Here is a 56,941-nt window from a genome sequence, read left to right as displayed (position 1 = left end):
TGGCCGCAAGTGGAGCATGCAGTTCAAGCGGCAATTGGTTTAGCCAGGGCTGAAACTGCTGGATACTGGCCGCCACCAAAATAATGCCTTTGGAAGGGTCGCGCTCTTTCATGCGCATTAACCGGGTAAGCGCTTCGTCATTATCCGGGTCACAGCTAAGCCCCCACACGGCCTCGGTGGGACACGCAATAACACCGCCAGCATGCAGTGCATGAATGGCAACTTCGAGGTCGACAGCCGGTTTCATTGGCTCTCCTGCTCTACAAGCAATTAGCGATAAGAGAATGCTCACATCCTATCATGGCCTGGGTAAGCGTACCCAACCACCCACCTGCTGAGCGACCCATCCATCAAGCTCCAGCATCAATAACCGCTGCTGGCAGCTGCTGACAGACTCCCCGGTATGCTGAACCAGTGAATCAAGCGGCACCGGCGTTGCCGATAAAACGTTAAGCAGCTCATCAGGCAGTGGTTCGCTTGATGGCGCCATTGACCCTGAAGGGGGAGACGAAGCCTTCACGGACGCGGGTAAAAAGCTACCCGCCCACTGCTGCAACTCTTCAAGCATATCGTCGACATGGCGCACCAGCGTTGCGCCATTCCGCAACAAGTGCAGGCAGCCTTGAGCCTGAACATTGTGCAAAGACCCAGGCAGGGCAAAAAGCTCCTTGTTCTGCTCCAGGGCCAAGCGAGCACTCACCAATGAGCCGCTTTTCTCGGTGGCTTCGATCACTAACGTCCCCAATGAAAGCCCGGTCACAATCCGGTTGCGGCGCGGGAAGAACGCGGGGCGCGCCTTGGTGCCCGGCGGATGCTCTGACAACAATAACCCGCCAGGCGCGCAGCTCAGTTGCTCATGCAGGTCGCGATGTCGAGCCGGGTAAATAACGTCCACGCCACAGCCTAACACCGCAATACTGCTTCCACCGGCACTCAGCGCGGCGCGCTGAGCGATGCCATCAATGCCCAGCGCCATACCGCTGACCACGCACCAGCCTCGGCGAGCCAGTTCCCGCGCAAAGCCTTGGGCATTGGCATTACCTTCCGAGGTGGGTTTGCGGGTTCCCACCATGGCAATCCTTGGCCCTTCAAGCGCCTGTAAATCCCCTTGGGCCCAAAGAATGGCGGGCGGGTCCGGTAGCTCGTTGAGCAGCTCAGGCCAGGCCGGGTGGTGACGATGCAGAATATGTCGCGCTGGTCCGCTCTGCTGCCATGCCCGCGCATCGTCTACGCATCGCTGAAGCGGGCTGCGCTCGGGGTGTTCAAGCCACAGCCGTAAGGCACTGGCGGCGTTAGCGGGCAGTGTCGCCAGCCAACCTTCCGGCCAGCGCGGCTGGCGTGCCACCATCTGGGTAATGCGCAGTGCGCCCATGCCCGGCAAGGCGTTGACCACTAACCACTCACTGGTATTCATCGACGCTCCTCAACGTGCATGCTGAATATCCCCATTGCGTTATAATTCCGGAGTCACCACACGATCACCCACTTCCAGCATGCTGGACGCTTGCATCACCAGCGCATAACTCACCTGCTGGTAAGGCTTCACTACCATTGCCCAGCCCGCGGGGCTCGGTGGCAACGGCGTTACTACCTGGCGACGCGCGTCGAAAACAGTTTCGCTGGGCGAATTCACTTGAAGCAGATGCCCTGGCTCCAGGCCGTCTTGCGCGCCTACATCCAAAGCAATGATGTGCAAGGCACCTATAAAACGTACGCCGCCGGGCACGGCAAGAATACGACCGTTTATTGCACTGCTCGGCAAGCGGGGTTGAAGCGCCGTTCGAGGCGCATCGGGTTCCAGGGCAAGAATAAGATCGTTACTACGCACCTCTTGATGAGCGCTAAGCACTTCCAGCAGGGCAATATCCTCCTCACTGCGTACAAGGCGAGCTTCGCCGATGTGACTTAACGCCTGCCCCAACACCGCGCCGTCGTCAGCAGTATAGGTCTGTGTCTGACGATAAATACCGAAGGTGGCAAGGCCCGTCGTTGCTCTATTCGTTACGCTGCTCAGTACGCTTTCCAGTGCATGACTCGGCATAGCGCCACGGGCGTAAATCCGGTCACCTGCACCGTTGATCAATCGCTGATGCTCGCCAGCCAACACATAGGCCATCTCAGGCTGGCGCGCTCCGGCTTCTATTACTCGGTGTTCACGCCAAAAGGCGTTAAGGCTTTCAAGCGAGAGTGTGCCGAGCTCACTTACCCTCGCGTCTAGCGCTCCATCGGGCATTGGCAAGGTGCGTATTTGGGGAGAAAGCGTCACCACCGGCAGCGTTTCAGCGCCAACGGCGTGAAGACTTATTAACAACCCAGACAGCAGGCTTACTACCCTCTTGAGCACGTCACAACGCGCGTTTTGTCTTGCCGCGCGGCGCATAAAGTTGGCTAGCACTATCCCGTACTCCGTGAAGGATGTTTCGATCATTTTCATGGCGCTTCACCGCATGTGCTGATGCCCAGGAGCGCTGCCAGCGTGATATAGTGGCGATTAGCAAAGTACCAGGCCGCCGCTATTCGGCCTGATTATCCAAGATTTAGCTTAACGATGACGGTAATCCCCATGGCCAAACTTCCTATTCTCGAATTCCCCGATGAGCGCCTGCGCACCAAGGCGGTACCGGTGGAAACCGTTGACGACGAGGTCCGCCAGCTTGTCGACGATATGTTAGAGACCATGTACGACGCGCGTGGCATTGGCCTTGCAGCCACCCAAATTGATGTCCATCGTCGTATCGTCGTCATGGACGTAAGCGAAGATAACTCGCAGCCGCTGGTGCTGATCAACCCTCGCTATACGCCGGTCGGCGAAGACCAAGAGCCGCTTTCTGAAGGCTGCTTGTCGATTCCCGAGCACTACGCGGAAGTGCCGCGCTACCTTACGGTAAAACTCAACGCGCTTGACCGTAACGGCGAGGCGTATGAGCTTGAGGCCGATGGCCTGCTGGCGCACTGCATTCAACACGAGTACGACCACCTTGAAGGTGTACTGTTTGTTGATTATCTTTCGCCACTAAAGCGCGACCGCATCATGAAAAAAATGCAGAAACGTCATAAGCTGATGAAAGACGACGCTTAACAGCCATCCGTTTTAGCACAGTTTACTTCGGTTTTTGTAGATGTTTTGTAAGTGAGCGTATTTAAAACGCTTAAGGCCGAGAAGCCTGGTACTCCATACAACGGTACAACAGCCGTTGTATACCCTGCTTCTCGGCCTTTATTGTTGCCCCAGGCTTTCTCATTTTCCCTGTTACCAGGTACCTGTTGTCATGTCACAGTTGCGCGTTGTTTTTGCTGGCACGCCTGATTTCGCTGCCTCAAGCCTTGCGGCCCTACTGGCCAGCAAACATAAGGTAGTGGCGGTTTATACCCAACCCGACCGCCCGGCAGGTCGTGGTCGCAAACTCACGCCAAGCCCCGTTAAAAAGCTTGCTCTTGAGCATGCGCTTCCGGTCTACCAGCCACAAACGCTAAAAGACCCGGCCGCTCAAGCGGAGCTTGCCGCTTTAAACGCCGATATTATGGTGGTCGTGGCGTACGGTTTATTGCTGCCTCAGGCAGTATTGGACACACCGCGCCTGGGGTGCATTAACGTCCACGCCTCACTGCTACCCCGCTGGCGCGGTGCCGCCCCGATTCAGCGCGCGATTGAAGCCGGTGATAACGCCTCGGGCGTTACCATCATGCAAATGGATGCAGGGCTTGATACCGGCGCCATGCTGCACGAAGTACGCACCCCGATCACCGAGCAAACCACCGGTGGCGACCTGCATGACCGCCTGGCACTTCAAGGCGCCACTGCGCTCACCAGCGTGCTGGATAAACTGGCCAACGGTAACGCCAGTGCGACACCCCAGCCGGAAGAAGGCGTTACCTACGCCACCAAGCTCAGCAAAGCTGAGGCCGAGCTGGACTTCACTCAGCCTGCTGAACGCCTTGCGCGTAAAATCCGCGCCTTTAACCCCTGGCCGGTGGCGTGGTGTCAGATGGGTGATGACCGCTTACGCTTACTCATGGCAAGCGTTGCAGCCGGTGAACAGGGCGCAACGCCGCCCGGCACGCTGCTTGAAAACGGTGAAGACCATCTGCGTATTGCCTGTGGCCCGGAAGGCCGCGAGGTTTTATGTATCAGCAGCGCCCAACTTCCTGGCGGCAAGGCCATGGCTGTGCGCGACTTACTCAACGCCCGCCATGCCCGATTGACGCCCGGTAACCGCCTTGGTCAGCCTGAATCCCAGCAAGGAGACGCTTTATGAGTCAGCAACGCTCACAACACGGTAAACGCGCATCAGGCAATAGCGGCCAGGACGTGCGCGCCGCCGCCGCCCGTGCGTTAGCGCCGGTCATCTCTCAGCAAGGCTCACTGGCCGCGCTGGATGAGAACAGTGTCGTTGCCCGCGACCGGGGCCTTTTAAAAGAGCTCTGCTTTGGCACCTGTCGCCAGCTTCCACGTTTGGAAGCGCTGGCTAACAGCCTGCTAAAGCAGCCCTTTAAAAAGCGTGACAGTGATATTCACGCCCTGCTGCTGCTGGGTATTTATCAGTTGCTGTATATGCGTATTCCCGCCCACGCAGCCGTCGGCGAAACCGCCGGTGCCGCGCGCTTGTTGGGTAAAGAGTGGGCGACCCGCGTACTGAATGGCTGCCTGCGCCGCCTACAGCGCGAGTCCGATGAACTTCAGGCCGCCGTTGATAAGGATGAGAGTATTGCGCTGGCCCACCCCCGCTGGCTGCTGGAGGCACTACGCACCGCCTGGCCGGAGCAGTGGCGGGCAATTGTTGAGGCAAATAATCAGCCTGGCCCCATGACGCTGCGCGTCAATCAGCATCACAATGACCGCGAAGCCTATATAGAACGGCTGACCGAACAAGGCTTAAGCGGTGAACTCTGCGCCCACTCGCCGGATGGCATTACCCTTAACACGCCCTGCGATGTCACCCTGCTACCCGGATTTTCCGAGGGCCACGTTAGCGTACAGGATGAGGCAGCCCAGCTGTGTGCTGCGCTACTTGGCCCAGCCCTGGCACCTCGCCCCGGTGCGCAGGTATTGGATGCCTGTAGCGCGCCTGGCGGCAAAACGGCCCACTTGCTTGAACAGTTTGATATTGCGCTGACCGCCTTGGATAGCGATAACCAACGCCTTTCGCGAGTAGAAAGCACGCTAGAGCGATTGGGGCTATCCGCCACGCTTCAGAATGTGGATGCCACTCAGCGCGACTGGTGGAACGGCACACCGTATGAGGCTATTCTGCTTGACGCTCCTTGCTCGGGCACCGGCGTTATACGGCGCCATCCGGATATCAAAACGCTGCGACGCAAAGAGGACATCCGCAAGCTGGCCAAGCTACAGCAGCAGCTACTGGACAATTTATGGCCCATGCTGCGCGAAGGCGGCACGCTGTTATACGCCACCTGCTCGGTACTGCCTGAGGAGAATGCCCAACAGATCGAGGCCTTCCTGGCGCGCACACCTGATGCCAAAGTGACCACGCCCAGCGATGTGGCCTGGGGTATCCAAAGCGGTCAGGGCCGCCAGCTATTTCCAGAGCAAGGACGTCATGACGGCTTTTTTTATGCCAGGCTTGAGAAGCAGTCTGCCTAGGCGCGTTCTGGTGCCAAGGCAGTGAACTCATGACTAAGGATGGAGATACCATGACTCACCACACCTACAAGCACATAGAAATCACCGGCTCTTCCGAGAAAGGCATCGAGGAAGCCGTGCAGAATGCAATCGCCAAGGCATCCGAGTCTATCCAGCACATGCGCTGGCTAGAAGTGACCGATACACGTGGCCATATTGAAGACGGCCGCGTGGCCCACTGGCAGGTCACCGTTAAAGTCGGTTTCACGCTGGAATAATCCTTACCTGCATTTCGACGGCGGCTGGTTTACACTGGCCGCCGTCTTTATTGCAGCGCATTACGTTAGATATACAACGCTACCTATTGCGCTGGCGCTTTCAATGGAACCGATGCTCAGTAATGAAAATCATCATTCTCGGCGCCGGCCAGGTCGGCGGCACCCTGGCGGAGCACCTCGCTCGCGAGGAAAATGACATCACCGTTGTCGATACCGACGCCAATAAGCTGCGCGAGCTGCACACCAAGCTCGATATTCGCACTGTCACCGGCGCGGGTTCCTACCCTATCGTTCTGCGGCAGGCTGGCTGCGAAGATGCTGACATGTTAATTGCGGTGACCAACAGCGACGAAGTCAACATGATCGCCTGTCAGGTCGCGCATACGCTGTTCCGCACGCCTACTAAAATTGCCCGAGTGCGCGCCACGCCCTATCTGACTCGCAAGGGGCTTTTTGCCCACGAAGCGATCCCCATTGATGTATTGATCAGCCCCGAACAGGTGGTCACCGATCACGTCCGCCGCTTGATTGAGCACCCCGGTGCGTTGCAGGTGCTGGACTTTGCGGATGGTCTGGTGCAGCTAGTGGCGGTCAAAGCGGTGTATGGCGGGCCACTGGTGGGTCAGGACCTGGCCTTTTTGCGCAGTCATATGCCCAACGTGGATACTCGCGTCGCGGCTATTTATCGGCGTAACCGGCCCCTCATCCCCCGCGGCGACACGGTCATTGAAGCCGACGATGAGGTGTTTTTCCTTGCTGCCAGGAGAGACATTCGCGCGGTCATGAGCGAGCTTCGGCGAATCGAACGAGGCTTTCGCCGCGTCGTCATTGCGGGCGGCGGCAACATTGGCGAACGCTTGGCCGAGCATCTGGAACATAGCCATCAGGTCAAGATTATCGAGCATAGCCTTGAGCGCTGTACCACGCTCTCCGAACGGCTTGACCGCACCGTCGTGCTTCACGGCAGCGCGACCAGCAAGCGGCTTCTGGAAGAAGAGAACATTGAAGACTGCGACATTTTCTGCGCGCTGACCAATGACGACGAAGTCAATATCATGTCGTCGCTGCTGGCCAAACGGCTGGGGGCCAAGAAGGTGCTTACGCTGATCAACAACGCCGCTTACGTAGACCTCGTTCAAGGTGGCGAGATCGATATCGCGATTTCGCCCCAGCAGGCCACGATTGGCAGCCTGTTAACCCACGTACGCCGAGGCGATATCGTCAATGTGCATTCACTGCGCCGTGGAGCGGCAGAAGCCATTGAAGCCATTGCTCATGGCGACAAACACTCTTCGAAAGTTGTCGGTCGTACCGTTCGCGAGATCGGCCTGCCCGAGGGCACCACGATCGGGGCGATTGTGCGCGGCAAGGACGTCATTATCGCTCATGGGGATGTCACGGTGGAGAGCGGCGATCACGTGATTCTGTTTGTGATCGATAAGCGCCGCATCCGCGATGTCGAGCGTATGTTCCAGGTCGGTTTGACGTTCTTTTAGGAGCATGCACCTACCATGAGTCTGCGGGTCATTTTACGCATTTTAGGGCTGCTGCTGATGCTGTTCAGCCTGACGATGCTCCCCCCCATTTTGATTTCCCTGTGGTTTCGCGATGGGGTCTGGTACGCATTTATGATCGGTATCGCCATTACGGCGATCACCGGCTTAACCTTGTACCTACCCAACCGCCGTGCCCACAAAGAGCTACGCATCCGTGATGGTTTTTTAATCGCGGCGATGTTCTGGACGGTTCTGGCGCTGTTTGGTTCGCTACCATTGATGCTGTTTGGCGATACGTCGCTGAGCATTACCGATGCGGTGTTTGAATCATTTTCAGGCCTGACCACGACAGGCGCCACGGTGATTACAGGGATCGACTTTTTGCCCAAATCGATTCTCTACTATCGCCAACAGTTGCAGTGGCTTGGCGGGATGGGGATTGTGGTGCTGGCCGTCGCGATTCTGCCTACGCTTGGGGTCGGCGGCATGGCGCTTTACCGCACCGAAATTCCAGGACCTCTGAAAGACTCCAAACTAACGCCACGCATTACCGAAACGGCCAAAGCGCTTTGGTACATCTACGCCACTCTCACCATGGCCTGCATGGTGGCCTATATGCTGGCCGGCATGGATTGGTTTGATGCCATAGGGCACAGTTTCTCTACCGTGGCGATTGGCGGTTTTTCTACTCATGATGCCAGCATCGGTTACTTCAACAGCGCAGCGATTGAGCTGATTTGCGCGGCTTTTATACTCATTTCCGCGTTCAGTTTTAGCCTGCATTTTATCGCCTGGCGTGAAAAGCGCTTGCTGCACTACTTCCAAGACCCGGAAGCACGCTTTTTAATGCTGTTTCTGGCAGGACTTGTCACGATTACCGCGATTACCCTGTGGCTGACACACACCTACGATACGCTAAGCGGGTTGCGCTACGCGCTTTTCGAGGTGGTGTCCGTCGCGACCACAGCAGGCTTTTCCGTCGCCGACTTCTCGGCCTGGCCTGGCGCTATCCCTTTTTTACTGTTTATTGCCGCTTTTGTGGGCGGCTGCTCCGGTTCAACAGCTGGGGGAATGAAGGTCATCCGGATTATCCTGATTCTCAAACAGGGCATGCGCGAGGTTATGCGCTTGATCCATCCCAATGCGGTTATCGCGGTTAAAGTCGGCAAAGTGAGTGTACCCGACAGCATCGCCCAGGCCGTTTGGGGGTTCTTCTCCGCCTACGTCATGCTGTTCTTTTTAATGCTGATGGGCGTTATGGCGACCGGCGTGGATCAGGTCACCGCCTGGTCGACCGTGGGATCAGCGCTTAATAACCTTGGCCCGGCACTCGGAGAAGCCAGCGGCAACTACGGCGAGTTACCTGATCTTGCCAAATGGATACTGGTGCTTGCCATGCTGCTGGGCCGCCTGGAAATTTTTACCGTGTTAGTGTTATTTACGCCCGCTTTTTGGCGGCGCTAATTCGGATGATGCCGTTTACTATTTGAGTTGAGACACCTAATGACCCAAGACGACACCCCCTCGCTAGCCACGGCGTCTGACGCACTACCCGCCACTAGCGGGCCGCTGAAAACGGTTACCGTGGGCGGCACTACCTACACTTTGCTGGGTACGGCGCACGTGTCGGCACAAAGTGCTGACGATGTAAAAATGCTGGCTGACAGCGGGCTTTATGACGCCGTAGCAATTGAGCTGTGCGACGCCCGCCATCACAGCATGACGAACCCGGATGCCATGGGTGAGCAGGACCTTTTCCAGGTATTCAAGCAGGGCAAAGCGGGCATGGTCGCGGCAAGCCTGGCACTGGGCGCTTTTCAACAGCGCATCGCTGAGCAGTCCGGCATTGAGCCAGGGGCCGAGATGCGCGCCGCGCTTGAAGAGTGCCGTAACCGTAACCTGCCGCTTTTACTGGTTGACCGCGATGTCGGGATAACGCTTAAGCGCATCTACCGCAACGTGCCCTGGTGGCAACGCTTTTCACTCTTTTCAGGCCTGATTGGCAGCGTACTATCGCGCCAGGACGTATCCAAGGAAGAGATCGAAAAGCTAAAAGAAGGCGATATGCTGGAAGCCACGTTTAGCGAGTTTGCCGCTGAATCTGAAGCCCTTTACACCCCACTGATTCGCGAGCGCGACCGCTACATGGTGCTACGTCTTGCCGAACAGGCGCCACCTGGGCGCTTCAAGAACGTGTTAGTGGTGCTGGGCGCTGGCCACCTGAAAGGCACCGTTGAGCACCTGGAAGCACCATTACCCGAGAACCCAACGGTAGAGCGCGAAGCGTTGGAAGCTTCACCGCCGCCCTCCAAACTCTGGAAAGCCTTGCCTTGGCTGATTACCGCGCTGGTCATTACCGGCTTTGCCATTGGCTTCTCACGCAATACCGACTTGGGTTGGCAGTTGGTGCTGGAGTGGTTCTTGATCAACGGGATTCTGTCCGGCGGGGCGACCATTATTGCGCTTGCCCACCCGGTCACCGTTATTACCACTTTCTTTGCCGCCCCGCTTACCTCGCTTAATCCAACGATTGGGGCCGGTTTTGTCGCCGCCGGGGTGGAGCTTTACATGCGCAAGCCCAAGGTGCGCGACTTCGCCTCGCTACGTCAGGATGTCACCCACCTCAAAGGGTGGTGGAAAAACCGGGTGTCGCGCACGCTGCTGGTGTTTATCCTCGCCACGCTCGGCTCAGCCGTGGGCACTTGGGTCGCAGGCTTTCGAATTGCAGGTGCCTTGTTTGGTAGTGGTGCGGCGTGAGTACGCTTAAGCGTTCGCCCTGGCAGGCAGATGCCCTGCTGTTGCTGGTAACCATACTAGCGGCGGGCGGATGGATTTTCTCCAAGGAAGCGCTAGCCGGTATGCCGCCGCTGCTGTTTATCGGCACACGCTTTTTGCTGGCTGGGCTCATCCTGCTGGGCTTTGCCTGGCCCGCCTTAAGCGCTATGCCAGCACGGCGTATTCGGCGCGGTATTTTTGTGGGCTTTCTGTTTAGCGGCGCCATTGGCTTCTGGATCATGGGGCTTGCGACGTCAAATCACCTGGGCGAAAGTGCGTTTATCAATAGCCTGGGGATATTGCTGGTGCCTATCGTTGCCAAGCTGCTGTTTGGCGACAGACCACCACGCACCACCTGGATCGCCCTGCCCGTTGCCCTGCTGGGCTTCGCATTACTCTCCCTTAATGCTGGTTTCAAGGTAGAAACCAGCCAGCTTTTGATGGTCTGCGCAGCACTCTGCTTTGCGTTACTCATCAATATTAATACCCGCGTCGTGCGAAACGTAGCCGCCCTGCCGCTCACCACACTTCAGCTGTTATCCGTGGGCACCGTATTAACCCTGGTGTCCTTTATGTTTGAGCGCCAGCCCGTGGCGCTTAACACGTCTATTCTGGGCTGGTTTATGGCCAGTGTTCTATTGGCAAGCGCCCTGCGGTTTTTCCTGCAAATTACCGCCCAGGGAATGACCACGCCAAGCCACGCCTCGGTGGTATTGATGCTGGAAGCGGTATGGACCGCATTATTTGCCGCTTGGTGGTTTGGCGAAGTTATGGCGCCGCTACAGCTACTCGGCTGCGGGCTAATTTTTACCGCCCTGCTGATTAACCGCTGGTACTGGGTGCGCAAGATACTCCTGCGTTGGCTACCCGGCGCTGCCCGCTAGCGACTCTCTTCCAACTCTTCAAACTCTTCCTTTCGTGCTAACAGGCGTGTCATTGCCTCAGTGGGTTCTGCAATTTTCTTGTAGAACCGGCTGGCGGCGTAGCTATCGTTAAACACATCGAAGTAGTCATCCAGCACGGCCGCCGCGTTGTTGTCGCCTCCTTGGCGCAACAGCTCAATGGCCACTTCTGCCGTACATAAATGCGCTTTCGAGGCGGGCTTACGCAACCGGTAGCGGGTTTCTCGCTCGGTATGCAATGGCAATACCGGCAACGCATCCAGGTACGCACTCTTGCGAAACATGCGCCGCGCCTGCCGCCATGTACCATCCAGAATGATAAACACAGGAATACGCGACGCCTGTTTGGCGCTGTGTACGGCGTCCATTCCCACCACCCGGTCGGCATAATCGGGCTGGTCATCCGGGAAGATGACAAAGGGCACGTAGCGCGGGTCTGCCAAAAGCTCGGTTAACTGCGCATCCGGCACCGTTCGGTACCAAGTGAATACCTGCGTTTGCGCCAGAACGTCCCCTATCAACCGGCCCGTATTGGTCGGCTTATAGTGTTCCAGCGGATGCGTCAGCAGCCATACCTGGGCGTGGCTGTCGGCCTTCACCTGGTACGGACAAAGGCAATTTAGCGCGGGCAAATTGCAGCCCTCACAGCGTATGACAAAACTGCCCCGCGCCTTGAACTCACGCCGCGGTGGGCGAGGATGACCAGCGACAGAATCACATTCAGTTGAGGCAGGCATCCGCGCTCCAAAGGTAATCAACAGGATGAAAAAGGGCGCAGAGTATAAAGCAGTGCTTGATCGTTGACGAATCCATCACCACCGTAAACCTTTTAAATTTTCATAGTTGACATAACAAACGTTTCGTCGCTAGAGTCTCGTCAACTTTTTTATATAAAAATGGTTTACCAATGATCGCGACCGCTGCCCCACGCAATGACTGGACGCTTGAAGAAATCAACGCCCTGTTTGCCCTGCCGTTTAACGATTTGCTGTTCCAGGCTCAGCAGGTACACCGAGCGCATTTCGACCCTAACGCGGTCCAGGTATCAACCTTGCTGTCGATTAAAACCGGCGCCTGCCCCGAAGACTGTAAGTACTGCCCGCAATCGGGCCACTACACCACACAGCTTGAAAAAGAGAAGTTGTTGGAAATCGAAAAGGTGGTGGAACAGGCCCAGGCCGCTAAGCAAGCTGGCGCCAGCCGTTTCTGCATGGGCGCAGCCTGGCGCAGCCCCCGGGACAAGGACCTGCTCGTTGTCGAAGAGATGGTCCGTCGGGTAAAGGCGCTGGGGCTTGAAACCTGCATGACGTTGGGCATGGTCAACGACCAACAGGCTACCCGTTTGGCAACCGCCGGGCTTGATTACTACAACCACAACCTGGACACGTCCCCCGACTACTACGGCGAAATCATCACCACGCGCACCTACAGTGACCGCTTGGAAACCCTGGCGACTGTTCGTGAGGCGGGCATGAAGGTCTGCTCCGGCGGCATTTTGGGCATGGGGGAAGGTGCTCAGGATAGAAGCGCCTTGCTGCAACAACTGGCCAAACTCAGCCCGCACCCGGAATCGGTGCCGATTAACATGCTGGTCAAAGTGCCCGGCACGCCACTTGAGAACGTGGAAGACCTCGACCCGCTGGAGTTTATCCGCGCCATTGCCGTAGCGCGCATCACGATGCCCCAAAGCCATGTACGGCTTTCCGCCGGGCGCGAGCAGATGAGCGAATCCACCCAAGCGCTGGCGTTTCTGGCCGGTGCCAACTCCATCTTCTACGGCGACAAGCTGCTAACGACCAGCAACCCCCAGGCCACGCGAGACAGGGCCCTGTTTGCCAAGCTAGGCCTGCATCCAGAAACGCGCGAAACCTGTGAAAGCGAGGCCGCGCAAAGTGAGCGCTTGGCTCAGCAGCAGCTTAACCAGCGCGTCGCTGAGCTTGCGGTGGATGCCAGTGTCTGAGGCGTGGCATCAACGTCTAGCCAAGGCGCGGGCGGTTCGTCAGCACGCCCAGCAGTGGCGCACTCGCCGTACCCGACAGCCACACCTGGTGAACTTCGCAGACAATGATTATCTTGGCCTGGCAACCGACCCTCGCGTTCAGGCAGCCCAAGCCGAAGGCGCTCGCCGATTTGGCGCCGGGGCTGGCGCATCGCATCTGGTGAACGGCCACCACGCGATTCACGATGCCCTGGAAGACGCCCTGGCAGTCTGGACAGGCCGCGAGCGAGCCGTGCTGTTCTCCACCGGCTATATGGCAAACCTGGGCGTGCTACAGGCGCTAGCCGATACCCACACGGCCATTTTTCACGACCGGCTCAATCACGCCTCACTGCTGGATGGAAGCGCGCTGAGCGGCGCCCGCTCACAGCGCTACCACCATAACGATAGTGACGACTTGAGCCGCCTGCTGGCGCGCAGCCGCTGTACCCACAAGCTGGTAGTGAGCGACGGTGTCTTCAGCATGGATGGCGATGTGGCCGATATTGAAGCGCTGGTGCGGGTAAGCCAACAGCATGCTGCCTGGCTAATGATTGATGATGCCCACGGCCTTGGCGTTATAGGCAATAACGGCAGCGGCTGTGTGGGCACACGCTGGGGAAGTGACCAGGTGCCGATTCTGGTCGGGACACTGGGCAAAGCGCTGGGCACTGCCGGTGCGTTTGTTGCAGGCGATGCACAGTTGATCGACCATCTGACCCAGTTCGCCAGAAGCTATATCTATACCACCGCACAACCGCCCGGCGTTAGCGCCGCGACGCTGGAAGCGCTTGCGATTGTCCAGCGCGAGCCCGAGCACCGCCTGCGCCTTGCGCGTCATATAGACTACTTTCGTGAAGGGGCTCTACGGCTGAACCTGCCGCTGGGTGAATCGCGCACGCCCATTCAACCGCTGTATCTGGGAGGCGAGTCGCGCGTGCTGCAGTGGGCCGAAAAGCTGTATCAAGCGGGAATTGACGTTGGCGCAATTCGTCCACCCACCGTGCCCAGGGATGAGTCTCGCCTGCGCATTACGCTCAGCGCTCGCCATTCGCGTAGTGATATCGACCGGCTTCTCGAAACGCTGGCGGCCTGCCACTTGGAGGCATTATGACGCGCCTGGTACTGCTTTCAGGCTGGGGAATTGACCGGCGCATCTGGCGGCCGCTGCACCCTTACTGGCCCACCAACGTCGAGGTTGCCGCCGTTGATTGGCCTGGTTACGGCGAGGTTCCTGCACTGCCTGCCAACGCTTCCCTGAGTGAGCTTGCCACGGCCATGGCAAGCCGTCTGCCCAGCGATGCGGTTTGGGTCGGATGGTCGCTGGGCGGCCTGCTGGCGACGGCGCTGCTTGACTATCTTCCTGCGCCACAGGGGCTACTACTGCTAGGAGCAGGTGCCAGGTTCTGCACGCCGGATAGCGCGATGTCAGCAGCGCTTGCCGACTTCCAGGCCATCTTTGCCCACCGTGGCGATGCCGCGTGGCGTCACTTTCTGCGCTGGCAGGCTCAAGGAGAGCCCGCTCCGTATCAGGTTCACGCACAGCTGCGTGCCCTGCTTGGCAGTACGCCCCCGGCAGACCGCACCACGCTTTCTGCAGGCCTTCACTGGCTGGCCACGCTGGATAATCGTCGACGCCTAAACACGTCGCCGTGCCCGGTGGTTCATCTCGTGGGCGAGCATGACCCGCTGATCAGCGCTATTGAGTGCCAGCGGACGCTAACACTTGAACGCGGCGGCCACTGCCCAATGCTCTCGCAACCAGCGCGTTTGGCGTCACTGCTCGCCGCTCAAGCCACTGCGCTATCTGCCAGGGAAATGGCATGAGTTCGATCCCCCCTCAGTTACGGCGGCCCAGCGCCGACTGGCAGGCCCGAGTGGCGCACGCTTTCTCCCGGGCAGCACCGCAATACGATGCACTGGCCAGCGCCCAACGCCATATCGGTGAAACGCTATGGAACGACTTGCCATCTGAGGCTAGCCATATACTCGACCTGGGCTGCGGTACTGGCTATTGGTCGCAGCGACTAGCCGAACGCTACCCCCATGGACACGTCACGGGGCTGGACATTGCGCCGGGCATGCTGGAGCACGCTCGCTCGCGCCACGGCGACCACATTGCCTGGCAGCCAGGCAGTGCCGAGTCGTTGCCCATCCCTTGCTACCTATTCGACCTGGTGTTTTCCAACCTGGCCATTCAGTGGTGTCGCGACACTCTGGCCGTTATGCAGTCGCTGTATCGAGTGCTGGCGCCAGGCGGCCTGGCGTACATCAGTACGCTATTACCCGGCACGTTGGCCGAAGTGGCTTTCGCCTGGCAGCGCTCAAGCGCGCTGTTAACGACGCCCTCCTACCGCCTGGTTAACGGTGCTATTCACAAAAGCGGCCTGCGCTGCACTCACCAAGCGACCCGCGTGGAAACCTTCTTTTATCCTGACATCAAGGCCGTTATGGCTTCCATCAAGGGGGTTGGCGCACAAGTGGCCAGGCCCAACGCCATGCTCACCCGGGCGGACCTGGCAGCGGCTGCCACGCGCTTTGAGCAGCTTCGTAAGCGCCAAGGGCTTCCGATCAGCTATCACTGCCTGAACCTGCAGCTGGAGAAACCCCGATGAAGCGCTTTTTTGTTACCGGCACCGACACCGATGCGGGAAAAACGCTGGTCGGAAGCGCGCTTCTTTATGCCGCCCGATGCCAGCAGTTGAGCACCTTAGGGCTTAAACCCATCGCCTCTGGCAGTTCACTAACGACGAAAGGGCTGCGCAATGGCGATGCGCTGGCACTGCAGCAGCAGTGTGAACCGCCGGTTGACTACGCCACGGTTAACCCAATGGCCTTTGAGCCTGCGATAGCACCTCACCTGGCCGCACAGGAGGCAGGCCAGATGCTAAGCGTGTCTGAGGTTGCCCACTGCCTGCGCGACACCCTTGGCCAGATGCCGAGGGCGTTCGCTCTGATTGAGGGTGCGGGCGGCTGGCGCGTGCCGATCAACGAACAGGAGGATTTTGCCGACATCGCCATCGCGCTGAGGCTGCCGGTGATCCTGGTGGTTGGTTTAAAGCTCGGCTGCCTGAACCATGCCCGCTTAGCGGCCGATGCCATTCGCGCCGACGGTCTGACGCTTGCAGGCTGGGCAGGCAGCGTGATTGACCCCGCCTTTGCGGCGGATACTACCCGTTTCACGGCCAACATGGCCCACCTTAACGCCAGGCTGGCAGCGCCCTGCCTGGGCATTGTGCCGCATTTGACAACGCCCGATGCGGCCACCGCCCACCGCTATCTCTCGTTGGAGGCATTATGAACTCGCCAGTCTGGCACCCCTACGCACACCTTAAAACCCAACCGCCCGCCCCCAGGGTGGTCGGCGGTAGCGGCGCCTATTTTGAGTTGGAAAGCGGCGAGCGCCTGCTGGATGCTACCTGCTCCTGGTGGTGCATGATTCACGGTTACGGCCATCCGCGCCTGGTGGCGGCTATTCGCGAGCAGGCGGAAACACTCTGCCATGTGATGCTCGGCGGGCTCACCCATGACCCCGCCGACCAGTTGGCGCGTGAGCTGGTGCGCGTCACGCCCGACGGGCTTAATCACGTCTTCTACTCTGACAGCGGCTCGGTAGGCATGGAGGTGGCGATGAAAATGGCGCTGCAGTACCACGTGCTTACCGGGCAACCGAAAAAGCGCAAAATGCTCTCGCTAATGAAGGCCTATCACGGAGATACCACGGGCTGCATGGCCGTGTGCGACCCAGAAGAAGGCATGCACAGCCTGTTTTCAAGCCTGCTGCCCCAGCACCATTTTGCGCCTGCGCCAACCGCTCCTTTTAACGCAACGCAAGCGCAGGTAGCCGCCGATTTAGATGCGCTAGGCGAGGTGCTTGAGCGTCACCATCAGGACATTGCTGCTCTGCTGATGGAGCCGCTGCTGCAGGCTGCAGGTGGGCTGAACATGACCTCCCCGGATTATTTGCGCGGCGCCCGAGCCCTGTGTGACGCATTTAACGTGGTGCTGATCTTTGATGAAGTTGCCACGGGGTTTGGCCGCACCGGCAAACTATTTGCCGCCGATCACGCCAACGTTACCCCGGATATCATGGTGCTTTCCAAAGGGCTAACTGGCGGCTATTTGGGCCACGCCGCCACGCTTGCGACCGACCGCATTCACGACGCTTTTATCGGTGACAGCGCACAGCACGCTTTTATGCATGGCCCAACGTTTATGGGCAATCCCTTGGCGTGCCGGGTAGCACTGGAAAGCCTGGCGGTATTTGAAGAGGAAAACTATCCTGGAAAAATAGCGCTCTTAAACCGGTTACTGTGCCGCGCCTTACTGGAGGATCAAGCGCTCATGGCGCACCCAGAGGTTGCCGATGTGCGCATACTGGGTGCCACGGCCGTTATTGAAGCGCACTCGGAAGCAGCGTTAACAGGCGTTGCCACGTTTGCCCGTGCGCAGGGTGTTTGGCTACGCCCGATTGGGCGCTGGCTATATACCATGCCCGCCTATATTACCTCTGAGCAGCAGATAACCCACATTACTGATGTCATGAAGGCCTGGTTTCTGAAATCGTCACCCCGCTTGTCAGGCTAAAGCGTTAAGGCAGTGTTAGCGCACCTTCTCTTTTCCAGCGCTCTACCAGCGCGGGCACGCCTTCCCCGGCAGTGGCATTAATCGCCAGTACACCGGGTGGGCTTAAGGCATCCGCATCCGGGTCAACCAGTGCGCAGGGCGTGTCGTAGTCGATATACGAGAGCAGCGAGGCGGCGGGCATCACCGCAAGCGAGGTTCCGACGACCAGCAGAAAATCCGCTTGGCTGGCTAGTTCGCAGGCCTCTTCAAACAGCGGCACGGCCTCGCCAAACCAGACCACGTCAGGGCGCAGCTGGCTGCCCTTATCGCACATATCACCCAACGCAATACCGCCTTTAACGAGCGGATAGCGCATGCGCTCATCCGCGCTGGAGCGGGCATTTAAAATTTCGCCATGCAAATGGATCACATCGCTGGAACCTGCCCGCTCATGTAGATCATCAATATTTTGAGTGATAACGGTGACCTTGAACCCCGCCTGTTCCAGGCTTGCCAGCGCCCTGTGCGCGGCATTGGGTTGGGCACTGCGAATCTGCTCTCGGCGCTGATCATAAAACGTCAGTACGCGTTGGGGATCGCGCTGCCAGCCTTGCGGCGTTGCCACCTCTTCAACCGGGTGGTCTTCCCATAAGCCATCGCTTGCGCGGAATGTCTTGATACCACTTTCGGCGCTGATCCCCGAGCCGGTAAATACCACCAGATGGCGCGCTGTCGTCATGATTACCTCGCTGCTTTACCGCGGTTACTGTTCAGCGTCTACAAAGCGCTGCTCGTTCCCATAAGGGTACACGTCAATGATACGGCCATCGACAATGGCCTGCTGCAGGCCCTGCCAGTAGCTAACCTCAAACAGCTCCGGGTGAAGCTGTTTAAACACCCGCAGCCGCTCCGGGTTGGCAAACATGAACGGGCCAAACTCCTCGGGAAAGATATCGTTCGGGCCAATGGAGAAGCTTTCATTTCCACCGCTTAGGTAATCGTCACCACTTGAGGCCGGGATAGCGCGAAAGTGGCACTCAGTGAGGTAACACACCTCATCGTAGTCGTAAAAAATCACCCGCCCCTGGCGCGTAACGCCAAAGTTTTTGAGCAGCATATCGCCTGGGAAAATATTGGCGGCGGCCATCTGCTTTATGGCATCGCCATAGTCCTTGAGCACCGCTAACTGCGCCTCATCGTCACACTGCTCCAGATAGATATTCAGCGGCGTCATCATGCGCTCGGTATAGCAGTGTTTGATGACGACTTTCTTGCCTTTCAGCGACACGGTAGAGGGGGCAACTTCCAACAGGTGAGCCAAGCATTCCGGGTCGAAATGATCGTTATGCACGGTGAAGTTAGAAAATTCCTGAGTATCGGCCATGCGGCCTACCCGGTCGTGGCGCTTCACCAAATGATACTTTTCGCGCACGATATCAGGTGTCACGTCCTTGGCAGGGTCAAAGGTGTCTTTAATGATCTTGAATACCGTACGCGCACTCGGCAGTACAAACACGGCCATCACCATCCCACGCACGCCGGGGGCGATAATAAACACGTCCTCGCGCTTGGCGACCTGCTGATTAAGCGCGCGAAAGAACTCAGTTTTACCATGTTTAAAAAAACCAATGGCCGCGTAAAGCTCACCGGCTGGCTTATGGGGCATTAAGCGCTGCAGGTAACCCACACACTCATTCGGCACCGCGACATCCACTTGAAAATACGCCCGGCTGAACGAGAAAATAATGGCTACATCGTCAGGCGTAATCAGTACGGTATCCAGATGAAGCCGGGGGACGCCCTCAGTGTTCTGCTCGGCATACTCCTGGTGGCGTACTGGCAAGACCAGTGGTACTTGTTCCCCGCCGCCGGTGATTCGCCCCACCAGGTATGCCCCTTTATTGCGGTAAAAAACGCTGTGGAGCAGCTCTATAGCGGCGTCCTTTGCCTGCCATATAGTGTCTGGCAACGTTTTGTTTAATAGTGCGGCACCCAAGCGAGTATCTCGTGCCATATCGGCAAACGGATTGTGCAAGGCAGCGCCTTCCAGTGCCCAGCGCAGAGCCGCCTGCCAATCCCCATCAATTGAACGACGTCGGCACAACTCAATGCCTGAATGCTGCGCCGCCTTCTTTCGTGAGCTGATCACAAACATCCACTCATTGCGAATATGGCGATGCTTGAAAATGGCGCAAAAGAGCGAGTTAAAAAAGGTTTCGGCCAGTTCAACATCCCGCCGCGGACGAATTAGCTCGGCATAGTGGCTACGCGCTTCACGCCAGACCTCGCAATGGGCTAATAACTCATTTGAAAACGTACGCTGGAGACGTTCAACCGCGTCATCCACCTGCTGCTGATAGAGATTAATCCGCGCAATGGACGCTTGCTGGCTCTCCCGCCAGGCACCTTCTTGAAAGCGGCGCTGAGCATCCAGGGTGATCGCTTTAAAGCGGGTTCGGTACGCTTCAAAGCCATGCAAAATGATCGCGGCCAAGCGATAGGCAGGCGTGGTGTTCACAAGCGGGACTCTTGTCGCTTTTTGATCAGCCTATAGGATGAAACGCCATGAAGCCATTCAGCAAAGGCGCTTTATTGAGTGAGTGGACAGCCTCGTCACGTCGTGCGGCATAAGCGCTAATCAGCGACCAAAAAGTTTTTCGTTGCGCCCGGAGCGGCTGCGTCGCCTTCAAGTACTCTATCTTCAAGTACCTTGTCTTCAAATACGCCGTCTTCACTGCGATCTTTTAATTTTACGCCCGATATTTCCAGCTCACGGGCTTCTTTAAGCAGTAAAAATAGCCGCCGGGCCGCCTCCGCCATGTTCAGGCCCGCTGGGCGCACGTTGGAAATGCAGTTGCGCCGGTCATCCTTAAGCCCCGGCTCGGGCGCCCAGGTCATGTAAAGCCCGAGGCTATCCGGCGAGCTCAGCCCGGGCCGCTCACCGATCATCACCAGTACCGCATCGGCATTGAGCAGCGCGCCAATTTCATCACCAATCGCCACCCGGCCCTGCTCGACGATAGCGAGCGGCGCTAACTGCCACTCAGCGTTGTCCTGCTCAAACTGCTGATACAGCGCCTGTAAAAATGGCTGGCTGTTCTGCTGGACCGCCAGAGCGGAAAGCCCATCGACGATCACCACAGCCAGATCGGCGCGTGATGGCGACGTTTGGGCATTTTGTAAGCGCTCCCGCGAATCATCATTCAACCGGCGGCCAACATCGGGGCGCTGGAGATACATGGCGCGGTCCTCCACTTGGCTGTGCAAGCGAAGCGGCTCATGTTCAAGCGCAAAGGCTTCTTGCAACTGCTGAGCCAGCGCCTCGACATCCAGCGGGGCATGCACCGCATCCTGCGCCTGAGCGTGGGCCAATTGAAACTCCAGCAGCTTACCGGTAGGCAGGCTGACGCCCGCCCGGCCCAAGCCAATACGCGCATCGGTAAATGCACGCAGCCGTTCCCAAGGGTTCTCTACAACAATAGGCGTTGGCTTAAACGTCATGGCGCGGCTCCCTGGGCAAGTGGCGCAGGCTGTTAGCGAACGCGGCGGGCACCTGGTCGTTTAGCGTGTGTGTTTTCACATCGTTGAAAATCTGCATCTCACCAAGCCAGCGCTCAAACTCCGGCGCGGCTTTTAGCCCAAGCACGCGGCGGGCATAGAGCGCGTCGTGAAACGAGGTGGTCTGATAATTGAGCATAATGTCGTCAGACCCCGGTATGCCCATCACGAAATTGCAGCCCGCTACGCCCAACAGGGTCAGCAGGTTGTCCATATCATTCTGGTCGGCTTCAGCATGGTTGGTGTAGCAAACATCACAGCCCATGGGCACGCCCAAAAGCTTGCCGCAGAAATGGTCCTCAAGCCCGGCCCGGGTGATCTCTTTACCATCGAACAAGTACTCGGGGCCGATAAACCCCACCACCGTATTGACCAACAGCGGGCTGAATTTACGCGCCACTGCATAGGCACGCGCCTCGCAGGTTTGCTGGTCCAGGCCGTGGTGAGCATCTGCAGAGAGCGAACTGCCCTGGCCGGTTTCAAAGTACATGACGTTGCGCCCCACCGTGCCCCGATTAAGCAACTGGGCAGCCGCTTCGGCTTCGGCCAGCGTGCTTAAATCAAACCCGAAGCTGCGGTTGGTGGCTTCAGTGCCGCCTATCGACTGAAACACCAGGTCCACCGGGGCGCCCTGCTCAATGGCTTCCAACGTATTGGTCACATGGGTAAGCACACAGGACTGGGTGGGAATCTGGTATTTCTGAATCACGTCATCCATTAAGCGCATCAGCTTAACGCTTTGAGCCACGTTATCGGTGGCCGGATTAACCCCGATGACCGCGTCGCCGCTACCATAAAGCAGGCCGTCCAGAATACTCGCCGCAATGCCGGTGACATCGTCCGTCGGGTGGTTGGGCTGTAGCCGGGTAGAAAGCCGACCTGGCAGGCCGATGGTATTACGAAAAGCCGTGGTAACTCGGCACTTTCTGCCCACCAGAATCAGATCCTGATTGCGCATCAGTTTGCTGACCGCCGCGGCCATTTCCGGCGTAATACCAGCGCGAACGGCGGTGAGCACTTCTGAGGTTGCCTGATCCGAGAGCAGCCAGTTACGAAAATCCCCTACCGTTAAATGCCGAAGGGGCGCAAAGGCCTCGGCGTCATGCTCATCGATAATCAGCCGGGTGATTTCATCGTCTTCGTAGGGGATCAGTGCGTCGTTCAAGAAAGTAGTCAACGGCAGTTCCGCCAACACCATCTGTGCCACCACACGCTCCTCAGCGCTTTCGGCGATCACACCCGCTAAACGATCGCCCGAGCGCGCGGGGGTCGCTTTGGCCATCAGTTCGGTCAGGCTTTTAAAGCGGTAGTGGCGGCTACCTACCGTCGTTTGAAAGGTCTGGGCCATGGTGTTTACCTGCCGCGCGTTGGATGTTCTGAATTCACCATAGCGCTTTTGAGATCGTTACGCCCAATGCATTCCCCCCTTCTTCCGCCTTCAAGGTAATAACTAACTGCTCCAAACAGCGTGCCTTAAACGCCAAATGGGCTGCGCAGCTACTGCGTCTACTCAATACAAGCGCTGAAATTTTTCCTGGCTGAATTAATGCACGCTTTCTAATCGCCTTCATATTGTTATATTATCACATAACATAAACCATTTAGAGGTGTGCTAGTAATGACTGCGTTTTCTCCCCTGCCCGTTACCGTGCTGTCGGGCTTTCTGGGTGCTGGTAAAACCACCGTGCTCAATCATATCCTCACCAACCGTGAAGGCCTTCGCGTGGCGGTGATTGTGAACGATATGAGCGAGGTGAACATTGACGCCGCGCTGGTGCGCGGTGGCCCGGGCGAATCAACGCTTGAGAGCGAAGTAGCGCTTAATCGCTCAGAAGAACGCCTTGTCGAGATGAGCAATGGGTGCATTTGCTGCACGCTGCGCGAAGACCTGCTTATCGAGGTCAACCAGTTGGCAAAGGAAGGAAAATTCGATTATCTGGTTATTGAGTCGACCGGCATCTCCGAACCCTTGCCAGTGGCTGAAACGTTTACCTTTGAGGATGAGGACGGCCAAAGCCTTTCCCATATCGCCCGGTTGGATACGCTGGTAACGGTCGTTGATGGTGCCAACTTTCTTGCCCAATACCGTGAAGCGCAAAGCCTGGCGGAAGCAGGAGAAAGTCTCGGCGAAGAGGATGAACGTAACGTTGCCGACCTGCTGGTGGATCAGATCGAGTTCTGCGATGTATTGCTGATTAGTAAAACGGATTTAATTAGCGAAAAAGAACTGGAGGCACTAAAAGCCATTTTGCACTCCCTCAACCCCGATGCCGAACTGGTCCCTATTCGCCAAGGCGGCGTGCCGCTTAATAAAGTGCTAAATACTGGCAGGTTTGACTTTGAACGCGCTCAGCAGGCGCCGGGCTGGTTAAAAGAGATGCGTGGCGAGCACATACCCGAAACCGAAGAGTACGGCATCGGAAGCTTTGCTTATCACGCCCGTCGCCCATTTCACCCGGCCAAATTTCACGACCTGCTGCATTCCGAGTGGTTTGGCGAGGGTTTATTGCGCTCGAAAGGTTTTTTCTGGCTGGCCACTCGCCCTCAGTGGGCCGGGCAGTGGAGCCAGGCAGGCGGCATCGCCCATCATGGCATGGCCGGTATGTTCTGGAAGGCGGTTCCTGAAGAGCGCTGGCCAACTGACCCCGAGTACCGCCAATTCATCACCGAGAAGTGGGAAGAGCCGTTTGGGGATATGCGCCAGGAGCTGGTGTTTATCGGCCAAGGGCTGGATAAAGCCCGCATGCGTGACGCACTGGATGCCTGCTTGCTCAACGAAGGCGAACTACTGGAAGGCATGGAGATGTGGAAAACGCTGCCTGACCCCTTCCCCGCGTGGGAATAAATCTGCTTGCAAGCGCCAAGGCCTCAGGTATCGACCTGAGACCTTTTCTATTGTGCTTGTTATCAGCGTTTTTACACGCTTCGGGGCTTTCTGGAAGCCGCCCAGCGCAGCGCATCAATGATCGCAATAATGATTAAGCTGCCGCCCAATACCGGTAAGGCGAACCCTAAAAGCGCCAGGATAGCGAGCAGGCCCAACTGAGCGGGCAAGCTCAGCATGGTAAACAGCGCGGCCATGGTCTGCGCCTGGTTCACCGTGGTGCTTTTAACGCGCTGCCACCACATCCGATAACCCCAGACAATAAGAAACACCAGGGCGGCGGCAAATAGCGCCAGCACCAGTTGGTTAGGCAGGCCGAACAGTACGCCCATATGTAAATCGATGCCCCAGCGCGTTAGCTTTGCCGCCAAGGGAAACGTTGAAAAATCCGTTTGTTCAAGAATGTGCATATCGCTTGGGTTCAGCGCGACCTGGTCTACCTGGGTAGGCCAGCGCCGGTCAATTTCTGATACGCGCCACGCTCGGCCTTCGCTGGCAGGCGGTTCTAGCTGGATTTGGTCTGCCAGTAGCCCTGAACGCCTCGCTGCCGCAAGCGCCTGGTCGAACCCTTCCGTGCTTACAAAATCCCCAGCTTCGGGGGCGCTGCTCACACCATGGTCGGCATGCATGTCGTGATGGGCATGGGAATCATGGCTCATTGCATCCCCTAGCGCGGGAAGCACGGTCGATACACTTGGCGTACCCCAGCCCCACGCCTGTCTTAATTCGCCAATATTGCCACCGGCCCATTGCGACCAGGTAAGTCCCGTGGCTGAGAAAAACAGCAGCCCGACGAGCGCAAAAACACCTACGGTTGCGTGCAAGCGCCTTGCCGCCATACGCGGGCCTGGGCTTTTAAGCGTTTTACGTCGCGCTAACCAAAGCACCAGGCCCAGCAGCGCAATGATCCATAACCATGACGCCGCTAGTTCGCTGTACAAACGCCCTATATCACCTAACAGCAAACCACGGTGAAACTGATCAAGCGCCGTGCGAAACGGCAATATGCCGCTGGTGCCGTACACCGTCATGTCGCCTTTTACGTCAAGCGTTGCCGGGTCTATAAAAATAGCCCGATGCTCGGAGGGTCCAAGCGCTGGATCAGCAAATATAACACGCGTGGTACTGTGCGCATCCGGTGCGGGGCGAACCGCGGCGGGTAGCGTGTCCTGGCCTATCACCCACTGCGCCGTTTCAATTTGCCGTGCCAGCGGCTGCGGTGCATCTTGGGTACTTACTGTTAAGGCATCACGGTAAAGCCACGATTCCACCGAAGGTGTTAAAACGTAGACAATACCGCTTAAGGCGGCCACCAGGATAAAGGGACCTACCAAAAGCCCCACATAAAAGTGCATTCGCATTAATAGCGCAAAGAGAATTTTTCCATTTCGCCGGGGCAGCATTGGATCGTTTTTTTTGAGGACATACTTATCATTTCCCAAGAGATATTAAACAACGTGCTTTATCGACATGACGTATATGCAAAGGATTATTAATCTTTAAAAAAGCTAACGATTAAAACGCTACAAACATCTTCTTAAATCATTCATATAAAGAGTGCGACCATAGGACGCATAAGGCTTAGCTATTTAAGGAATCTACCGTTAACGGATAATTTTATGGTTACACAGTACCGGGCTGGTACAATCACGCTTCTTGTTAACCCCGTGAGGGCTGAATTTGATGCCGCTGTCTCGCTCAGCACGCTTACCCTACTATCGCGTTACGTTAGCGATGGCGTGGGTAGCCATGTGTCTGTTATTTGCGGGGCCGCTCATTTCTCAGTTCCAGGCCAGTCATCACGACCATGGCCACCATGCTCACAGCCAGCTCCATAACCACAGCAACAGTCATAACCACAATGCGGATGCTGAGCATCATCACTCGACGGATGAACACGCCGAACACCCTGTAGCGTATCCCCCACCCGATACGGCTACTGGCCGCGCGCTTTCCAGCACGTTGTCAGACTGGCACAACCAGTGTGGCTACTGTGAGCTGTGGCAACACAGTCCGTCGCTCTCTATTGCGTTACCCGCCCTTGCCCACGAAGCCTTCGTTGCGTTGGGTGGCGCATTTCTTACGTTCCAGACCGGTGCGTTCATTCAGTATAACTATCCACATGCGTTAACTCGCGGGCCGCCTTCTTTTATCGTCGAGCATTTAAAAACATCTACGCGAACAGTGTTAATAGTAACGCGTAAAAGCAAAAAAGAAATAGGGTTGTTAGGCTTTTTAAAAGCATAACAAGGCCCGGATTTAGTTCGCCTTAATATTTAAAAAAATACGACAAATATCTTTTAAGCTCATCCCTTAACAACAAGACAGCTCGACACTTACTGCTATACGTTAAAATTATTAATAGCTTTGCTACTCTTTTTAATCAGCATCCAGTTAACTCATTTGTATCATCATCACACTTGAGCCAGCACATCCAAGAAGGTGCTCAGGAACGCAAAAACGGGGTGCCATTAGGCACCCCGGTGGCGATTTTTCTGAAAGCGGTATTACTCAAGGGATAATGCGTTCTGCGCGCAGGCGGGTGAACAGATCAAAAAACGCACCACGGGTTTCGCGGAAGTGGTCAAAGCCGAAATCGCGTGACTTGGTCACATCGTTAACGCACTCAAGCTCACGACCAAGGTCGGCATCGGAGTGCCACCAGGAAGCTAGCCTGGTCACATCGGCTTCAACAAGGTCATGCTTTTCAGCAATGTCAGCCCAGATTGGCGCGCTATCGGCCATTTGTGTTTCCAGCGGCAGCGGCGTTTCCGGGCAATCGGCCACCTCCAGTTCGAAGAACTCGCCTATTTCACGCCACATCCGACGCCAGCGGAAAACGTCACCGTTAACAGTGTTGAATGCTTCGTTGTGTACACCCGGAGTGGTGGCCGCCCACTCTAACTGACGCGCCAGTACAAGTGCATCGGTTAGGTCGGTCAGTGAATTCCACTGCACCTGCGAACCTGGGAAGGTAAACGGCTTGCCGGTTGCTTTGCAGATAGACGCGTAAACCGCCAGCGTCACGCCCATGTTCATGGCGTTACCCAGAGCATAGCCGATCACGGTATGCGGGCGGTGCACGTTCCAGTTGAAGCCGTCACGTTCGGCGGCGGCGAACAGGGTGTCTTCAAGGGCGTAGTAGAAGTTATCACCCGGTACGCGCGGCGCAGATTCGCGAAATGGCGTTTCAGTCTTGCCGCTGCCGTAGCTCTCAAAAGATCCCAGGTACTGCTTGGTGCCGGTTACCAGCGAGACATGCTTGATTTTCGCGCCCTGCAAGGCATCCAACAGGTTCTGCATCATCGCGCCGTTGGCCTCGACATTGGCCTTTTCGCTATCGCGCTTGATCCAGGTGCAGTAGAACACGTGCGTGATGGGTAAATCGGCCAGAGCTTTCTCGGTCGCTTCGCGATCCAGCAGATCAACGGCAACAGGGATAACACCGGTCTGGGTAGTGGCGCGGCGTGATAAACCATAAACAGTCCAGCCGCTGGCATTAAGATAGCTTGCCAGGTTACCGCCAATGATTCCTGTCGCGCCTACGACAAGCGCGTTGCCTTTACGCATTATTGACTCCTTATCCAAATGAGATAACTCGCATCAATCCAGCGAGTGTTGACAAAGTGAGTTCTAAAATCGACGAACGCTGGGCTCGTATCGGTTGAGGCTTATTCTGGACAGCAGCCAAAGTTGCTACAATTGGAAAAACCGCAAATCTTTATTGCTGTAGGCGCAACTCAATGGATCTCAATGCATTACGTGTTTTCGAGCGTGTTGCCGCGACCGGCAGCTTTACCGCCACGGCTCGTCATTTTCATCGAGCTGTGTCGTCTATCTCGCGCCAAATTGCGTCCCTGGAAGAATCGTTGGGTCAGCAACTGCTCTATCGGCACACGCGGGCAGTGACGCTGACCGAAGCCGGTGAGCGCTACTATCAAGACGTGCGAGGCATCCTTGAACAGCTCGACCTGGCGACCGAAGCGCTGACAGCACCAAATGCCGAGCCTTCCGGAGTGCTGCGCTTAAACGCGCCGGTCGCCTTTGGTCAGCGTCAAATCATGCCTATTCTGCATCGCTTTCAGCAGCGCTACCCGGCGGTCAACGTCGAGTTAATGCTGACCGATCAACTCACTGACCCGGTACGCGAGGGCATCGATATCACCTTTCGCGTAGGTGAGCTTGCTGACACTACACTGGTGGCACGACGCTTGGCCCCGATGAATTACGTGGTGGCCGCCGCGCCGAGCTATTTACACAATGCAGGCACGCCGAATACGCCTGATGACCTGGCTCAGCACAGTTGCCTACTTTACCAGGGTGAAATGGGTCGCCAGCGCTGGTACTTCCACCACCCCGAACAGCACCAACCGCTGACCTGCAAGGTGGATGGCCCGCTTTGTAGCAATGATGCCGAAAGCCTGGTACAAGCAGCGCTCATGGGGCACGGGCTTGTCATGTTCCCCACTTGGCTAATCGCCGATGAGTTGGCCTCGGGAAAACTGCTACCCGTGCTTGAAGCGTGGCGCTGCGAGGTGGCCCCCGGCAGGCGCGATATTCATGTACTGTACGCACAGCGTCGCCTGCATACGCGAAAGGTAAGCGCCTTTTTGGATCATCTGTTTGAAATGGTGGGTCCAGCTCCCGCGTGGGATAACTGGCGCGAAAGACGCCTGCCCGATGAACGTACTTAGTGGCAACACTTAGCGAACGTACGTAGCGAAAGTACGTATCGAAAGTACTTTGCGAATGCACGTAGCGTTGAACCAAGCGATTTTTACACTTTTTTGATGAATAGCTAATTTAGTCATTTATCTATATAACTACGCCCACTCTCTTATACGAGTCCCCTTTGATGTTTCACTTCATCGTTGCCATACCCTGCCTGATGGTTATTGCCCGTTTCCTGGCACCGCTGCGTTGGCCGTTATGGGTCAAGATTGCCCTTAGCGCGTTACTGCTGCTCGTGTCACAGCACCACCTGCTGACGTTTTTGGCCTTTGGCAGCATGTTCTCCCCCGAGGTACCCAGAAGTATGGTGCTGATGATCAACTGGCTGTTCGGCACCGTTCTTTTCCTGGCGGCGTTACAACTCATCGTTGATGCGGTAACACTTCTTTTAATGGCAGCAAAAAGGCGGCGACTCAAAATCCCTGCCTCGTTACGTTATGCGATCGGGATAATCGCGCTGGCAATCGCAGCCTTTGGGGTCAACCAGGCAGTACGCGTACCGCCCATGAAGGAGGTTGAAGTAGCCATTACTGGGCTGCCCACGCAGTTTGACGGATATCAAATAATTCATTTAACCGACCTGCATATCAGCCGGTTATTTGAGGCGCCATGGGTTAAAGCGGTGGTCACCAAAACCAACGCCTTGGCGCCTGATTTAATCGTAATTACCGGCGACCTGATCGACGGCGACCTTGAAACCCGACGGATGGATGTAGCACCGCTTCAAGCGCTTTCGGCGCCGGATGGCGTTTATGCAAGCCCCGGCAACCATGAATATTACTTTGGGTACGAGCAGTGGATGGCGCATTACCAGTCACTTGGTATGCAGACGCTGGCCAATCAACATGCTGTGATCACACGAGACGGTGCCCACCTGGTACTTGCTGGCATCACCGATTTAAGGGCGCCGCGCACCGGCTGGCCTGCGCCGGATGTAGACGAGGCAATCGCTGGTGCTCCCGCTAGCGCGCCGATTATCCTGCTTGACCACCAGCCTTTTGATGCCACCAGGGCAGCTGCCGCCGGGGTTGATGTGCAGCTTTCCGGCCACACCCACGGCGGCATGATTTGGGGGTTTGATCGTATTGTGGCCTTGGCCAATAACGGTTTTGTCTCGGGCTTTTACGATGTTGACGGAATGACGCTTTACGTCAATAACGGCACCGGGCTCTGGCCTGGCTTTGCACTGCGCTTAGGCAAGCCTTCAGAGCTCACCCGTATTACGCTGCGTCAGGGGTAAGCGCCAAGGGTAAGACACCGCTCGGCCCACTGCCGTACTTCAGGGTAGGCGCGCTGTTCAAATACACCAAAGCCATCAAGGCTTCGCGCCTTGAGCGGTGTAAACACCGGCATACTCAGGCCGCACAAAAAATGGGCTAGCCGCTGGCTGTTAGGAGGCTGGCCTGTTTGCGCCGTATGGCGCTCGATAAAGGGCACGGCGTAACGGCTGAAATCGGCGTCTGTCAGTGCCGGTAAAGACGGCGCGGCGGGCAACTGAACGCGATGCCCATAGCAGACCGAGCAGTGCCCGCACCAGCTGTCGTCGCTTGCGCTTAACGTGGTGTCGCCAAAGTGCTCGGTTAAACGCCGAGTCAGGCATGTATCGGACTCAAAGAGCGCCAGCATGGCCTGCAGTCGCTCAATCTCGCTTTGCTCGCGCACTAAGCACTCGTCATATAGCTGGTTCGCCAGCCTCTCAAGGCTGAATGCCGGCTGACGGACGTCATACACGTCGGTCATTCGTTTGCCTTCCAGCGTTAGCCAGCCTTTGTCCTGAAAGTACTCAAGAGCGGTGATTACACGGGCGCGGGAGGCATCAATCTGCTGCGCCTGCCCAGCCGCATGTAGCCGTTCAAAATCCACGCTCCCCCAAGTGCGGGCGATGGGGATGTTGTCGACCAGCAGGCGGACAAAGGTCGCCCGTTCGTCTTGAAAGCGCGCGACCAGCGCCTCTGGTTCAGTGTGATAACGCAGCCGGTACTCCGCCAGAAAGGCAAAGCGCGGTGCAATAATGCCGTGCATTTCCAGCCGTACCAGCAGGGTTTTCAATGGCAGCAGGCGAATATTGGTATCGCGCGACAACACATTGAGCAGCACTTCCCATTGCCGCTCGGGCGTGGCACCGGCAGCGGCGATCTCTTCAAGCAAGCGCACAATGCCCACATATTCCGGCGTATCGCCATACACAAAGTTTTCCAGCACACGCAGGCCATCGCGCCCTGCCATGGTCAGGCAAGTGGAAGGTAAGCCATCGCGCCCTGCCCGGCCGATCTCCTGGCTATAGTTCTCGATGGATTTGGGCAGGTCAAAGTGCACGACGTTGCGAATATTGCCTTTATCGATGCCCATGCCAAACGCAATAGTAGCCACGATGCACGGCGACTCCCCGCTCATAAACTGGCGCTGAATCTCGTCTCGTCGCGATGAATCCAGCCCCGCGTGATACGCCTGAGCGTTGATTCCCTGGGCAGCCAAGGCGCTGGCTACCTGTTCAGCAGTTTGCTGCAAGGTGACATAAATGATGCTGGGCGCTTCATTGCCCGGCTGCATTTGGGGTTTTAGCCAATCAATCAGATGCTGCTGGCGGTTACCTGCCACTGGGTGCACCAGTAATTCAAGGTTGGGCCGATAGAAGCCGGTGGTAATCACATTGTTTGGATCAATGGAAAACTTCTCACCCATGTCGGCGATCACCGCAGGCGTGGCCGTGGCGGTCAGCAGCAACACTTGAGGGATTGCGAACTCGTGCTGGTACTCGGGTAACTTGAGATAGTCCGGGCGAAAGTTATGCCCCCATTCAGACAAGCAGTGGGCTTCATCGACCACTAACAGCGAAATATTCACCTGGCGTAGAAAATTCCGGAAACGCTCGTTCTTGAGCCGCTCCACCGACACCATGAGAATCTTCAACTCGCCGCTTCTGGCGCGCTCCATCACATCACGCACGGTGTCGCGGTCCTGGGTAGAATCAATAGTGGCCGCCGCCACGCCATGCCGGGTTAAAAAGGCCAGCTGGTCCTGCATCAGCGCTAAAAGCGGTGACACCACTAACGTTAAATGGGGTAGATGCAGCGCAGGCAACTGATAACACAGTGACTTCCCCGCACCGGTGGCGAAGATAGCCGCCGTGGAGTGGCCCTTTAACACCCGGGAGACCACGGCCTGCTGGCCGCCGCGAAAGTCATCAAAACCGAATACGTCTTTCAGCGTTTGTTGCGGCGTCGGTGAGGACATATAGCTTCCTGATGGTAACGTACTGGAATATGCGGCGATTTTTCAGCCTGAATTAGCCATCTGACCTGCTCAAAAAGTGCACTAAAATGCCTTTTCAAGCGCAAAGCGCGGTTGGGTCTGGCCCTCTTTATTTACTGTCTCCATAAACATTTCAAGCGGGCGCACCCACAGCCCGTACTCCCCATAAAGGGCGCGGTAGATCACCAGTGGCTCTTCGGTTTCACTGTGGTGGGCAGTGCCAACCACTTCATAAAGTGCGCCTTTATAGTGGCGGTAAATACCGGGAACGGGGGCGGTCATTGGCTTTCCTTCTGAGTGGCTGGCTGGTTGGCTTTTTTAGCCAGGCGTTCGAGCACTTTGGAGGCTGCGACAAAGCCGAACGTGCCGGTGACGAACGTGGCGGCGCCAAAACCCGAGGCGCAGTCCAGCCGGGTGGCGTCACCGCTGCCGGGCTTTTGCAGGCACACTTCACCGTCGCTACCGGGATACACCAGCTGCTCGTCGGAGTAGACACACTCGACCGAGAAGCGCCGCTTGGGGTTGCGCGAGAAGTTGTAATCCCGGCGCAGACGCGAGCGCACTTTGGATAACAGCGGGTCGTGCTCGGTACGGGTTAAGTCGGCCACTTGAATACGTGTGGGGTCGGTTTGCCCGCCGGCGGCACCGGTCACGGTAATCGGGATTTTACGCCGCTTGCACCAGGCAATCAGCGCGGCCTTGGCGATAACGCTGTCGATGGCATCCACTACATGGTCGGCGTCCTCGGGAATGCGCTCGGCCAGGTTCGTGGGCGTGACAAATGCCGTGTCAGCGACGATGTCGATGTCAGGCGCAATCAGGCGACAGCGTTCCGCCAGCACGTCCACTTTTGGTTTACCGATAGTGCCATCCAACGCGTGCAGTTGACGGTTGACGTTGGAGACACACACATCGTCCAGGTCGATCAAGGTAAGCTTACCGATACCTGAGCGCGCCAGCGCCTCCACTGTCCAGCTACCTACGCCACCTACGCCCACCACCACCACATGCGCATGGCGAAACGCGGTAGCCGCACGCTGCCCGTAAAGGCGCCGAATACCGCCAAAACGGAATTCATAGTCGTTAGAAACATGGTCGTTAGAAGCCGTGCCAGCAGAGGCTGGCTCAGCACTTGCCGGGGTAACCGGTGGAAGTGAAGGCGTAGTAGACATGGCAAGCTCTTTTTAAAGCGTTTGAAGGGCAGAGGGCGGTGTCAGCGGCGGTGTCCGCACGCTGTCCAACGGCAGGTGGCCTGCCCAGCCTAAATGATGGAACAAGGCGGTCATGGTGTCATCTAGGGCACAGGTTAGCGCAACCCGTTTAGCCAGCACGGGGTGATCAAAGGCTAAATGCGTAGCCGCCAACAACAAGCGTGGCGCATTCAGTTGGTCGGCAAAAAAGCGATTGTGGACGCTTTTACCGTGCTTGGCATCACCAATGATGGGGTAACCGCGCCGGGATAAATGGCGGCGAATTTGATGGCGGCGCCCGGTAAGCGGGCGCGCCTCCATAAGCGAATAACGGGCTACTGGGTAGCGGTCGACCTGAACGGGAAGCTCAACACTGTCCAGGCGGCGTATATCGGTCATGGCGGGCATCGCAGGCATTTCTGCTTTAGGCCGCGAGCCATCCTCTTCACGTAGCGGATAGTCCAGACGCGCCTCATCAGGTGCTTTGCCACGCACCACCGCCAGGTAGCGCTTTTCGACCTGGCGTTCACTAAACGCTTCGCTTAAAAGCCCGGCGACAGTCGAGGAGAGGGCAAACACAATAACGCCCGACGTCGGCCGGTCCAGCCGGTGCACAGGATAAACGCGTTTGCCTATCTGATCACGCAGCTGCTGCAACAAAAACTGCGTTTCACCCCGTGCCAGCGCCGAGCGGTGTACTAAAAGCCCGGCGGGCTTATGCACGGCGACAAGGTGCTCATCCTGATAGAGGATTCTAAGCGGCAACATAGCACTTCCTGGGTAAAAACGAGGCGCTATTGTCGCGGCTGAGCAGGCTGATGTCATCCGTAACGTTAGGTTAAAGCTAGCCAACCAGCGTTGGCAACATGGGGACTCGGCAACTACCTTGTAAAGGCACCCCTTCGGGGGCTTCCACGGAACAGGAAAGGAGAACGAACTATGCGTTATTCAGCTCCGCTCACCGGTATCGCCGCAGCCCTGCTACTGGCCACTACCGCTAGTGCTCAAACCAATGAGAGCGAATCGCTTGAAGTGAATATGCACGAGGTAACGTCCGAAGGTGTAAACGATGCGCTCGGTACCGTGACGATTGAAAGCTCCGAACTCGGAGGTGTGTTATTGACGCCCTCCATCACCGGTCTAGAGCCAGGTATTTATGGTTTCCACCTGCACCAGAACCCCAGCTGCGAACCGGCCGAAAACGATGACGGCGAAATGACCGCTGCCCAGGCCGCCGGCGGCCACTACGACCCGGACAATACCGATACTCATCAGGGTCCTTATGGCGAAGGCCACTTGGGTGACCTGCCGGTACTGACCGTCAACGACGATGGGGAAGCGAACCTGCCCGTGCTGGCACCTCGGCTGAGCATGGACGACATAACAGACCGCGCCCTGATTATTCATGAGGGCGGCGACACGTATGAAGACGAGCCACACTTGGGTGGCGGTGGTGCGCGCATGCTCTGCGGTGTGACACCTTCATAACGCGCTTACGTTACGCAAGAAGATGACCGGGCAGCCTAAGGCTGCCCGTTTTCATATTGATGTGTGTCATTACGCTCAGTGGGCCACTAAAGTCTTAAAGCGGTTTGCTTAACGACACTGTACATTCTGCCAACTAATCAGCGCCCTAGCTGATTTTTCATCTGTCGTCTTTCACTATCCCCTGACCACTGAGTGCCCAACATGATTACCTTTATCGTCTCGATACTGCTGTTAATCGTGGGTTATTTTACCTACGGTAAATTCGTTGAACGGGTCTTTGTCACTGATCGCAAGCGTCAAACGCCTGCCTATAGTATGCGTGACAACATCGACTACGTACCGATGAACACAACGCGTAACTCGCTTATCCAACTACTTAATATTGCCGGTGTCGGGCCCATTTTTGGCCCTATTCTTGGCGCACTTTACGGTCCGGTCGCCTTCGTCTGGATCGTGGTTGGGTGTATTTTCGCCGGTGCGGTGCATGATTATCTAACGGGCATGATCTCGATTCGCAACCACGGCGCTCACCTGCCTCAACTGGCGGGCAAGTTCCTGGGTAAAGTCATGAAGCACGTGGTTAACGGCTTTGCGATTTTACTACTGTTGCTGGTGGGTACCGTATTTGTCACCTCCCCCGCCGCGCTGCTGGACAATATGACGCCGATATCACTTACCCTGATTATTATGGCGATTTTTGTCTACTACCTGATTGCGACACTGCTACCGATTGATAAGGTGATCGGCCGCATCTACCCCTACTTTGGTGCGCTGTTACTGTTCAGCGCGGCGGGTATCGGCATTGGCATGATCGTGACGGGCGCGCCGATCCCTGAGCTTTCGTTCCAGAATATGCATCCGGAAGGCGCACCTATCTTCCCGTTACTGTTCTTAACCATATCCTGCGGTGCGCTGTCTGGTTTTCATGCCACCCAAACGCCCATTATTTCGCGCACCACTCAGAACGAAACCAGCGGGCGCAAAATCTTTTACGGCATGATGATCACCGAAGGCATTATCGCCATGATCTGGGCAGCAGCAGCCATGAGCCTGTTCCACGGTGACCAAAGCCTTTCTGACGTGTTGGCAGCGGGCGGTCCTGCGGCCGTGGTAAGCGAAGTATCCACCACCATGCTTGGCGCCGTCGGCGGCACGCTGGCGGTACTGGGCGTTATCGTTCTTCCGATCACCTCTGGCGACACCGCGTTTCGTAGCGCACGCATGATCATTGCCGACTACCTGAAAATTGATCAGCGCCCGATCGTTAAGCGTCTGCTAATCGCCGTACCTCTGTTTGTTGTGTCGTACGCACTCACCCACATGGACTTCACGCTACTGTGGCGTTACTTCTCTTGGGCAAACCAGACCACCGCCGTGATCGCGCTATGGGTCGCCACGATGTATCTGGTGCTATCGCGCAAACCGTACCTGATTACGTCAATTCCGGCGGTCTTCATGACCATGGCCACCTTTACCTATATCGCCTACGCGCCGATTGGTTTTGGCCTGCCACTGCAGGTGAGCTATGTGGTGGCGGCACTGGGTACGCTGGTGTGTATCGCCCTGTTTATGAAGCGTGTACGTCGTTTAAGCCGCGCGACCTTTACGGTCGATGAGCCTGCCACGAACTTTAGCGAAGACGTTCTCGCGACCTCCTCCAAATAAATCCATCCCCCGGGCAGCCTGCTGCCCGGTATGCATTAAGCGCTGCACCGTCAGCGCTTTTTTATGCCTATCCTTTTGTCATCTCTGCTACATTTTTCATCACTCCCACGCCTGCTCTTTCTATTACTCTCTTCCTCTGCTCCCGGATTTTATTACGGCATATTGTCGACCCCATAGAAAACGTTATATCATAACCATTAATAGCGATTTAATGGCCTGATTTGAGATGTTGGCAATGTGCAGCGACCCCGTTTTATCCGTGCGTAATCTGCGCATTCAAATTGACCAACAGCCGGTGGTTGATGGCCTCTCCTTTGACGTGATGGCCGATGAGCGCGTATGCCTATTGGGCGCATCGGGGTCGGGGAAATCATTTACCGCGAAAGCGGTGTTAGGGCTTTTACCGCCTAATGCTCAGGTACAAGGAAGCATTCGCCTTCTTGGCCAGGACGTTATTCACACCCCTGCTGCACAGCGGCGCAATGAAACCCGCGTATCCATGGTGTTTCAGGATTCGCTTTCGGCGCTCAACCCGCTGGTGACTATCGGCTCCCAGCTGCGCGAGCCCTTCACGCGCCACCACGGCTTATCGCGTAAAGCGGCCATGCAGGCCGTTATTGCGTTACTGGAAGCCATGGGGCTTCCTGACCCTCAGCGGTTGATTAAACGCACGCCTGCCGAGCTTTCCGGTGGTCAACGCCAGCGCGTGTGTATCGCGCTTGCCATGGCCTGTAAAACCTCGTTGCTCGTTGCTGATGAGCCTACGACCGCACTGGATGTCGTCACCCAGGCGCAGGTACTCCGCGCCCTGCGCGAACATACCGGCAAAACGGCCACGTCTCTGCTGTTTATCACTCACGACCTTCACGCCGCCGCTCAGCTGTGCCAACGCGCGGTGGTTATCGAGCGCGGCGTCATGATTGAAAGCGGTGAGCTGGATACGCTGATTACCGCCCCACAACACCGCTTTACTCAAGAGTTAGTGGCCGCGGCACACAGCGTACAGCCAGCCGAGTTCACGAGCGTGGCCGAATCTCTATCCGTTGATTACTTAAAGAGCGCCTGATGCAAAGCCCCCTACCGTTTAGTCTTCAGGAAGCACTCGTGGGTAGAGAAGCATTTATATCGGCACGCGGGCTTAATAAAAGCGTCACGCTACCACGTGAGGTGTTTTGGCGAGCAGGTGAGCGTAAGCACATCATCAACAATGTTGACCTTACGCTTTACCCCGGCGAACGCGTGGGGCTAGTGGGCTTGTCCGGCTCGGGTAAAACCACCTTGTTGCGCTCGCTGCTGGCGATTGAAGCGCCTGATAGTGGGTCAATTACCTGCCAACATAAAGTAGTGCGCCCCGCGTCCACGGCCCGCCTGCGCTGGTACCGCCAGGCGGTTCAGTATATTCCCCAGGACCCGGCTTCTTCGCTTGACCCGCGAATGAGCGTGCGCGCACTGGTTGCTGAGCCGCTGATTCGCCTTCAGGTGAAGTGCGACCCGATTGAGCGCGCCCAAGAAGCACTTGAGCACGTGGGGTTGGGCACTTCATTCCTGGACCGCAAACCCCATGAGCTTTCCGGCGGCCAGGCGCAGCGGGTAGCCATTGCCCGAGCCATCGCTACCCGCCCGCGTTTTTTACTGGCCGACGAGCCGCTTAGCGGGCTTGACCTGCCGGTACGCGCCCAGGTGATTAACGTGCTGAAGCGGCTTTGCGATGAGAACGGCACAGGCCTGCTGATGGTGTCCCACGATTTATCCGTGGTCGCCAACCTGTGCAAGCGCACCCTGGTAATGGACGACGGTAGGATCGTTGAAGACCGCCCTACCACTGAGCTTTGGCGCGCCCCCCGCCATCTCATCACGCTTGATTTGATCAAGGCCGTCTCTCAACTGCCTACCTGCGCTTACCCGCACTGTCGTCCGACGGACGTGGGGGCGCTTGTATAGCGGGCTTATAAACAACCTATCCGCGACTCATAACTCGTTTCGCCAACATGGCGTCCAAGCGTTTGCTTACGAACGTTTGGCGGCTGTTGTTAACGTCTACTTCTGTTCCTGACATGGAGACTCCCCAATGCTACGCCACAAGTTTCGCCTACCGTTACCCGCTGTCCTGGCCGCACCTTTTCTACTCGCTGGCTGCTTTGATAACCAGCGTGATGAAAACTCTGCCGCACCAGACGCCGACGAGCGAATTAGCGTCGCGATGCTTCAGCCGCCGCGTTCAGGGTTGAGTCCGTTATCCGACGACGCGTTTAAGCTATCGCGCTGGAGTAACGCTGAAACTCTGGTTCGTCTGGACACCAACAGTGACCCGCAGCCGTTTCTGGCGACCGAGTGGGAGCAGGTGGACGACCAAACGTGGCGCTTTGTGATTCGTGACGGTGTGGTTTTCCACGACGGTACCGAGCTGACCGCCAACGACGTCGTGAACTCCCTGACAGCCGCCACTCTAGCGGCCCCCAAGCCGCGTATTCTGGACGGCGTTAACATGACCATTGAAGCCGATGGCGACAATGCCGTGCTGGTACGTACCGAGAAAGCCGACCCGCTGATTGCCAACCGGCTTTCCAGCCCGCAGCTGGCGATTCTAGCCGCTAGCGCCTATGGCGACGATGGCCGGGTGAATCCCATCGAAGCAGGCACCGGCCCTTTTATTTTGAAAGAGATCAATGGCACCACCAGCGCCACGCTTGACCGGTTCGATGATTACTGGGGCGAGCCCGCCGCCATTGCCGGTATCGATGCGGATTATGTCTCCGACGGTACGGCTCGCGCCGCTGCCCTGAGAACCGGCACTGCCGATGTGGTAGAAGCCATTCCGGTATCGCAAGTGGCGCTGCTGGACCAGGCGCTGGTGCACGAAGTGCCCATGCCGCGCACCAACACGCTGTATCTGAACACACAGTCAGGCCCCATGGCGGACCCCGGCCTGCGAGCGGCCGCGCGTGAGGCGATTGATCGTGCCGCCATTGTGAAGACCGTTTACGAAGGTCGTGCCGATATTTCCGAAGGTCTGCTGGGTCCGGCACTGGCCTGGGCAAGCGACTACCGCACCTCAATAGATGACCGTGCCGCGCCTACCGCACCAGAGGGCGTCGAAATCACTCTGGCGACCTTTACCGATCGCGCTGAGTTGCCGGAAGTCGCCGTCCTGCTTGAGCAGCAGTTGACCCAGGCTGGCTTCAAGGTGACGCAGGAAGTACGCGAGTACGCCCATATTGAGTCCGACGCGTTAGCCGGTGAGTTTGATGCCTTTATCCTGTCGCGTGCCACTGTGCTGGATTCTGGCGACCCGGTGGCCTACATGTACAGCGACTTCGCCTGCGAAGGCTCTTTCAATATCGCCCAGCTTTGCGACCCGGCCGTTGATGAGGCGCTTGCCAACGCTTCACAGCAGCCCACCGGTGAAGCACGCCGCCAAGCGATTATCGACGCTGAAGCCGCTATTCTGCGCACCGATGCGGCGATCCCGATGCTCCACGAGCGGGTCATTCAGGGGGAATCGGCACGGGTTAGCAACGCCGAACGCGACCCGCGTGAGCGCATGCTGATCACCGAAAAAACCGCTATCGATACTGATAGCGAGTCCTGAAGGCGCGCCACGCATGATTAACGCAACATCACAGACCCTGTGGCGCCGCTTACGCATCGAGCCGTTTATTCCCCTGTTGTCACGCCTAGTGACGCTGGCAGGCGTTGTGGTTCTGGTGGGGCTACTGCCCTGGCTTTCAGGCCGCGACCCGGCGCTCAGCATCTTGCGGGCGCGTTCTGCCGAGCAGGAGGCAACACCAGAAGCACTGGCGGCCATTCGTGCTCAGTTGGGCCTTGAATCCGGGCCGCTGGAGATGCTGAAGCACTGGCTGCTGGGGCTTTTGCAGGGTGATGCAGGTAACTCATGGATTTCAGGCGCACCGGTGCTGCCCAGCCTGCTAAAAAGCGCACAGGTATCCTTGCTGCTAATGAGCTTTGCCATGCTGGTGGCGGTGGTTACCGCAACGCTTATTTGCCTGCCAGTGGTGCGGCAGGGTTTGCGTGGCCAGATTAGCCGCTCGCCTGGCACCGTGGGCGCGGCATTAACGGCCCTGCCGGAGTTTCTCCTCGCCTCACTACTGCTGGTGGTGTTTGCCGCCTGGCTTAACTGGCTGCCGCCCTATGGCTGGCGCGGCTTAAGCTACGCGGTGCTTCCCGCATTGGCGCTGGGGCTTCCCGCAGGCGGCCTGCTGGGCCGCTTGTTCAGCGATGGCCTCTCGGCCACCTTTACCGAGCGTTGGGTGGCCACCTGGAGTGTGGCGGGCTTCTCTCATCGCCGTATTACGCTCTCCGTTCTGCGCCGTACGCTGCCAAGCCTTATGCCCCAGGTGGGTATGGTCATGGTCGGCCTAACCGGCGGTGCGATAGCCGTCGAGCAGGTATTTTCGATTCCGGGCCTTGGCCGGGCAACGCTGGGAGCGGCATCAGCCCAAGACATGCCTGCACTGCAAACCGGCATTCTTATTCTGCTGGTGATTGCGATTGTGCTGGGCAGCCTTGCCAATATTGGCCGCGCGCTGCTGCTCGGCCGGACATTTCGGCTGGGCGCTCTGCCCGTGACCCACACCGAGCAAAGCGTATCGCGGCGAGCGTGGATCGTCCCGAGCGTCGCGGTTCTTCTGCTGTGTGTGCTAGTGATTGCAGGCATTACTCGAGATCCGTTTAGTTCGGCCTTTATGCGCCTGGAAACACCCAGCCTTGGCTTGCCGCTAGGCGCGGACGGCACTGGGCGCGATATTCTGGCCCGCGTGGCCCATGGCGCGCTCTCCACGATTGGCATGGCGGTTGCGGTAGTATTTTTCACGCTGATTCTGGGGCTCTTGATTGGCCTGGCACCCAAGCTTGCCACCGGCCCCATAGAGATTACCAAGGCAACGCCGCCCACCATTGCGGGTCTTATCGTGGCCGGTTTGATGGGACCCAGCACCAGCGGCGCCGTTATTGCGGTTACCGCGGTGGCCTGGGCACCCTTGGCGGCGCATACAGCAGCGCTGGTCGCCGAGGCAAAAGCCCAGCCTCACGTGCGCATAACGCCCCTTCTAGGAGTGGGGCAGCTGCGCTTGATGGGCCGCTATATTCTTCCTGCGGTGATTGGCCCGGTATTTCGCCACGCCATGCTGCGCTTGCCTGGGGTTGCGCTGGCGCTTGCGGCACTGGGCTTTTTGGGTCTGGGGCCACGGCCACCTTCGCCAGAGTGGGGGTTAGTGCTGGCAGAAGGTATGCCGTACATTGAGCGTGCGCCCTGGGCGGTGCTGATTCCTGCGCTGGCGCTGGTGCTGCTCTCGGTACTGGCGGTATCGCTTTCAAGTTTTGTGGGGGCAAGCAAGCCCGCCCGTTAGGCAATAGCACTCATGACAGGCAAAAAAATGCCCCCGACACTGTCGGGGGCATTTTTGTGAGCGGTCGTCAATAAGTGCTGGGCTAGCGCTTACTCGTGGTCGCCCGCCAGCTGCATTTGGCGCAGCATGTAGTTCTGAATACCGACCTGCTCAATCAACTTCAACTCGGTTTCGATATGGTCAATGTGCTCTTCTTCATCGGCGAGCAGATCACGCAGCAAATCACGTGAAACGTAGTCTTTAACGCTTTCACAATACGTGATGGCTTCGATGTAGTCGTTACGGCCGTCGTGCTCAATACGCAGATCGCTTTCGAGCATCTCTTTAACGTTTTCGCCAATGTGCAGCTTGCCCAAGTCCTGAAGGTTAGGAATACCTTCCAGGAACAGGATGCGCTCAATTAGCTTATCGGCGTGCTGCATCTCTTCAATGGACTCGTCATATTCCCATTTAGCGAGCGCTTTTAGGCCCCAATCCTTGTACATCTTGGCGTGCAAGAAGTACTGATTGATAGCGATAAGCTCGTTGCCTAACGCTTTGTTGAGATGCTGAATTACCTGGGGATCACCTTTCATGACGTCACCTTTTCGTTGTAATGCTGAGAGTTTCTAAGCAATCAAACAGTTACGTTAACAAAGGAGTATAGGCCACGCAAAGGCATACTCCCAGTTTTCTGAGAGTATAAAGAAGAGATCAAAAAATTCAAACAAATCAGTTATTTGCTAACGATAACTCTAACAAGAGTGATTCGCGTCATACGGCGTAAGCGAGACTCATATCGGCTTCCAAACGGGCATTTTGTACCGCTTCACGCGTTAGCGATTTAGCCATACAAGCGCACTTTCCACACTGGGTCGCACAGCCGGTGGCTTCACGTACTTCTCGCCAGCTGCGCGCTCCGTCGCTCACTTGCTGACGTATCTGATGATCGGTTACTCCCTTGCACACACAAACGTACATGGCGACACCTCATTAATCACATGAGGTGAATGTAAATGATTCGCATACATCTTTGCAAGTAAAAACAGATGCTCTTTAGCAGTGATTGCCCTTAGCATCTAGCTTTTATTATTCAATTCAGCTTGTTAGTTATTTAGTTGCGAAGAAACTAATGTTTTTTTGTCCTAGCGTTTTTGCACTACCACCGTACAGGTATGGGAGGCGATATCTGGCCAGCTGCGCCGCTGCTTATCGACAAGCACCCACCCATAGCCCGTGCCCAGCGCCGCCAGCGAGAGCCAAGCCGTGACACAGCGAACAAGGCCTTGCTTAAGGGTGATTTTTTGCCCGTTCGGTGCTTGCACGCGCAGGTGCCATGCCTGCATACCCAGCGTCATGCCGCTACGAGACCAGAAAAAGCAGAAGAAAAAAGTGACGGAGACCAGTAACAGCGCGCGCAGGCTCCAAACCGATAGCGCAGAAGCCCCCACGGCTTCAACGGGCTGCCCCAACACCAGTCGAAAAAAAGCCAGATGGACAATGGTTACAATCAGCCAAAGCGCCACCACCAACACGCTGTCGTAGAGCAGAGCGCCTAGGCGGCGACCTAAACCAGCGCCCATGACGTCAGCCATTACGGCGCAGGAAGTAAACCCCAACAGCAGCGCAGGCGAGTGTTGGCACCAGCACTGCCCATACGGGCGAAAACCCAAAGATCGTCGACGCAGGCGCAAGCAGATCCTGCATATATTTAAATGACAGCCCGGTCACGACGCCATAAAAGACGCGAGTCCCTGCCGCCACAGTACGCAGCGGGCCAAACACGAAGGACGCCGCTATCAATACCAGCGATCCCATGGTGAGGGGCATTAAGACTTTTTGCCAAAAGTACAACAGCGGTTGATCCGCCGTTAAGCCTTGCTCTTGCAGGTAGCGTGCATACGCCCATAGCTCGCTGGGTGCCTGACTATCGACCGAGCGCAGCAGACGCTCTAACTGCACCGGCGTAATCTGTGTTTCCCAAACAGCACTGGCCTGATAGTCGGATTCAGTGCGGTCATCATAGATACGTGTCGTGGTGATGTTTGCAAGCCGCCAGGCGCCCTCTTCCCAGTGCGCCCGGTCAGCGTGGGTGGCTTCCACCAGGCGGCGCCCATCAAACCGGTAGCGGGTTAAATCAAGTACGACCTCATCGGCCCGTATGGCACCAAATCGGTAAACGCTGTCGCCTTCAAACTGCCAGCCGCTACGGCTGGCGGGTTGAGCGCTTTCCCCCTGGCGCTGCTCAAGCCGCCACGCTTCGGCAAACTGCTCGGTGCGCGGGCTTACAAACTCAGCAACCAGTAGCACGGCCACAACCACCAGCAACACCGGTTTCATCACACCCCAGACGATGCGCGCCAGCGAACGACCTGAAGCACGCATCACGGTCAGCTCGTTGCTGGAAGCCATACTTCCCAAGCCAATGAGCGCGCCTATCAGTACCGCTACGGGCGCGTATTGATAAAATCGCCAAGGCACACGCATCAGCAGATAGAGAAACACATCAAGCGCGGTAAAATTCCCTTGTACATCGCTCAGGTCACCAATGTAGGCAATGGTGATATCCAGCCCCAGCAGGACGAACTGCACAACGATAATTGCCCCCAGCACGTTGCGAGCGATGTAACGATCCAGACGATCAGCCAGCATTAGCGCATCCCCTTACGTTGTGAGCGCCACAAAAGCAGCAAGCCGAGGCCTAAAAACAAGAGATGCACGGGCCAAACGCCAACCAATGGCGAGAGCTTTCCACTGCCAATCGCATCGACCGCTGCAAGCAGTAAGCTCAAATAAGCCACATACAAAAACACCGCCGGTAGTAGCTTGGCAAACCGGCCCTGGCGTGGGTTCACCCGAGAAAGCGGCTGGGCGATAAGCGCTAATACAAAGACCATGAACGGCAAACCGGTACGCCACTGAAACTGCGCCTGGGCACGTGGGTTAGGGTCATCCCAAAGCTCCGCGGTGGTAGCGTACTCAATAGAATCAAACTCCTGAAGGCCGCGACTTAACCCCAGGCGCATCGTATAGCGTTCAAACGTTAGCCGTTGAGCATCCTGCTGGCCCGGCACCACACCGTAACGCTCGCCATTTTCCAATATTAAAAAGCGGCTGCCCGTTTCAACGCGCGTTTCCTGATACCCCGAACCGGCCCGAGTAACAAAGCTATGTGGGTTCTCTGTATTAGGCCGTTCATGAACCAACACCTCTTGCATCTCGGTGCCGTCGCTGCTGAAATCGCTGATATAAGCGGTACGCCCACCACCGAAATCCTGGAATCGCCCGGGCGCCAGTACCGATACATCCAACCGGCTGCGCTGCTCTTCAAGCGTCGCTGCCGTTTGCAACGCCCCGGCGGGGGTTAGCCACAAGCTACAAAAGCCCACCAGCACCGCCACTACCGAGGCGGGCAGCAACGTTACTCGCAACAGCCGCAGAGGGCTCATGCCACAGGCCACCATTACGGTGATTTCGCTGTTCATATACATTTGGCCATAGGCCAGCAGGATGCCTAGAAAAAACGCAAGCGGAAGCACCAGTTCCATAAAGCCGGGTAGATGAAACATCATCAAGCTACCCAGAATGGTAACGGGGATATCTCCCTCCGCCGCGTCAGAGAAGTAACGAATAAAACGACTGCCCATAATGACCAGCAGTAAGATCCCTGCCACAGCCGACATGGTGAGTAACACTTCGCGAGTTAAGTACCGAAATAAAATCAATGCCCTCTCCGGCTAATCGTGCAGGATGCCATGCAATGCGCCCATGGCTTGGGTACACTAACCCAACACCCAGTACGGGGCATTATCCCGAATCCCTCGATGCTTGTCTTGTTGGAGACGTTATGGAATTTTCCGTTCAGACCGCCAATCCGGCCAAAACCGAAACGGCTTGTCTCGTCATCCCCATGTTTAAAGGTAGCGACTTGTTGCCCACGGCCGCCAGCCTGGACGACGCCAGTGAACGTTTAATCGGTCAGTTGCTTGAGCGCGGCGATTTCGATCCAGCTCTTGGCAACGTACAGATGATTCCTTTCGCGCCGGGGCTTTGCGCAGAACGGCTTTTGTTAGTAGGCCTCGGAGAGCGCGAAAAGTGCCAGGAAGGCGCCTTTTTAAAAGCGCTGGACGCAGCCATGGTGGCACTGACCAAGCTGCCCGTCGATGAAGCAAGCATCGCGTTTAATGATGTTCCTCTTGAAAGCCGCGACAGCAGTTGGAAAGCGCGTAAGGTGCTGGAGGCCGCAGAACGCGCGGTTTACCGCTTTGACCAGTTTAAGTCTCAGCCAGCACCTTTAGCACGCCTTAACGCACTCACGCTGTTTAGCGAGCCTGAAAACGCGACGCTAACCCAACAAGGCGCCCAGATTGGCGCAGCGATTGGCCAAGGCATCAACTACGCCCGCACGTTGGGCAATTTACCGGGCAATGTGTGCACGCCAAGCTACCTGGCCCAACAGGCCGAGCAGTTGGGCAAGACGTCCAACGGCGCGTTAGAGGTGGATATTCTCGACGAAGAGGCGCTGGATGCCCTCGGCGCTGGCTCACTACTGTCGGTTGGCCGAGGCAGCCACGAGCCTACGCGCTTGATTGTCATGAAGTACAACGGTGCGACGGAGAGTGAAGAAGCCCCCCACGTCCTGGTAGGCAAAGGGATCACGTTTGACACCGGCGGCATTTCGCTGAAACCCGGCGAAGGCATGGACGAAATGAAATTCGACATGTGCGGCGCCGCCAGCGTATTCGGCACCGTGAAGACCATGCTTGCGCTCAAGCCCAAGCTCAACCTGGTATTTATTGTCGCCGCCGCAGAAAACATGCCCGATGGCCTTGCCACCAAGCCTGGCGATATTATTAAAACGCTGAAAGGTCTAACGGTTGAAGTGCTTAATACTGATGCCGAGGGCCGCCTGGTACTGTGCGACGCACTGACCTACGCCGAGCGCTTTAAACCAGCAAGCGTTGTCGATATCGCCACGCTAACAGGCGCGGTAATTGTTGGCCTGGGCCACCACGCGACGGGCCTGCTCTCCAACGATGACGACCTGGCGCTCGATTTGCTGGAAGCCGGTGAAGCCTCCTGGGACCGCGCCTGGCATTTACCCTTGTGGGATGAGTACCAGGAGCAGTTGGAATCCAACTTTGCCGACCTGGCCAATATTGGCGGGCGCCCAGCAGGTACGATTACCGCCGCGTGCTTTTTATCGCGCTTTGCCGATCATTTCCCATGGGCGCACCTGGATATCGCCGGTACCGCTTGGCACTCGGGCAAACAGAAAGGCGCCACCGGCCGCCCGGTTGGCCTGCTTTCCCAGTACCTGCTAGACCGTGAAGCCGACGGCCAGGTAGAAATCAGCGCCAACTAATCGCACAGATCGTGCGCTCAATGGTTGCCTTTGAGTGCCACAACCGTTAAATCTGGAAGTATTAGCGTGTGCTCTATCGTTTATGGCACGCGCTACGCTAACGACACGCTTATATCGCCCTTCGGGGCCTGGCTCTAGCGGAGAAAACACGCCGTGCCCACTAGCTCTACGACTCGTTTTGAAATCCTGCCGTCCAATCAGCCAACGGCCGACAGCATTCGTGACAACATCCTGACCAACCCAGGTTTTGGCAAGCACTTCACCGACCACATGGTCAATATCCGCTGGACGGTCGATGCCGACTGGCACGGCCATCAGGTGCGCCCTTACGGCCCGCTGACGCTCGACCCGGCCGCATCGGTCCTGCATTACGGCCAGGAAATTTTTGAAGGCATCAAAGCCTACCGCCATGCCGATGGCTCGGTCTGGACCTTCCGCCCGGAGAAAAACGCCGAGCGTTTTCGCCGCAGCGCCCGCCGCCTGGCACTGCCGGAACTCTCCGATGAAGACTTCATTGGCTCCATCAAGGCGCTGCTGGCTCAGGACACGACCTGGGTGCCCACGCCGTCAAGCGATGCCGACGAATGCAGCCTTTACCTCCGCCCGTTCATGATCGCCTCGGAAGCTTTCCTGGGCGTGCGCCCGGCCCATGAAGTGGACTACTACGTGATCGCATCCCCGGCGGCGTCCTACTTCAAGGGCGGCATCAGCCCGGTTTCCATTTGGCTCTCCTCGCACTACAAACGGGCAGCCCCGGGCGGCACCGGCTTTGCCAAGTGCGGCGGTAACTACGCAGCCTCGTTGGCCGCGCAAAAAGAGGCCGAAGCTCACGGCTGTGGCCAAGTGGCCTTCCTTGACGCTGAGGAAAGCAAATGGGTTGAAGAGCTGGGCGGCATGAATCTGTTCTTTGTTTTCAAGGATGGACGCTTGGTGACGCCACGCTTAACCGACACCATTCTGGAAGGCGTTACCCGCAACTCGGTGCTCACGCTTGCGAAAGACGAAGGTTTAACCCCCGAAGAGCGCCCCATCAGCATTGACGAGTGGCGCGAAGGCGCGGCGTCCGGCGAGATTAGCGAAGTGTTCGCCTGCGGAACCGCGGCGGTCATCACTCCGGTGGGCGAGCTGGTGACGGAAAATGAGCGTATTCGCCTGAACGGCGACGGTGGCAACGAAGTGGCCATGCGCATTCGTAAAAAGCTGCTCGACGTGCAGTACGGGCGCAGTGAAGACAAGCACGGCTGGCTCACCCGGTTGGTGTAATGCCTCCCTCCGCCGCCAGCCCTGGCGGCGGCACTGTTTTAAACGTGTTTTGAAAGAGCTGGAGCCGCTATGGCGCGCATCGATTTTTATATCCTCCCGGATACCACCCTGGAAGCGCGTTTGGCATTCGCCTGTAAGCTGGCCGAAACCATTTGGCGTAAGGGGTACCGGCTACACCTTCACTGCGAAGACAAGGCCTTGGCCGAGCAGGCTGACGCGGCCCTGTGGAGTTTTCGCGAAGACGCCTACCTGCCCCACGCGCTTGAAGACAGTGAAATGGCGGCCAGCGTACCGATAACGCTGGGCTGGCAAACCCTGCCTACGCCCAAAGCAGAAACCGCGCTTCTCAATCTGCACCCCGATATTCCTGATGGCGTTGAGCGCTATGCGCGCGTTGCCGAAATTATCAACCAGCATCAACACGTTCTGGTCGCCAAACGCGCCTGCTGGCAGCGCTATAAAGAGCTTGGGCATGAAGTGGTGCCGCATAAGCTTGGGTAATGCCAGAGCAATCAGCGAAAGCGCCCAATCAACCCCCGAAGAACATAATTCAGGTCTTGTTGATCGAAAGGATCAAACGATATGAGCCAGCCCTCAACTCAGGATTCAATACTCCTGCCTGAGCTTCGCCAATTAATCGACATAGCAAGAGAGCGGGCAGCAATATCCGTCAATGCTGAATTAACGCTTCTCTATTGGCAATTAGGCAACCGCATTCATCGGGAAATTCTGAGGCAAGAGCGGGCCGGTTATGGTGAGCAAATTGTCTCTTCACTGGGGAGACAATTAACGAGTGAGTACGGCCGTGGATTTTCGGCAAAGAATCTACGCCATATGATCCGCTTCGCCGAGACATTTCCTGAAGAGAAGAAAGTCTCCGCACTGCGGAGACAGTTAAGCTGGACCCATATAAAAAGCCTGATTTATCTCGACGATTCGCTCAAGCGCGATTTTTATATCGAGCTATCTCAGCTTGAAGGCTGGTCGTCCCGTCAGTTACAGCAGCGCATCCAATCAATGTTATTTGAGCGAACCGCTATTTCCCGCAAGCCGGATGAAACCATTCATCATGAGTTACAAAACCTGCGCAACGCTGGCCAACCCTCACCACAGCTACTGTTGAAAGATCCTTATGTGCTGGATTTTCTCGGCTTAAATGATCGTTACCTGGAGCGAGATCTGGAAGACGCTATTCTTCGCGAGATTGAGCAGTTTCTTCTGGAGCTGGGCGCAGGATTTACGTTTGTGGCGCGCCAAAAGCGCATTCAGATTGATGACGAGGATTTCTACATTGATTTGCTGTTTTACAACCGCAAGCTTAAGCGGTTGGTAGCGATCGACCTTAAACTGGGGCGCTTCAAGGCTGAATTTAAAGGCCAGATGGAGCTTTATCTGCGCTGGCTGGCTAAACATGAGCAAGAAGCTGATGAAAATCCGCCGCTAGGAATCATTCTCTGTGCCGGTAAGCAACAGGAACAGATTGAACTGCTGGAGCTTGATAACAGCGGTATTCACGTGGCGGAATACCTGACCGTCCTACCATCCCGCGAGGCCTTGCAGGCCAAACTGCATCAATCTATTGAAAGCGCTCGGGCTCGCTTATCGAGCGAACAGGAGTAGTTCTTTTTGGATACTCAGTTTTAACAACAATAACTCAACACACGAGAGTACTAATGCAGACCTCCTCCAGGCTAACCCGCTATCCATTGGCAGTTATCGTCCTCGCTCAGCTGTTTGGCACCTCGCTGTGGTTTAGCGTTAATGGTGTTGGCCTAGCATTGCAGGAGGCGGTGGGTCTTAGTGAAGGTGATCTCGGTTTACTGACCATCGCGGTGCAGGCCGGGTTTATCACCGGTACGCTACTAATCGCCATTACCGGCCTTGCCGACCGCATGCGGGCAAGCCATCTGTTTGCGCTGTCAGCGGTGCTCGGTGCGCTTATCAACGCGGCATTTATTGGCGTTGCCGACAGCATAACGCTGGCGGCAGTGGCACGCTTTGCCACCGGCCTATGCTTGGCAGGCATCTACCCGTTGGGCATGAAGCTGGTGGTGAGTTGGACACCTTCGCATGCGGGCGCGGCCTTGGGTTGGCTTGTCGGCATGTTAACGCTAGGCATCGCCTCGCCCCATTTACTGCGCGGATTAACGTTGCACCTGCCCTGGCAATGGCCACTGCTATTGGCATCGCTGTTGGCGCTGGTCGCGGCATGGATGGTTTTCCGGCTAGGTGTTGGCCCCCACCTACCCGCCAAAGCCGGAAGCGGGCGCCCCTGGGCCGGGCTTGGTGCGTTCAAGCAGCGCCCGTTTCGCAAGGCCGCACTGGGCTACTTCGGCCACTGTTGGGAGCTTTATGCATTCTGGGCGCTGGTGCCCTTTTTGGTTAGCCGCGAGCTTGAGCGGCTCAATGCGTCAGCAAGCCTGCAGCCGTGGCTAAGCTTTGCCGTTATTGCCCTTGGCCTGCCTGGTTGCGTGTGGGCAGGCCGGTGGAGCCGGAAAGCGGGTAGCGCCCACGTTGCTTTTGTGGCGCTATTAACATCGGGCGTACTTTGCCTGGTTTACCCGCTATTGGGCAGCCTTTCACCCTGGTTACTGCTGGCGCTGCTGGGCGTTTGGGGCGTTAGCGTGATTGCCGATTCAGCGCAGTTTTCAGCGCTGGCATCAGCCCACGCGCCAGCCGAACGGCTGGGCGCGGCCCTGGCCATGATGAACGCTATCGGCTTTGGTTTGACCATCCCCTCCATTGCCTTGGTAACCGCCCTTTGGGCAAGCCAGAGCGTGGCGGTTATCTGGTGGTTGTTGCCAGGCCCTGTGTTAGGTTTAATCGCGATGCGTGGGTTACATCTCCCCTCGGCAAAGGCCTGACGCTCTGCCTCTTATCGCGCTATACTTGTCACCATTTTTTTGCACGTTGTGAGCCGACTCCCCATGGAAAAGACCTACCAACCCGAACAGATTGAAACCCGCTGGTATCAGCGCTGGGAAGCCGATAACCGCTTTGCCCCTTCGGGTAAGGGCGCGCCTTTCTCCATCATGATTCCGCCGCCCAACGTCACCGGCAGCCTGCACATGGGCCACGCGTTCCAGGACACCATCATGGACACCCTGACGCGCTGGAAGCGAATGCAGGGTAACAATACGCTGTGGCAGGTAGGTACCGACCACGCCGGTATCGCCACGCAAATGCTGGTTGAACGCAAGATCGCGGCAGAAGAGGGCAAAACGCGCCACGACCTGGGCCGCGATGCGTTTATTGATAAAGTTTGGGAGTGGAAGGAAGAGTCTGGCGGGCACATTACCCGCCAGCTGCGCCGCATGGGCGCCAGCGTTGATTGGAGTCGCGAGCGCTTCACCATGGATGACGGCTTCTATAAAGCCGTTCAGGAAGTCTTCGTGCGCCTGCATGAAGAGAAACTGGTTTATCGTGGCAAGCGGCTGGTCAACTGGGACCCGACGCTGCACACGGCGATTTCCGACCTGGAAGTGGAGAACAAGGAGCAGCAAGGCAGCTTCTGGCACTTCCGTTATCCGCTGGCCGACGGCGTTAAAACCGCCGATGGCAAGGATTATGTCGTGGTGGCCACTACTCGCCCCGAAACTCTGCTGGGCGATACCGGCGTTGCGGTTAATCCAGAAGATGCGCGATACGCCTCGCTGGTGGGCAAATTTATTGAGCTACCGCTGGTGGGCCGCCGCATCCCTGTAGTGACCGACGAACACGCCGATATGGAGAAAGGTTCGGGTTGTGTGAAAATCACCCCGGCCCACGACTTCAATGACTATGAAGTCGGCAAGCGCCAAAACCACCTGCTGATCAACGTCTTTTCCAAAGACGCCACGATTCTTGAGCAGGCGGAAATCTTCAACCTTAAAGGCCAGCCCCAGCCGGAAGAAGACGCTAGCCTGCCCGCCAAGTACGCAGGCCTTGACCGCTTTGAAGCACGTAAGCAAATTGTTGCCGATATGGACGCACTTGGCCTACTGGAGCAAGTGGAAGCCGTCAACAACACCCTGCCCTATGGCGACCGCTCGGGTGATGTGATTGAGCCGCTGCTGACTGACCAGTGGTTCGTGGCAGTCGAAGACCTTGCCAAGCCCGCTATCGAGGCGGTGGAAAAAGGCGACATCCAGTTCGTGCCCAAGAACTACGAAAACATGTATTTTGCATGGATGCGCGACCTGCAGGATTGGTGTATTTCCCGCCAGCTATGGTGGGGCCACCGTATTCCGGCATGGTATGACGCCGAAGGTAACGTCTACGTTGCCCGCACCGAGGCCGAAGCCCGAGAGAAGCACGGCCTGAGCGCTGATATAGCGCTGACTCAGGACGAAGACGTGCTGGACACCTGGTTCAGCTCAGGCTTATGGACCTTTGGCACACTTGGCTGGCCAGAAAAAACCCCGGAACTTGAAACCTTCCACCCCACCAGCGTGTTGGTGACAGGCTTTGACATCATCTTCTTCTGGGTAGCCCGGATGATTATGATGACCCTAAAGTTCACCGGCCAGGTGCCCTTCAAAACCGTGTATGTCCACGGTCTAGTACGTGATGGGCAGGGCCAGAAGATGTCCAAATCCAAGGGCAACGTACTCGATCCAATTGATCTTATCGACGGCATTACGCTGGATGCACTGCTTGAAAAGCGCACCGGCAATATGATGCAGCCGCAAAAAGCCAAGGCGATTGCCAAAGCGACCAAAGACGAATTTAAAGACGGCATTGAAGCCCATGGCACCGATGCGCTGCGCTTTACGTTCCTCTCCCAGGCCACCACTGGGCGCGATATTAAATTTGATATGAACCGCTTGGAAGGGTACCGCAACTTCTGCAACAAGCTGTGGAACGCCTCGCGCTACGTGCTCATGAATGCCGAAGGCGAAGATTGCGGCATCGCTTCTCAAGGTCAGGGCAGCGAGGTGGAACTGTCGCTGGCCGACCGCTGGATCATTTCCGAGCTGCAGAAGACCGAAGCCCAGGTGACCAAGGCGATGGACGAATACCGCTTTGACCACGCCTCGCAAGCGCTCTACGAATTTGTCTGGAATGAGTATTGCGACTGGTATCTCGAGCTTTCCAAACCAGTGCTGTGGGACGAAAATGCCTCCGCTGAAGCCAAGCGCGGCACACGGCGTACGCTGGTGCGCGTGCTAGAAACCATTCTACGCCTGGCGCATCCGATGATGCCGTATATTACGGAAGAGATTTGGCAGCGCGTCTCCCCCTTGGCGGGCACGTTTATGGGTGAAGGCGCTTCGTTGATGCTTCAGGCATGGCCGGAAGCCGATGAGAACAAGATCGACGAGCAGGCCACCCGCGATATCGAGTGGCTGAAAGGCGTCATTATCGCTGTGCGCAACATTCGCGCCGAGATGAATATTGCCCCCGGCAAGCCGCTGGACGTGCTGTTAACCAAAGGCAAGCCGGAAGACGCCAAGCGCCTGGAAAGTAACCGCCATTTCCTGGCCAAGCTGGCCAAACTGGAAAGCTCGAGCTGGCTTGAAAACCCCAACGATGCCCCGCTTTCAGCAACGCAATTAGTGGGCGATATGGAAGTTCTGGTGCCGATGGCCGATCTAATCGACAAAGACACCGAGCTTGCTCGATTGAATAAAGAGATCGAAAAGCAGGACAAGCTAATGGTTGGCATTGAGAAAAAACTGGGCAACCCCGGATTTATGTCTAAAGCCCCCGATGCCGTCGTCGAAAAAGAGCGCGGCAAGCTTGCCGAGTTCCAGTCGGCTAAAAAACTGCTGCAAGAACAGAAAACCAAGATTGAAGCGCTGTAAACCGCGGACGTAACTCGTTCAGCCTAAAATGCTCGGCTCTATTAAGAGCCGGGCGTTTTTTATAGTTTATCTATAACTCTACGTATACGCCGAAGCTATGGCAGGCTTCGTCAATCACGCTTCCCACGCGCTGTTGCGATGATGCTAGCTTCCCTCTCGCCAGCCGCCAAGCACTCGGCTATCCGGGCCGAACAAGACCAACCGGTCATGGTCAATGAGATAACGATAGGCGCTTTCCAGCATGTTCGTTACCTGCGCGGCGTTTTCCATATCGGGGCACGCCATACGCGTGCTCGCCAGCTCTTTTACATCGAAGCGGTGCCCTTCGCCCAAGCTTATCTGCCCCGTAAAGCGGTTACAGCCGTCATAACCGGCAATCGTTCCATCGCGAGAGATTTCAAAAAACGGCGTTTCGTTAAACGCTAATTTCTCGTCTGTTCCGATCAACAGAAGATCCCAGCGTTGATCCACTATCGCTCCTGAAAGCTCCGCACTGCTCGGCGCTTCATGACTCTCTTGAGGCGCGGGCGAACTGCTGCACGCGCTCAAAAGAAAAGCCGCCGATACACACAAGGGCAGCAAGCAATGACGCAGCGTTAACGTCTTCATGGACATAATTATCACCTTATAGGTTTTACCAGTTGCCGCTGTTTTCCATGGAAGCCCATGGCTCTTGAGGTGCTAGCGTGTCGCCCTTTTGCAGTAGCTCGATGGAGATACCGTCAGGCGATTTAACAAATGCCATGTGTCCATCCCGTGGAGGACGGTTAATAGTAACACCGGCGTCCTGGAGCTTTTGACAAAGCGCGTAAATATCGTCTACCCGATAGGCCAGGTGACCAAAATTACGCCCGCCAGTGTAAGTTTCAGGGTCCCAGTTATACGTCAATTCTAGTTCGGGAGCGGAGAGCTGCGCTGAGCGCTCTTCGTCTTCGGGGGCGGCAAGAAAGATCAGCGTAAAGCGGCCTTTTTCATTCTCTTTACGGCGTACTTCTTTAAGGCCCAGCAGGTCACAGTAAAAGTGAAGCGATGCATCCAGGTCGCTGATACGTACCATCGTATGTAAAAACTGCATGTTATTTCCTTTTCATTAAGGCCGGTGAATGGATTTTAACGCGGATACCCATTATATGGATGGAAACAGAATAGGTCTTAACCAGCAAATCTTGTGCATATCAGATAGCGTATGCCTAAATGCTCGTCAAAGCTCATTATTCAGCCCGACCTGCACCACTATCGGTTTAAATGACGGCCTGCTTTAACTAACCATTAGACAGATTTATTATACAAGGTCGAATTCAAAGAAAAATCTGTATAGTGCTATTTGAGGGCTATCTCAAAGGAGACGTTAGTGGACTCAATCACACAGGCGGCGTTGGGCGCTGCGATTGGCGGTGCGGTGCTGGGTCGGCGCTTGGGCCGTAAAGCCATTCTCATAGGGGCACTATTGGGCACGCTGCCCGACCTCGACGTAGCGCTGGACTATGGCGATGCGATCGCTAATGTGACCGAGCACCGCGGGTTTAGCCACTCGTTATTTGTACTGACCGGACTCGCGACGTTATTAGCCCTGCTTAGCAACCGTTTTGCCCCTGCACGAGATATTTCCTTTATCCACTGGTGGTGTTTTTTTACACTCACGCTAATCACGCATCCACTGCTTGATGCTCTGACCACCTATGGCACGCAGCTCTTCTGGCCGCTAGAAACATCACCGGTCGCCTGGCCGATTGTATTTATCATTGACCCGCTCTACACCCTGCCTCTTCTAATTGGTTTAATCGTAGGCATCACGTCAAAACAGGTACAAAAGTACGCTACGGCCGCGCTGGCTGTCTCAAGTGTTTACTTATTGCTAGCAGCCGGAGCGAAGCTGAACATTGAGCACCGGCTGGCAACGGTTCTTGCCGAGATGGGGCTAGAGGAGGCGCCTTTACTGGTTCAACCAACCCCTTTTAACACGGTGCTATGGCGAGCTACCGTGGTCAATGAAGATCGCTATTATGAAGGTCTGATTAGCGTATTTGATGGCAAGCGTCAGCCACGTTTGGAACCGCTATACCGCAATATAGCGCTTGAAGAGAGTGCGTTGGCGGGCCCGCTTGGCCAGCGGCTAATGTGGTTTACTGGCCCTTTTTTGCGCTATGACACCATCAATATTGAGGGACATGAAACATTAATTGCTACCGATCTTCGGCTGGGCTATCCCGGCTTTCACCCGTTCAGCTTCACCCTCGCAGCGCTGCAGGATGACACATGGATACCCGTGGATGTAAGCGAGCAGATCGAGACCGCACGTGGGTTGCAGCTAAATATGCTGTCGCGTCTCGCAGCAAGGGCCGCTGGAGATGCCATGGCACTTTGTGCAAGCGACTTTATCTCGCCTGATTGGCGCGCTGACCCGCTTCAATATCACTGCTAAGCGGTGGCCACCGCACCGCTAGCAGTGATGGCTGATAGGCGCTGAAATAAAAGCTTAGGGGGCGATTCCCTGCCCACAACCACTGAACTGCTCACCGCCGTAGCTGAGCGTTACCCGCGCAGGAAAGGGAAAACCGCTCATATTGTCAAAGCAAGCGCCCGCTTCAATACGCACCCGAAAGAAAGGCTCAACGCGGGCGTTTTCAAGCACCACCCGGCCCGCTTCGTTGTCCATCACGCTCACCATATAGGGTAGCTCAATACGCTCCTCGCCGTAGTTAAGCTCCAGGGTTAACGTGGGGGAATCGTGTGCGAGCGCGACCACCCAGCCTGGCTCATTGCCATGTCCAAAAAACATAACGCCTGGCCGCTCTGCACGAGTAAGGACTTTACGCTCTTCGCCAAGGGTGCACTGCA

General features: G+C 56.7%; 52 protein-coding genes and 1 pseudogene (1 of these 53 cut by a window edge). 31 read left to right on the top strand and 22 right to left on the bottom strand.

What is annotated here, in order from left to right:
* The 3 genes in view from FKN99_RS14830 to FKN99_RS14820 are tightly spaced (at most 51 nt apart) and all read right to left on the bottom strand, a layout consistent with a single transcriptional unit that may run on beyond the window.
* On the bottom strand, positions 1–247 hold the 5' end (the start) of the coding sequence (locus tag FKN99_RS14830; RefSeq protein WP_172118606.1) for an L-threonylcarbamoyladenylate synthase. It extends 311 nt beyond the left edge of the window; 247 of the gene's 558 nt are visible here — the first part of the coding sequence; the start codon lies at positions 245–247; its stop codon lies beyond the left edge, outside the window.
* A 51-nt stretch (positions 248–298) separates the two neighbouring features.
* Positions 299–1,414, bottom strand: a complete 1,116-nt coding sequence (dprA, locus tag FKN99_RS14825; RefSeq protein ID WP_172118605.1) for a DNA-processing protein DprA — start codon at positions 1,412–1,414, stop codon at positions 299–301.
* A gap of 39 nt (positions 1,415–1,453) precedes the next feature.
* On the bottom strand, positions 1,454–2,434 hold the full coding sequence (locus tag FKN99_RS14820) for a peptidoglycan-binding protein (protein ID WP_172118604.1): 981 nt from the start codon (positions 2,432–2,434) through the stop codon (positions 1,454–1,456).
* Positions 2,435–2,563: 129 nt separating this feature from the next.
* Between FKN99_RS14820 and def the strand changes: the two genes are divergently transcribed.
* The 8 genes from def (at position 2,564) to FKN99_RS14780 (ending at position 11,014) form a co-directional block, all read left to right on the top strand.
* The gene (gene def, locus FKN99_RS14815; RefSeq protein ID WP_172118603.1) at positions 2,564–3,079 is read left to right on the top strand and encodes a peptide deformylase; all 516 of its coding nucleotides are present in this window, start codon (positions 2,564–2,566) and stop codon (positions 3,077–3,079) included.
* Positions 3,080–3,269: 190 nt separating this feature from the next.
* On the top strand, positions 3,270–4,256 hold the full coding sequence (fmt, locus tag FKN99_RS14810) for a methionyl-tRNA formyltransferase (protein ID WP_172118602.1): 987 nt from the start codon (positions 3,270–3,272) through the stop codon (positions 4,254–4,256).
* Positions 4,253–5,602, top strand: a complete 1,350-nt coding sequence (gene rsmB, locus FKN99_RS14805; protein ID WP_172118601.1) for a 16S rRNA (cytosine(967)-C(5))-methyltransferase RsmB — start codon at positions 4,253–4,255, stop codon at positions 5,600–5,602. Before fmt ends, rsmB begins: the two co-directional genes overlap by 4 nt.
* A 50-nt stretch (positions 5,603–5,652) precedes the next feature.
* A complete protein-coding gene (locus FKN99_RS14800) occupies positions 5,653–5,859 on the top strand; it encodes a dodecin (RefSeq protein WP_172118637.1) in 207 nt (68 codons plus the stop codon).
* A gap of 122 nt (positions 5,860–5,981) precedes the next feature.
* Positions 5,982–7,355, top strand: coding sequence for a Trk system potassium transporter TrkA (gene trkA, locus FKN99_RS14795; protein ID WP_172118600.1), 1,374 nt, complete (start codon positions 5,982–5,984; stop codon positions 7,353–7,355).
* A 15-nt stretch (positions 7,356–7,370) separates the two neighbouring features.
* Positions 7,371–8,819, top strand: a complete 1,449-nt coding sequence (locus FKN99_RS14790; protein ID WP_172118599.1) for a TrkH family potassium uptake protein — start codon at positions 7,371–7,373, stop codon at positions 8,817–8,819.
* A gap of 39 nt (positions 8,820–8,858) precedes the next feature.
* Positions 8,859–10,112 carry a TraB/GumN family protein gene (locus tag FKN99_RS14785; protein WP_172118598.1) on the top strand — a complete coding sequence of 418 codons (1,254 nt, stop codon included), beginning with the start codon at positions 8,859–8,861 and terminating at the stop codon, positions 10,110–10,112.
* A complete protein-coding gene (locus FKN99_RS14780) occupies positions 10,109–11,014 on the top strand; it encodes a DMT family transporter (protein WP_087106509.1) in 906 nt (301 codons plus the stop codon). The genes FKN99_RS14785 and FKN99_RS14780 overlap by 4 nt, the downstream gene beginning before the upstream one ends.
* On the opposite strand, the gene FKN99_RS14775 is transcribed toward FKN99_RS14780, so the two are convergent.
* Positions 11,011–11,769, bottom strand: coding sequence for a tRNA-uridine aminocarboxypropyltransferase (locus tag FKN99_RS14775; protein ID WP_172118597.1), 759 nt, complete (start codon positions 11,767–11,769; stop codon positions 11,011–11,013). The genes FKN99_RS14780 and FKN99_RS14775 overlap by 4 nt on opposite strands.
* A gap of 170 nt (positions 11,770–11,939) precedes the next feature.
* Here FKN99_RS14775 and bioB point away from each other — a divergent pair, with 170 nt between their 5' ends.
* The 6 genes from bioB to bioA are packed head-to-tail and all read left to right on the top strand — an operon-like array spanning position 11,940 to position 17,597.
* Entirely contained in the window at positions 11,940–12,992 is a 1,053-nt protein-coding gene (bioB, locus tag FKN99_RS14770; protein WP_172118596.1) for a biotin synthase BioB, read from the top strand.
* On the top strand, positions 12,979–14,124 hold the full coding sequence (gene bioF / locus FKN99_RS14765) for an 8-amino-7-oxononanoate synthase (protein WP_172118595.1): 1,146 nt from the start codon (positions 12,979–12,981) through the stop codon (positions 14,122–14,124). The genes bioB and bioF overlap by 14 nt, the downstream gene beginning before the upstream one ends.
* Complete coding sequence (locus FKN99_RS14760; protein ID WP_172118594.1) at positions 14,121–14,837, top strand: alpha/beta fold hydrolase; 717 nt, start codon at positions 14,121–14,123, stop codon at positions 14,835–14,837. The genes bioF and FKN99_RS14760 overlap by 4 nt, the downstream gene beginning before the upstream one ends.
* The gene (locus FKN99_RS14755; protein WP_172118593.1) at positions 14,834–15,625 is read left to right on the top strand and encodes a methyltransferase domain-containing protein; all 792 of its coding nucleotides are present in this window, start codon (positions 14,834–14,836) and stop codon (positions 15,623–15,625) included. Before FKN99_RS14760 ends, FKN99_RS14755 begins: the two co-directional genes overlap by 4 nt.
* Positions 15,622–16,311, top strand: a complete 690-nt coding sequence (bioD, locus tag FKN99_RS14750) for a dethiobiotin synthase (RefSeq protein ID WP_172118592.1) — start codon at positions 15,622–15,624, stop codon at positions 16,309–16,311. Before FKN99_RS14755 ends, bioD begins: the two co-directional genes overlap by 4 nt.
* The gene (gene bioA, locus FKN99_RS14745) at positions 16,308–17,597 is read left to right on the top strand and encodes an adenosylmethionine--8-amino-7-oxononanoate transaminase (RefSeq protein ID WP_172118591.1); all 1,290 of its coding nucleotides are present in this window, start codon (positions 16,308–16,310) and stop codon (positions 17,595–17,597) included. The genes bioD and bioA overlap by 4 nt, the downstream gene beginning before the upstream one ends.
* 4 nt (positions 17,598–17,601) lie before the next feature.
* On the opposite strand, the gene FKN99_RS14740 is transcribed toward bioA, so the two are convergent.
* The 4 genes from FKN99_RS14740 to FKN99_RS14725 all read right to left on the bottom strand — a co-directional run bounded on the left by FKN99_RS14740 (position 17,602) and on the right by FKN99_RS14725 (position 22,482).
* On the bottom strand, positions 17,602–18,315 hold the full coding sequence (locus FKN99_RS14740) for an SIR2 family NAD-dependent protein deacylase (RefSeq protein WP_172118590.1): 714 nt from the start codon (positions 18,313–18,315) through the stop codon (positions 17,602–17,604).
* Positions 18,316–18,339: 24 nt separating this feature from the next.
* Positions 18,340–20,094: a bifunctional isocitrate dehydrogenase kinase/phosphatase gene (gene aceK, locus FKN99_RS14735; RefSeq protein WP_172118589.1), complete on the bottom strand. Its 1,755-nt coding sequence runs from the start codon at positions 20,092–20,094 to the stop codon at positions 18,340–18,342.
* Positions 20,095–20,210: 116 nt separating this feature from the next.
* Positions 20,211–21,077, bottom strand: coding sequence for an ethanolamine ammonia-lyase subunit EutC (gene eutC, locus FKN99_RS14730; RefSeq protein WP_172118588.1), 867 nt, complete (start codon positions 21,075–21,077; stop codon positions 20,211–20,213).
* Positions 21,067–22,482, bottom strand: a complete 1,416-nt coding sequence (locus FKN99_RS14725) for an ethanolamine ammonia-lyase subunit EutB (protein ID WP_172118587.1) — start codon at positions 22,480–22,482, stop codon at positions 21,067–21,069. Before FKN99_RS14725 ends, eutC begins: the two co-directional genes overlap by 11 nt.
* A 270-nt stretch (positions 22,483–22,752) precedes the next feature.
* Between FKN99_RS14725 and zigA the strand changes: the two genes are divergently transcribed.
* Complete coding sequence (gene zigA / locus FKN99_RS14720; RefSeq protein ID WP_172118586.1) at positions 22,753–23,979, top strand: zinc metallochaperone GTPase ZigA; 1,227 nt, start codon at positions 22,753–22,755, stop codon at positions 23,977–23,979.
* Positions 23,980–24,050: 71 nt separating this feature from the next.
* Here the strand turns inward: zigA and FKN99_RS14715 are convergent, their stop codons facing one another.
* On the bottom strand, positions 24,051–25,379 hold the full coding sequence (locus FKN99_RS14715; RefSeq protein ID WP_172118585.1) for a PepSY-associated TM helix domain-containing protein: 1,329 nt from the start codon (positions 25,377–25,379) through the stop codon (positions 24,051–24,053).
* 322 nt (positions 25,380–25,701) lie between these two features.
* Here FKN99_RS14715 and FKN99_RS14710 point away from each other — a divergent pair, with 322 nt between their 5' ends.
* On the top strand, positions 25,702–26,265 hold the full coding sequence (locus FKN99_RS14710) for a DUF2946 domain-containing protein (protein ID WP_172118584.1): 564 nt from the start codon (positions 25,702–25,704) through the stop codon (positions 26,263–26,265).
* A gap of 264 nt (positions 26,266–26,529) precedes the next feature.
* Here the strand turns inward: FKN99_RS14710 and FKN99_RS14705 are convergent, their stop codons facing one another.
* Positions 26,530–27,588: an SDR family oxidoreductase gene (locus FKN99_RS14705; RefSeq protein WP_172118583.1), complete on the bottom strand. Its 1,059-nt coding sequence runs from the start codon at positions 27,586–27,588 to the stop codon at positions 26,530–26,532.
* A gap of 173 nt (positions 27,589–27,761) precedes the next feature.
* Here FKN99_RS14705 and FKN99_RS14700 point away from each other — a divergent pair, with 173 nt between their 5' ends.
* A complete protein-coding gene (locus tag FKN99_RS14700; protein ID WP_172118582.1) occupies positions 27,762–28,712 on the top strand; it encodes a LysR family transcriptional regulator in 951 nt (316 codons plus the stop codon).
* 161 nt (positions 28,713–28,873) lie between these two features.
* Positions 28,874–29,989, top strand: a complete 1,116-nt coding sequence (locus FKN99_RS14695; RefSeq protein ID WP_172118581.1) for a metallophosphoesterase — start codon at positions 28,874–28,876, stop codon at positions 29,987–29,989.
* On the opposite strand, the gene FKN99_RS14690 is transcribed toward FKN99_RS14695, so the two are convergent.
* The 4 genes from FKN99_RS14690 to FKN99_RS14675 all read right to left on the bottom strand — a co-directional run bounded on the left by FKN99_RS14690 (position 29,980) and on the right by FKN99_RS14675 (position 33,959).
* Positions 29,980–31,983 (bottom strand): RecQ family ATP-dependent DNA helicase, encoded by a 2,004-nt coding sequence (locus FKN99_RS14690; protein WP_172118580.1) that lies wholly within the window; start codon positions 31,981–31,983, stop codon positions 29,980–29,982. The genes FKN99_RS14695 and FKN99_RS14690 overlap by 10 nt on opposite strands.
* A gap of 81 nt (positions 31,984–32,064) precedes the next feature.
* Complete coding sequence (locus FKN99_RS14685) at positions 32,065–32,283, bottom strand: DUF1653 domain-containing protein (protein WP_172118579.1); 219 nt, start codon at positions 32,281–32,283, stop codon at positions 32,065–32,067.
* Positions 32,280–33,173 (bottom strand): tRNA cyclic N6-threonylcarbamoyladenosine(37) synthase TcdA, encoded by an 894-nt coding sequence (gene tcdA, locus FKN99_RS14680; RefSeq protein WP_172118578.1) that lies wholly within the window; start codon positions 33,171–33,173, stop codon positions 32,280–32,282. Before tcdA ends, FKN99_RS14685 begins: the two co-directional genes overlap by 4 nt.
* A gap of 12 nt (positions 33,174–33,185) precedes the next feature.
* Positions 33,186–33,959, bottom strand: coding sequence for a pseudouridine synthase (locus FKN99_RS14675; protein ID WP_172118577.1), 774 nt, complete (start codon positions 33,957–33,959; stop codon positions 33,186–33,188).
* A gap of 171 nt (positions 33,960–34,130) precedes the next feature.
* On the opposite strand from FKN99_RS14675, the gene sodC reads away from it, so the two are divergent.
* From sodC to FKN99_RS14645, 6 genes are all read left to right on the top strand, one after another.
* On the top strand, positions 34,131–34,679 hold the full coding sequence (sodC, locus tag FKN99_RS14670) for a superoxide dismutase family protein (protein ID WP_172118576.1): 549 nt from the start codon (positions 34,131–34,133) through the stop codon (positions 34,677–34,679).
* 201 nt (positions 34,680–34,880) lie between these two features.
* A complete protein-coding gene (locus FKN99_RS14665; RefSeq protein ID WP_172118575.1) occupies positions 34,881–36,344 on the top strand; it encodes a carbon starvation CstA family protein in 1,464 nt (487 codons plus the stop codon).
* Between the two features lie 226 nt (positions 36,345–36,570).
* Positions 36,571–37,410 (top strand): ATP-binding cassette domain-containing protein, encoded by an 840-nt coding sequence (locus FKN99_RS14660; RefSeq protein ID WP_253927056.1) that lies wholly within the window; start codon positions 36,571–36,573, stop codon positions 37,408–37,410.
* Positions 37,410–38,285 (top strand): ABC transporter ATP-binding protein, encoded by an 876-nt coding sequence (locus FKN99_RS14655; RefSeq protein ID WP_172118574.1) that lies wholly within the window; start codon positions 37,410–37,412, stop codon positions 38,283–38,285. The genes FKN99_RS14660 and FKN99_RS14655 overlap by 1 nt, the downstream gene beginning before the upstream one ends.
* Positions 38,286–38,412: 127 nt before the next feature.
* Positions 38,413–39,933, top strand: coding sequence for an ABC transporter substrate-binding protein (locus tag FKN99_RS14650; protein WP_172118573.1), 1,521 nt, complete (start codon positions 38,413–38,415; stop codon positions 39,931–39,933).
* Between the two features lie 13 nt (positions 39,934–39,946).
* The gene (locus FKN99_RS14645; RefSeq protein ID WP_172118572.1) at positions 39,947–41,710 is read left to right on the top strand and encodes an ABC transporter permease subunit; all 1,764 of its coding nucleotides are present in this window, start codon (positions 39,947–39,949) and stop codon (positions 41,708–41,710) included.
* Positions 41,711–41,799: 89 nt separating this feature from the next.
* Here FKN99_RS14645 and bfr read toward each other — a convergent pair whose 3' ends face one another.
* The 5 genes from bfr to lptF form a co-directional block, all read right to left on the bottom strand.
* Positions 41,800–42,285, bottom strand: a complete 486-nt coding sequence (bfr, locus tag FKN99_RS14640; protein WP_172118571.1) for a bacterioferritin — start codon at positions 42,283–42,285, stop codon at positions 41,800–41,802.
* A 178-nt stretch (positions 42,286–42,463) separates the two neighbouring features.
* The gene (locus tag FKN99_RS14635) at positions 42,464–42,670 is read right to left on the bottom strand and encodes a bacterioferritin-associated ferredoxin (RefSeq protein ID WP_087109929.1); all 207 of its coding nucleotides are present in this window, start codon (positions 42,668–42,670) and stop codon (positions 42,464–42,466) included.
* Between the two features lie 164 nt (positions 42,671–42,834).
* The gene (locus tag FKN99_RS14630; RefSeq protein ID WP_172118570.1) at positions 42,835–43,284 is read right to left on the bottom strand and encodes an RDD family protein; all 450 of its coding nucleotides are present in this window, start codon (positions 43,282–43,284) and stop codon (positions 42,835–42,837) included.
* Positions 43,277–44,341, bottom strand: a complete 1,065-nt coding sequence (lptG, locus tag FKN99_RS14625; protein WP_087109933.1) for an LPS export ABC transporter permease LptG — start codon at positions 44,339–44,341, stop codon at positions 43,277–43,279. Before lptG ends, FKN99_RS14630 begins: the two co-directional genes overlap by 8 nt.
* A complete protein-coding gene (gene lptF, locus FKN99_RS14620) occupies positions 44,341–45,414 on the bottom strand; it encodes an LPS export ABC transporter permease LptF (protein WP_172118569.1) in 1,074 nt (357 codons plus the stop codon). The genes lptG and lptF overlap by 1 nt, the downstream gene beginning before the upstream one ends.
* Positions 45,415–45,536: 122 nt before the next feature.
* On the opposite strand from lptF, the gene FKN99_RS14615 reads away from it, so the two are divergent.
* The 6 genes from FKN99_RS14615 (at position 45,537) to FKN99_RS14590 (ending at position 54,103) form a co-directional block, all read left to right on the top strand.
* Positions 45,537–47,054: a leucyl aminopeptidase gene (locus tag FKN99_RS14615; protein ID WP_172118568.1), complete on the top strand. Its 1,518-nt coding sequence runs from the start codon at positions 45,537–45,539 to the stop codon at positions 47,052–47,054.
* Between the two features lie 153 nt (positions 47,055–47,207).
* On the top strand, positions 47,208–48,317 hold the full coding sequence (locus FKN99_RS14610; RefSeq protein WP_172118567.1) for a branched-chain amino acid aminotransferase: 1,110 nt from the start codon (positions 47,208–47,210) through the stop codon (positions 48,315–48,317).
* A 69-nt stretch (positions 48,318–48,386) separates the two neighbouring features.
* A complete protein-coding gene (locus tag FKN99_RS14605) occupies positions 48,387–48,818 on the top strand; it encodes a DNA polymerase III subunit chi (RefSeq protein WP_172118566.1) in 432 nt (143 codons plus the stop codon).
* An 81-nt stretch (positions 48,819–48,899) separates the two neighbouring features.
* Entirely contained in the window at positions 48,900–49,937 is a 1,038-nt protein-coding gene (locus tag FKN99_RS14600) for a PDDEXK nuclease domain-containing protein (RefSeq protein WP_172118565.1), read from the top strand.
* A 53-nt stretch (positions 49,938–49,990) separates the two neighbouring features.
* On the top strand, positions 49,991–51,181 hold the full coding sequence (locus FKN99_RS14595; RefSeq protein WP_172118564.1) for an MFS transporter: 1,191 nt from the start codon (positions 49,991–49,993) through the stop codon (positions 51,179–51,181).
* A 63-nt stretch (positions 51,182–51,244) separates the two neighbouring features.
* Positions 51,245–54,103 carry a valine--tRNA ligase gene (locus FKN99_RS14590; RefSeq protein WP_172118563.1) on the top strand — a complete coding sequence of 953 codons (2,859 nt, stop codon included), beginning with the start codon at positions 51,245–51,247 and terminating at the stop codon, positions 54,101–54,103.
* A gap of 144 nt (positions 54,104–54,247) precedes the next feature.
* Here FKN99_RS14590 and FKN99_RS14585 read toward each other — a convergent pair whose 3' ends face one another.
* Together FKN99_RS14585 and gloA are read right to left on the bottom strand one after the other, a co-directional pair.
* Positions 54,248–54,718, bottom strand: coding sequence for an META domain-containing protein (locus FKN99_RS14585; protein ID WP_172118562.1), 471 nt, complete (start codon positions 54,716–54,718; stop codon positions 54,248–54,250).
* 19 nt (positions 54,719–54,737) lie between these two features.
* Positions 54,738–55,178, bottom strand: coding sequence for a lactoylglutathione lyase (gloA, locus tag FKN99_RS14580; protein ID WP_087109952.1), 441 nt, complete (start codon positions 55,176–55,178; stop codon positions 54,738–54,740).
* A 276-nt stretch (positions 55,179–55,454) separates the two neighbouring features.
* On the opposite strand from gloA, the gene FKN99_RS14575 reads away from it, so the two are divergent.
* Positions 55,455–56,525, top strand: coding sequence for a metal-dependent hydrolase (locus tag FKN99_RS14575; protein ID WP_172118561.1), 1,071 nt, complete (start codon positions 55,455–55,457; stop codon positions 56,523–56,525).
* A gap of 54 nt (positions 56,526–56,579) precedes the next feature.
* Here the strand turns inward: FKN99_RS14575 and FKN99_RS14570 are convergent.
* Positions 56,580–56,941: pseudogene (locus FKN99_RS14570) on the bottom strand (C-type lysozyme, inhibitor); the annotation flags it as partial.

The organism is Halomonas hibernica (genome assembly GCF_013183775.1).
Classification (GTDB): Bacteria; Pseudomonadota; Gammaproteobacteria; order Pseudomonadales; family Halomonadaceae; genus Vreelandella; species Vreelandella citrativorans.
This window is presented reverse-complemented; position numbering and strand designations above follow the sequence as displayed.

Excerpts from the sequence above, each read along its gene's own strand:
- FKN99_RS14705 (WP_172118583.1), bottom strand. The coding sequence starts at position 27,588 with ATGCGTAAAGGCAACGCGCTTGTCGTAGGCGCGACAGGAATCATTGGC.
- FKN99_RS14755 (WP_172118593.1), top strand. The coding sequence starts at position 14,834 with ATGAGTTCGATCCCCCCTCAGTTACGGCGGCCCAGCGCCGACTGGCAG.
- FKN99_RS14665 (WP_172118575.1), top strand. The coding sequence starts at position 34,881 with ATGATTACCTTTATCGTCTCGATACTGCTGTTAATCGTGGGTTATTTT.
- eutC (WP_172118588.1), bottom strand. The coding sequence starts at position 21,077 with ATGACGTTTAAGCCAACGCCTATTGTTGTAGAGAACCCTTGGGAACGG.
- rsmB (WP_172118601.1), top strand. The coding sequence starts at position 4,253 with ATGAGTCAGCAACGCTCACAACACGGTAAACGCGCATCAGGCAATAGC.
- FKN99_RS14650 (WP_172118573.1), top strand. The coding sequence starts at position 38,413 with ATGCTACGCCACAAGTTTCGCCTACCGTTACCCGCTGTCCTGGCCGCA.
- FKN99_RS14635 (WP_087109929.1), bottom strand. The coding sequence starts at position 42,670 with ATGTACGTTTGTGTGTGCAAGGGAGTAACCGATCATCAGATACGTCAG.
- FKN99_RS14820 (WP_172118604.1), bottom strand. The coding sequence starts at position 2,434 with ATGAAAATGATCGAAACATCCTTCACGGAGTACGGGATAGTGCTAGCC.
- FKN99_RS14740 (WP_172118590.1), bottom strand. The coding sequence starts at position 18,315 with ATGACGACAGCGCGCCATCTGGTGGTATTTACCGGCTCGGGGATCAGC.
- FKN99_RS14685 (WP_172118579.1), bottom strand. The coding sequence starts at position 32,283 with ATGACCGCCCCCGTTCCCGGTATTTACCGCCACTATAAAGGCGCACTT.
- FKN99_RS14605 (WP_172118566.1), top strand. The coding sequence starts at position 48,387 with ATGGCGCGCATCGATTTTTATATCCTCCCGGATACCACCCTGGAAGCG.
- FKN99_RS14675 (WP_172118577.1), bottom strand. The coding sequence starts at position 33,959 with ATGTTGCCGCTTAGAATCCTCTATCAGGATGAGCACCTTGTCGCCGTG.
- tcdA (WP_172118578.1), bottom strand. The coding sequence starts at position 33,173 with ATGTCTACTACGCCTTCACTTCCACCGGTTACCCCGGCAAGTGCTGAG.
- bioB (WP_172118596.1), top strand. The coding sequence starts at position 11,940 with ATGATCGCGACCGCTGCCCCACGCAATGACTGGACGCTTGAAGAAATC.
- FKN99_RS14690 (WP_172118580.1), bottom strand. The coding sequence starts at position 31,983 with ATGTCCTCACCGACGCCGCAACAAACGCTGAAAGACGTATTCGGTTTT.
- FKN99_RS14630 (WP_172118570.1), bottom strand. The coding sequence starts at position 43,284 with ATGGCTGACGTCATGGGCGCTGGTTTAGGTCGCCGCCTAGGCGCTCTG.
- FKN99_RS14710 (WP_172118584.1), top strand. The coding sequence starts at position 25,702 with ATGCCGCTGTCTCGCTCAGCACGCTTACCCTACTATCGCGTTACGTTA.
- FKN99_RS14595 (WP_172118564.1), top strand. The coding sequence starts at position 49,991 with ATGCAGACCTCCTCCAGGCTAACCCGCTATCCATTGGCAGTTATCGTC.
- FKN99_RS14800 (WP_172118637.1), top strand. The coding sequence starts at position 5,653 with ATGACTCACCACACCTACAAGCACATAGAAATCACCGGCTCTTCCGAG.
- gloA (WP_087109952.1), bottom strand. The coding sequence starts at position 55,178 with ATGCAGTTTTTACATACGATGGTACGTATCAGCGACCTGGATGCATCG.
- fmt (WP_172118602.1), top strand. The coding sequence starts at position 3,270 with ATGTCACAGTTGCGCGTTGTTTTTGCTGGCACGCCTGATTTCGCTGCC.
- bioA (WP_172118591.1), top strand. The coding sequence starts at position 16,308 with ATGAACTCGCCAGTCTGGCACCCCTACGCACACCTTAAAACCCAACCG.
- FKN99_RS14585 (WP_172118562.1), bottom strand. The coding sequence starts at position 54,718 with ATGTCCATGAAGACGTTAACGCTGCGTCATTGCTTGCTGCCCTTGTGT.
- FKN99_RS14760 (WP_172118594.1), top strand. The coding sequence starts at position 14,121 with ATGACGCGCCTGGTACTGCTTTCAGGCTGGGGAATTGACCGGCGCATC.
- FKN99_RS14715 (WP_172118585.1), bottom strand. The coding sequence starts at position 25,379 with ATGCGAATGCACTTTTATGTGGGGCTTTTGGTAGGTCCCTTTATCCTG.
- def (WP_172118603.1), top strand. The coding sequence starts at position 2,564 with ATGGCCAAACTTCCTATTCTCGAATTCCCCGATGAGCGCCTGCGCACC.
- zigA (WP_172118586.1), top strand. The coding sequence starts at position 22,753 with ATGACTGCGTTTTCTCCCCTGCCCGTTACCGTGCTGTCGGGCTTTCTG.
- sodC (WP_172118576.1), top strand. The coding sequence starts at position 34,131 with ATGCGTTATTCAGCTCCGCTCACCGGTATCGCCGCAGCCCTGCTACTG.
- FKN99_RS14615 (WP_172118568.1), top strand. The coding sequence starts at position 45,537 with ATGGAATTTTCCGTTCAGACCGCCAATCCGGCCAAAACCGAAACGGCT.
- FKN99_RS14695 (WP_172118581.1), top strand. The coding sequence starts at position 28,874 with ATGTTTCACTTCATCGTTGCCATACCCTGCCTGATGGTTATTGCCCGT.
- FKN99_RS14700 (WP_172118582.1), top strand. The coding sequence starts at position 27,762 with ATGGATCTCAATGCATTACGTGTTTTCGAGCGTGTTGCCGCGACCGGC.
- bfr (WP_172118571.1), bottom strand. The coding sequence starts at position 42,285 with ATGAAAGGTGATCCCCAGGTAATTCAGCATCTCAACAAAGCGTTAGGC.
- lptG (WP_087109933.1), bottom strand. The coding sequence starts at position 44,341 with ATGCTGGCTGATCGTCTGGATCGTTACATCGCTCGCAACGTGCTGGGG.
- FKN99_RS14600 (WP_172118565.1), top strand. The coding sequence starts at position 48,900 with ATGAGCCAGCCCTCAACTCAGGATTCAATACTCCTGCCTGAGCTTCGC.
- trkA (WP_172118600.1), top strand. The coding sequence starts at position 5,982 with ATGAAAATCATCATTCTCGGCGCCGGCCAGGTCGGCGGCACCCTGGCG.
- FKN99_RS14790 (WP_172118599.1), top strand. The coding sequence starts at position 7,371 with ATGAGTCTGCGGGTCATTTTACGCATTTTAGGGCTGCTGCTGATGCTG.
- FKN99_RS14725 (WP_172118587.1), bottom strand. The coding sequence starts at position 22,482 with ATGGCCCAGACCTTTCAAACGACGGTAGGTAGCCGCCACTACCGCTTT.
- FKN99_RS14775 (WP_172118597.1), bottom strand. The coding sequence starts at position 11,769 with ATGCCTGCCTCAACTGAATGTGATTCTGTCGCTGGTCATCCTCGCCCA.
- bioD (WP_172118592.1), top strand. The coding sequence starts at position 15,622 with ATGAAGCGCTTTTTTGTTACCGGCACCGACACCGATGCGGGAAAAACG.
- FKN99_RS14785 (WP_172118598.1), top strand. The coding sequence starts at position 8,859 with ATGACCCAAGACGACACCCCCTCGCTAGCCACGGCGTCTGACGCACTA.
- bioF (WP_172118595.1), top strand. The coding sequence starts at position 12,979 with ATGCCAGTGTCTGAGGCGTGGCATCAACGTCTAGCCAAGGCGCGGGCG.
- FKN99_RS14590 (WP_172118563.1), top strand. The coding sequence starts at position 51,245 with ATGGAAAAGACCTACCAACCCGAACAGATTGAAACCCGCTGGTATCAG.
- FKN99_RS14655 (WP_172118574.1), top strand. The coding sequence starts at position 37,410 with ATGCAAAGCCCCCTACCGTTTAGTCTTCAGGAAGCACTCGTGGGTAGA.
- FKN99_RS14660 (WP_253927056.1), top strand. The coding sequence starts at position 36,571 with ATGTTGGCAATGTGCAGCGACCCCGTTTTATCCGTGCGTAATCTGCGC.
- FKN99_RS14645 (WP_172118572.1), top strand. The coding sequence starts at position 39,947 with ATGATTAACGCAACATCACAGACCCTGTGGCGCCGCTTACGCATCGAG.
- dprA (WP_172118605.1), bottom strand. The coding sequence starts at position 1,414 with ATGAATACCAGTGAGTGGTTAGTGGTCAACGCCTTGCCGGGCATGGGC.